At 65.1% G+C, this 57,671-nt stretch carries 50 protein-coding genes and 1 pseudogene (2 of these 51 running past the window's edge); 22 read left to right on the forward strand and 29 right to left on the reverse strand.

Features of this window, described 5'->3' with window-relative positions; all coding sequences use genetic code 11:
- Positions 1–259, reverse strand: partial view of a LysR family transcriptional regulator gene (locus GGD65_RS17575; protein ID WP_183236045.1) — the beginning only. It extends 656 nt beyond the left edge of the window; the window shows 259 of its 915 coding nt (coding positions 1–259); the start codon lies at positions 257–259; its stop codon lies off the left edge, out of view.
- 148 nt (positions 260–407) lie between these two features.
- Here GGD65_RS17575 and GGD65_RS17580 point away from each other — a divergent pair, with 148 nt between their 5' ends.
- The 3 genes from GGD65_RS17580 to GGD65_RS17590 all read left to right on the forward strand — a co-directional run bounded on the left by GGD65_RS17580 (position 408) and on the right by GGD65_RS17590 (position 2,407).
- Positions 408–1,499, forward strand: coding sequence for an LLM class flavin-dependent oxidoreductase (locus GGD65_RS17580; protein ID WP_183236046.1), 1,092 nt, complete (start codon positions 408–410; stop codon positions 1,497–1,499).
- Positions 1,500–1,551: 52 nt separating this feature from the next.
- Positions 1,552–2,046 (forward strand): flavin reductase family protein, encoded by a 495-nt coding sequence (locus GGD65_RS17585; RefSeq protein ID WP_177237087.1) that lies wholly within the window; start codon positions 1,552–1,554, stop codon positions 2,044–2,046.
- 61 nt (positions 2,047–2,107) lie between these two features.
- Positions 2,108–2,407: a hypothetical protein gene (locus GGD65_RS17590; RefSeq protein ID WP_183236047.1), complete on the forward strand. Its 300-nt coding sequence runs from the start codon at positions 2,108–2,110 to the stop codon at positions 2,405–2,407.
- 132 nt (positions 2,408–2,539) lie between these two features.
- Here GGD65_RS17590 and GGD65_RS17595 read toward each other — a convergent pair whose 3' ends face one another.
- Positions 2,540–3,535 carry a tripartite tricarboxylate transporter substrate binding protein gene (locus GGD65_RS17595; RefSeq protein WP_183236048.1) on the reverse strand — a complete coding sequence of 332 codons (996 nt, stop codon included), beginning with the start codon at positions 3,533–3,535 and terminating at the stop codon, positions 2,540–2,542.
- A gap of 374 nt (positions 3,536–3,909) precedes the next feature.
- Between GGD65_RS17595 and GGD65_RS17600 the strand changes: the two genes are divergently transcribed.
- Entirely contained in the window at positions 3,910–5,046 is a 1,137-nt protein-coding gene (locus GGD65_RS17600) for a GNAT family N-acetyltransferase (protein WP_183236049.1), read from the forward strand.
- Between the two features lie 27 nt (positions 5,047–5,073).
- On the opposite strand, the gene GGD65_RS17605 is transcribed toward GGD65_RS17600, so the two are convergent.
- A complete protein-coding gene (locus GGD65_RS17605) occupies positions 5,074–6,297 on the reverse strand; it encodes an NAD(P)/FAD-dependent oxidoreductase (protein WP_183236050.1) in 1,224 nt (407 codons plus the stop codon).
- Positions 6,298–6,762: 465 nt separating this feature from the next.
- On the opposite strand from GGD65_RS17605, the gene GGD65_RS17610 reads away from it, so the two are divergent.
- The 3 genes from GGD65_RS17610 (at position 6,763) to GGD65_RS17620 (ending at position 11,088) form a co-directional block, all read left to right on the forward strand.
- A complete protein-coding gene (locus GGD65_RS17610; protein WP_183236051.1) occupies positions 6,763–8,109 on the forward strand; it encodes a lipopolysaccharide biosynthesis protein in 1,347 nt (448 codons plus the stop codon).
- Positions 8,110–8,347: 238 nt separating this feature from the next.
- Entirely contained in the window at positions 8,348–9,523 is a 1,176-nt protein-coding gene (locus GGD65_RS17615) for a glycosyltransferase family 4 protein (protein WP_183236052.1), read from the forward strand.
- A gap of 29 nt (positions 9,524–9,552) precedes the next feature.
- On the forward strand, positions 9,553–11,088 hold the full coding sequence (locus GGD65_RS17620; RefSeq protein ID WP_183236053.1) for a hypothetical protein: 1,536 nt from the start codon (positions 9,553–9,555) through the stop codon (positions 11,086–11,088).
- Here GGD65_RS17620 and GGD65_RS17625 read toward each other — a convergent pair.
- The 7 genes and pseudogenes from GGD65_RS17625 to GGD65_RS17655 form a co-directional block, all read right to left on the reverse strand.
- Positions 11,071–12,792, reverse strand: coding sequence for an FAD-dependent oxidoreductase (locus GGD65_RS17625; protein ID WP_183236054.1), 1,722 nt, complete (start codon positions 12,790–12,792; stop codon positions 11,071–11,073). The genes GGD65_RS17620 and GGD65_RS17625 overlap by 18 nt on opposite strands.
- Before the next feature lie 46 nt (positions 12,793–12,838).
- Positions 12,839–13,306 carry a MarR family transcriptional regulator gene (locus tag GGD65_RS17630; protein ID WP_183236055.1) on the reverse strand — a complete coding sequence of 156 codons (468 nt, stop codon included), beginning with the start codon at positions 13,304–13,306 and terminating at the stop codon, positions 12,839–12,841.
- A 168-nt stretch (positions 13,307–13,474) separates the two neighbouring features.
- The gene (locus GGD65_RS17635) at positions 13,475–14,422 is read right to left on the reverse strand and encodes an ABC transporter substrate-binding protein (protein WP_018316013.1); all 948 of its coding nucleotides are present in this window, start codon (positions 14,420–14,422) and stop codon (positions 13,475–13,477) included.
- A 63-nt stretch (positions 14,423–14,485) separates the two neighbouring features.
- Positions 14,486–15,526, reverse strand: a complete 1,041-nt coding sequence (locus GGD65_RS17640) for an ABC transporter permease subunit (RefSeq protein ID WP_183236056.1) — start codon at positions 15,524–15,526, stop codon at positions 14,486–14,488.
- Positions 15,519–17,043: pseudogene (locus GGD65_RS17645) on the reverse strand (sugar ABC transporter ATP-binding protein). The gene GGD65_RS17640 and the pseudogene GGD65_RS17645 overlap by 8 nt, the downstream one beginning before the upstream one ends.
- Positions 17,044–17,173: 130 nt before the next feature.
- Positions 17,174–18,619 carry a xylulokinase gene (gene xylB / locus GGD65_RS17650; RefSeq protein WP_183236057.1) on the reverse strand — a complete coding sequence of 482 codons (1,446 nt, stop codon included), beginning with the start codon at positions 18,617–18,619 and terminating at the stop codon, positions 17,174–17,176.
- Between the two features lie 12 nt (positions 18,620–18,631).
- Positions 18,632–19,555, reverse strand: coding sequence for a LysR family transcriptional regulator (locus GGD65_RS17655; RefSeq protein WP_018316009.1), 924 nt, complete (start codon positions 19,553–19,555; stop codon positions 18,632–18,634).
- 107 nt (positions 19,556–19,662) lie between these two features.
- Here GGD65_RS17655 and GGD65_RS17660 point away from each other — a divergent pair, with 107 nt between their 5' ends.
- The 11 genes from GGD65_RS17660 to GGD65_RS17710 all read left to right on the forward strand — a co-directional run bounded on the left by GGD65_RS17660 (position 19,663) and on the right by GGD65_RS17710 (position 30,525).
- Complete coding sequence (locus tag GGD65_RS17660; protein ID WP_038947956.1) at positions 19,663–19,986, forward strand: Dabb family protein; 324 nt, start codon at positions 19,663–19,665, stop codon at positions 19,984–19,986.
- On the forward strand, positions 19,983–21,062 hold the full coding sequence (locus GGD65_RS17665; RefSeq protein WP_183230938.1) for a maleylacetate reductase: 1,080 nt from the start codon (positions 19,983–19,985) through the stop codon (positions 21,060–21,062). Before GGD65_RS17660 ends, GGD65_RS17665 begins: the two co-directional genes overlap by 4 nt.
- Positions 21,063–21,066: 4 nt before the next feature.
- Entirely contained in the window at positions 21,067–22,431 is a 1,365-nt protein-coding gene (locus tag GGD65_RS17670; RefSeq protein WP_183236058.1) for an amidohydrolase family protein, read from the forward strand.
- A 20-nt stretch (positions 22,432–22,451) separates the two neighbouring features.
- Entirely contained in the window at positions 22,452–23,354 is a 903-nt protein-coding gene (locus GGD65_RS17675) for an NAD(P)-dependent oxidoreductase (RefSeq protein ID WP_179731275.1), read from the forward strand.
- Between the two features lie 16 nt (positions 23,355–23,370).
- Positions 23,371–24,255, forward strand: a complete 885-nt coding sequence (locus GGD65_RS17680; RefSeq protein ID WP_183236059.1) for an intradiol ring-cleavage dioxygenase — start codon at positions 23,371–23,373, stop codon at positions 24,253–24,255.
- Positions 24,256–24,313: 58 nt separating this feature from the next.
- Positions 24,314–25,708, forward strand: a complete 1,395-nt coding sequence (locus GGD65_RS17685; RefSeq protein ID WP_183236060.1) for an FAD-linked oxidase C-terminal domain-containing protein — start codon at positions 24,314–24,316, stop codon at positions 25,706–25,708.
- Positions 25,705–27,228: a sugar ABC transporter ATP-binding protein gene (locus GGD65_RS17690; protein ID WP_183236061.1), complete on the forward strand. Its 1,524-nt coding sequence runs from the start codon at positions 25,705–25,707 to the stop codon at positions 27,226–27,228. The genes GGD65_RS17685 and GGD65_RS17690 overlap by 4 nt, the downstream gene beginning before the upstream one ends.
- Positions 27,221–28,171, forward strand: coding sequence for an ABC transporter permease (locus tag GGD65_RS17695; RefSeq protein WP_092256105.1), 951 nt, complete (start codon positions 27,221–27,223; stop codon positions 28,169–28,171). Before GGD65_RS17690 ends, GGD65_RS17695 begins: the two co-directional genes overlap by 8 nt.
- Positions 28,168–29,145 (forward strand): ABC transporter permease, encoded by a 978-nt coding sequence (locus tag GGD65_RS17700; RefSeq protein ID WP_179731282.1) that lies wholly within the window; start codon positions 28,168–28,170, stop codon positions 29,143–29,145. The genes GGD65_RS17695 and GGD65_RS17700 overlap by 4 nt, the downstream gene beginning before the upstream one ends.
- Positions 29,146–29,189: 44 nt before the next feature.
- Positions 29,190–30,164 (forward strand): sugar ABC transporter substrate-binding protein, encoded by a 975-nt coding sequence (locus GGD65_RS17705; protein ID WP_183236062.1) that lies wholly within the window; start codon positions 29,190–29,192, stop codon positions 30,162–30,164.
- 73 nt (positions 30,165–30,237) lie between these two features.
- Positions 30,238–30,525, forward strand: coding sequence for a YciI family protein (locus GGD65_RS17710; RefSeq protein ID WP_091952730.1), 288 nt, complete (start codon positions 30,238–30,240; stop codon positions 30,523–30,525).
- 90 nt (positions 30,526–30,615) lie between these two features.
- On the opposite strand, the gene GGD65_RS17715 is transcribed toward GGD65_RS17710, so the two are convergent.
- The 13 genes from GGD65_RS17715 to hydA form a co-directional block, all read right to left on the reverse strand.
- Positions 30,616–31,608 (reverse strand): ABC transporter ATP-binding protein, encoded by a 993-nt coding sequence (locus GGD65_RS17715; protein ID WP_028142478.1) that lies wholly within the window; start codon positions 31,606–31,608, stop codon positions 30,616–30,618.
- The gene (locus GGD65_RS17720; RefSeq protein WP_183236063.1) at positions 31,605–32,594 is read right to left on the reverse strand and encodes an ABC transporter ATP-binding protein; all 990 of its coding nucleotides are present in this window, start codon (positions 32,592–32,594) and stop codon (positions 31,605–31,607) included. Before GGD65_RS17720 ends, GGD65_RS17715 begins: the two co-directional genes overlap by 4 nt.
- A gap of 15 nt (positions 32,595–32,609) precedes the next feature.
- Entirely contained in the window at positions 32,610–33,533 is a 924-nt protein-coding gene (locus GGD65_RS17725; protein ID WP_018315995.1) for an ABC transporter permease, read from the reverse strand.
- Positions 33,530–34,471 (reverse strand): ABC transporter permease, encoded by a 942-nt coding sequence (locus GGD65_RS17730; RefSeq protein ID WP_183236064.1) that lies wholly within the window; start codon positions 34,469–34,471, stop codon positions 33,530–33,532. The genes GGD65_RS17725 and GGD65_RS17730 overlap by 4 nt, the downstream gene beginning before the upstream one ends.
- 17 nt (positions 34,472–34,488) lie before the next feature.
- The gene (locus GGD65_RS17735; RefSeq protein WP_183236065.1) at positions 34,489–36,090 is read right to left on the reverse strand and encodes an ABC transporter substrate-binding protein; all 1,602 of its coding nucleotides are present in this window, start codon (positions 36,088–36,090) and stop codon (positions 34,489–34,491) included.
- A gap of 141 nt (positions 36,091–36,231) precedes the next feature.
- On the reverse strand, positions 36,232–37,902 hold the full coding sequence (locus tag GGD65_RS17740; RefSeq protein ID WP_183236066.1) for an ABC transporter ATP-binding protein: 1,671 nt from the start codon (positions 37,900–37,902) through the stop codon (positions 36,232–36,234).
- Complete coding sequence (locus GGD65_RS17745) at positions 37,899–38,747, reverse strand: ABC transporter permease (RefSeq protein WP_018315991.1); 849 nt, start codon at positions 38,745–38,747, stop codon at positions 37,899–37,901. Before GGD65_RS17745 ends, GGD65_RS17740 begins: the two co-directional genes overlap by 4 nt.
- Entirely contained in the window at positions 38,744–39,778 is a 1,035-nt protein-coding gene (locus GGD65_RS17750) for an ABC transporter permease (RefSeq protein WP_183236067.1), read from the reverse strand. The genes GGD65_RS17745 and GGD65_RS17750 overlap by 4 nt, the downstream gene beginning before the upstream one ends.
- Before the next feature lie 28 nt (positions 39,779–39,806).
- Positions 39,807–41,426 (reverse strand): ABC transporter substrate-binding protein, encoded by a 1,620-nt coding sequence (locus tag GGD65_RS17755; protein ID WP_183236068.1) that lies wholly within the window; start codon positions 41,424–41,426, stop codon positions 39,807–39,809.
- A gap of 108 nt (positions 41,427–41,534) precedes the next feature.
- Positions 41,535–42,971 (reverse strand): NAD(P)-binding domain-containing protein, encoded by a 1,437-nt coding sequence (locus tag GGD65_RS17760; protein WP_183236069.1) that lies wholly within the window; start codon positions 42,969–42,971, stop codon positions 41,535–41,537.
- A complete protein-coding gene (locus GGD65_RS17765; RefSeq protein ID WP_183236141.1) occupies positions 42,968–43,717 on the reverse strand; it encodes an SDR family oxidoreductase in 750 nt (249 codons plus the stop codon). The genes GGD65_RS17760 and GGD65_RS17765 overlap by 4 nt, the downstream gene beginning before the upstream one ends.
- A 1-nt stretch (position 43,718) precedes the next feature.
- The gene (locus GGD65_RS17770) at positions 43,719–44,693 is read right to left on the reverse strand and encodes an NAD(P)-dependent oxidoreductase (RefSeq protein WP_183236070.1); all 975 of its coding nucleotides are present in this window, start codon (positions 44,691–44,693) and stop codon (positions 43,719–43,721) included.
- Between the two features lie 16 nt (positions 44,694–44,709).
- Positions 44,710–46,179, reverse strand: a complete 1,470-nt coding sequence (hydA, locus tag GGD65_RS17775) for a dihydropyrimidinase (RefSeq protein WP_183236071.1) — start codon at positions 46,177–46,179, stop codon at positions 44,710–44,712.
- A 56-nt stretch (positions 46,180–46,235) separates the two neighbouring features.
- Here hydA and GGD65_RS17780 point away from each other — a divergent pair, with 56 nt between their 5' ends.
- Positions 46,236–46,898: an aspartate/glutamate racemase family protein gene (locus GGD65_RS17780; RefSeq protein WP_018315984.1), complete on the forward strand. Its 663-nt coding sequence runs from the start codon at positions 46,236–46,238 to the stop codon at positions 46,896–46,898.
- Here the strand turns inward: GGD65_RS17780 and GGD65_RS17785 are convergent.
- From GGD65_RS17785 to GGD65_RS17805, 5 genes are all read right to left on the reverse strand, one after another.
- A complete protein-coding gene (locus GGD65_RS17785; RefSeq protein ID WP_183236072.1) occupies positions 46,895–47,563 on the reverse strand; it encodes a flavin reductase family protein in 669 nt (222 codons plus the stop codon). The two genes, GGD65_RS17780 and GGD65_RS17785, sit on opposite strands and share 4 nt — an antisense overlap.
- Positions 47,560–48,492 carry an N-carbamoyl-D-amino-acid hydrolase gene (locus tag GGD65_RS17790; RefSeq protein ID WP_018315982.1) on the reverse strand — a complete coding sequence of 311 codons (933 nt, stop codon included), beginning with the start codon at positions 48,490–48,492 and terminating at the stop codon, positions 47,560–47,562. Before GGD65_RS17790 ends, GGD65_RS17785 begins: the two co-directional genes overlap by 4 nt.
- Before the next feature lie 130 nt (positions 48,493–48,622).
- On the reverse strand, positions 48,623–49,918 hold the full coding sequence (locus GGD65_RS17795; RefSeq protein WP_183236073.1) for an aspartate aminotransferase family protein: 1,296 nt from the start codon (positions 49,916–49,918) through the stop codon (positions 48,623–48,625).
- A gap of 10 nt (positions 49,919–49,928) precedes the next feature.
- A complete protein-coding gene (locus GGD65_RS17800; protein WP_183236074.1) occupies positions 49,929–51,509 on the reverse strand; it encodes a hydantoinase B/oxoprolinase family protein in 1,581 nt (526 codons plus the stop codon).
- On the reverse strand, positions 51,506–53,515 hold the full coding sequence (locus GGD65_RS17805) for a hydantoinase/oxoprolinase family protein (RefSeq protein ID WP_183236075.1): 2,010 nt from the start codon (positions 53,513–53,515) through the stop codon (positions 51,506–51,508). Before GGD65_RS17805 ends, GGD65_RS17800 begins: the two co-directional genes overlap by 4 nt.
- 617 nt (positions 53,516–54,132) lie before the next feature.
- On the opposite strand from GGD65_RS17805, the gene GGD65_RS17810 reads away from it, so the two are divergent.
- From GGD65_RS17810 to GGD65_RS17820, 3 genes are all read left to right on the forward strand, one after another.
- The gene (locus GGD65_RS17810; protein ID WP_246783323.1) at positions 54,133–54,927 is read left to right on the forward strand and encodes a helix-turn-helix domain-containing protein; all 795 of its coding nucleotides are present in this window, start codon (positions 54,133–54,135) and stop codon (positions 54,925–54,927) included.
- 104 nt (positions 54,928–55,031) lie between these two features.
- Positions 55,032–55,724, forward strand: a complete 693-nt coding sequence (locus tag GGD65_RS17815) for an O-methyltransferase (protein WP_183236077.1) — start codon at positions 55,032–55,034, stop codon at positions 55,722–55,724.
- Positions 55,725–55,845: 121 nt separating this feature from the next.
- The gene (locus GGD65_RS17820; RefSeq protein ID WP_246783324.1) at positions 55,846–56,514 is read left to right on the forward strand and encodes a siderophore-interacting protein; all 669 of its coding nucleotides are present in this window, start codon (positions 55,846–55,848) and stop codon (positions 56,512–56,514) included.
- Positions 56,515–56,544: 30 nt separating this feature from the next.
- On the opposite strand, the gene GGD65_RS17825 is transcribed toward GGD65_RS17820, so the two are convergent.
- Positions 56,545–57,671, reverse strand: the 3' portion of a protein-coding gene (locus tag GGD65_RS17825) for a PepSY domain-containing protein (protein WP_183236079.1). 313 nt of this gene lie beyond the right edge of the window; only the last 1,127 of its 1,440 coding nucleotides appear in the window; its start codon lies beyond the right edge, outside the window; its stop codon occupies positions 56,545–56,547.

Here is a 57,671-nt window from a genome sequence, read left to right on the forward strand (position 1 = left end):
GAAGCGCAAGCGCCGCGGCTTCGGCATCTTCGATGCCGTGCAGCACCTGCTCGGTGCGCTGGAAGAAGATCTTGCCGGCATCGGTCAATCCGAGATGGCGCGTGCTGCGGTTCAGCAGCTGCACGCCGAGCTGCGCCTCGAGCTCGCCCACGTAGCGCGACACCGACGCCGGCGAGAGCCCGACGCGGCGCCCGGCCGCGGAAAAGCTGCCCTCACGGACGGCGCTGACGAACAATTCCATGGCCTGAAGGCGATTCATTCGATCTTTTCAGATTTTGCAAAGGACATGCTCAGATTACGTCAATTGTTCGAAAAAGCTCAAGCCCCTAGCTTGCTGAGAACGCGTCGCAAAAGCGACGAGCGGCCGCAAGCGCGGCCGAGAAGAAATCCGGTGGAGGACGCAACCGATGGAATTCGGCGTATTCATTCTGGCGCAGCAGCGCGGCTATCATCAAAGCTCGCAGCAGGTCATCAACAACGCTGTCGAGCAGACGGTTACCGCCGAGCACGCCGGTTTCGACACGGCGTGGTACGCCGAGCATCATTTCAACAATTACAGCCTCTGCCCCTCGCCGCTGATGATGGTCGCGCATTGCGCCGGCCTGACCAGGCGCATCCGCCTCGGCACTGCGGTCTGCGTGCTGCCACTGTACAATCCGGCGCGACTGCTCGGCGAGATCGGCTTTGCCGACACCGTCTCGAACGGCCGCTTCGATCTCGGCATCGGCTCGGGCTACCAGAAATTCGAGTTCGATCGCTTCGGAGTCGATCTCGACCATTCGCACGCCCTGTTCGCCGAATTCTACGACGTGCTCGAGGCCGGCATGCGCGAACGCATCTTCTCCTATGACGGCGAGCATCTGAAGATGCCGCCGACCGCGATCGCCGTGCGCACGGTGCAGAAACCGATGCCGCCGATCTGGGTCACGTCCGGCCATGGCGAGACCCTCGGCCGCGCCATCCGTGACAACCACAATCTGTTCGTCACTGCGCTGCTCAACGGCCTCGACGCCATCAAGGCGCTGCGCGAACGTCTCGAGGGGATCGCGGCTAACGAAGGCCGTTCGATCGACGACACGCATTTCGGCTTCCTGCGCTGCGCCTATGCCAGCGACAATGACAGTGAGATCCAGTCCTATCTGGACAATGCGCGCTTCCAGCGCCGGCTCTCCGAAAGTCTGAAATTCCGACGCGCCCAGAGCGACGACGGCTATCTGATCAAGGAAGAGGCCGGCCCGAACGATATGAGCCTGGAAACGATGCGCAGCAACCTGCCCGTCGGCAGCGTCAACCAGGTGATCGACCGTATGCTGGAAGAGATCAGCATTCTCAAGCCGTCCCATATCGCGCTTCAGACCCAGCTCGGCGATTTCGATCAGCGCACGATGCTGCGCCAGATCGAATTGTGGGGCAGCAGGATCATCCCCGCGATCCGGAAAGAGCTGAAATCCGCCCCTGCCGGTCGCGGCACGATCGCGGGCGACGCGGTTTCGGCATAGCGCGGCGCCAGGGCGAGCCCGGAGGTACGTCATGGGATGCCAGATCTCGCAAATGACCGATGTCCGCTCAGTCGAAGCTGCCGAATTCCGCCTGGCCATGCGCAACCTCGCGAGCGGCGTGGCGATCGTGGCGACGGGAACAGGGACCGCACGGCGCGGGCTGACGGTCAGCTCCGTCACCTCGCTGTGCATGGAGCCGCCCTGTCTGCTCGTCGGCGTCAATGCGAGCTCCGAAACGCATGCCGCCATCCTCGCCAATGGCTGCTTTGGCATCAGCCTCCTCGGCAGCGGACAGGAAGATCTGGCGCTGCGTTTCGCCGGCGGCGCCAAGGGCATTGACCGCTTCGCGACGGCGCCATGGGCACAAGGCGTCCTTGACGTGCCGCTGCTCGAACCGGCGATCGGCGTCCTGGAATGCGTGCTGCATCATCACCAGATGGTCGGCACGCATGGTCTCTTCATCGGCAGGATCGTGGCGACGCGCGGCGGGGACGGCGACCCTCTCGTCAATTTTCAGGGCGCGCTGCGGGCCTTGCCTCAGGCATAGGCGGCTCCGGCGGTGCCAAATCGGCATCGTCGCCCAAGGGCCAGAACATTGGAGCGGCATCGTGATCATCGAATGCTTCGACGGCGGAATTGTCCGGCTCACCGAGCCGTTCGACTTCCACAACTTCAAGCTGGCGCTGCATGCCGACGCGAATTCCGAAACGCAGGGCTGGAAAGGGATCACGCTTCTCGACGATCGTGATGCGCTCGTCTCGATCGATCTGGTTCCTACGCTGGCGGGCCGCCCTGATGACGCAAGCTGGGATCGGCGCTATGCGGAGATGGTAGCCAAGGCGCGCCAGCATGGCTGGATCGATGCCGAGCGACAGGCGATCCGGGCTCATATCGAACGAGCGCGGTAAGGCTGGCAGTTTGATGCAGCGGGCAGACCCGATGGCACTGACCGCCGCCGGCAGAACATCCCGAAGAGCTCTCGCTCAGCGACGGCTTCCGTCGGCATTGGTTCCGGCTTCACACGCAGGCCCGGCGCGATCTCAATCGCGCTTGAGCCCTGTCGACCTGACGATGGGAGCCAGGCGGACCAGTTCATCCTCGACCAGGCGCTGAAACTTGTCGGGACCCGAATCGATGTCCGGCTCCAGACCTTGTGAGCGATAGCTTTCCTGCAAGTGAGGATCGGCCATCGCCGTGCGGGTCCCCGCTGCGATCCGCTCCACGATCGTATCCGGGGTCGCTCTTGGAGCGAACAAGCCAAACCAGCCGGCGTATTTGAGGCCCGGCATGCCGGATTCAGCCACCGTCGGAATCTCCGGCGCGCCGCTCAACCGCTGTTCGCTCGTCACGGCGATCAGCCGCAGCTTGCCCGCAAGGTGCAACTGCAGGATCTGACTCGATACCACGGCAATGACGGCAGAGATCTGGCCGCTGACCAGGTCGTTGGTGGCGGGGCTCATGCCCCGATAGGGGATGTGGACGACGTCCGCTGCGAGGCCGGATTGCAGCCTGAACATTTCCCCGACGAGATGATTGCCGGTGCCGACGCCTGGGGTGCCGTAGGAAAGCTTGCCCGGATGAGCCTTCGCAAAGGCTATCAATTCCTGCAGATCTTTCACCGGCAAGGATGGCTGCACGGCGAAGGCAAGCGTGCTTGTAATCAGGCGATAGATAGCGCGGAAATCGCGAACCGTGTCGTAGGCGGGTTGCGGCGACGACAACGGAATCATCACCTGCGTGCTGCCATTACCGAGCAAAATCGAATAGCCATCGGGGGCGCTCTGCGCCACCGCGGCGGATCCAATCGCACCACCGGCGCCGCCGATATTCTCGACATAGATCGGCCCCAGCAGCGAGCCCATCCTGTCCGCCCAGGGACGTCCGATCTGATCACCAGCGGCGCCAGCCGTATAGGGAATGACCAGCTTGATGGGACGGGAGGGATAATCGTCGGCGGCAGCGCGGCCGGGCCATGCGGCCAGCGCCGTGATCCGCGCCGCCATATCGAACAGCTCTCGCCGTGAAAGGGGGGACATCTTCCGCATATTCCGAACTGAGCTGGTCATCATACACGAATGAGGGACCTTGGAAATCCGTGCAGGACGATCGCTGCCGCGCTTGGCGCAAGCGCACATTCACGACCACCACCGGCGTCAACGACGAGGTTTCGTTGGGGCGGGTGAACTTCAGCTGCCCGGAGCCTTGTCTGGCATCAGGCCGCCTCTGCACAATCTCATCCTGAGACCAAGCCCAAACGGCTCTGGAATTTAAGAATTTGGTAACGATACGAACGTGGTTGAGCGCGTTAATGCAAATCGCACGCCGCCGGTGTCTTGCCCGTAACGGCCTGCTATAAGGCGTAGCCACGGCTCGATCGACTTCGCGAATTATCCGGTTTCCCTGATTGCGCATGAACAAGCTTAGCAACACGTTCGACATCGTCATCGAGCAGGCGTTCGACTTTCTGTCTCCGGAATATGCCGAGCTGTTTGATCGCTCGGCTGCCACTGCGTTCCAGCATCCGATCTGGCTGCACAGCCTCTACACCAGGCTCGCGTCGGATGCGGGTGCGACACCTCTGGTCGTCGTGGTCCGCCACCGCGCGACGAGCGCCCTTGCGATGGTGCTGCCCTTGCTCCGGATCCGGCGCGGTCCGATCCGAACCGTCGAGTTCGCCGACCTCCGTGTCTCCGATTATCTGGCGCCGGTTTGCAGCCCGAAGTTGTTTTCACAACTGCTCGACGACGCCGAAGCATGCGCGGAGATCCGGCGCCTCGTTCGTCCTTTCGATCTGCTCCGGATGACCAAGCTGCCCGACGGGCGGCTTCCGATCGAGAATCTCCTGGCTACATCCCGCCGCGTATCGATGGACACCAACGCCTACGCGACGGTGCTCGTCGCGCCGTTCGAGCAATGGCGGGCCAGTGCGATCGATCGCTCCTATCAGAAGGAGCTTGCAAAGAAATATCGTCAGCTCCAGAAAAAAGGCGCGCTGAGCTTCTCATGCTGCAACGACAGCGTCTCCGTGCTCGAAGCGCTGGATGTGATGAGGAAGTTTCGCGGACCGCGCTTTCAGGCGCAAGGCGACGGAGATCTGCTCCAGCGTCCCGAATATTTCGGCTTCTATTCCGACGTGGCCCTTCGTGGTCTCGGCTCCTTTGTGCGTCTCTATGCCATGAAGATGGATGGCGAAGTGATCGCCGCCGTGCTCGGCCTCTGCCATCAGGGCAGTTTCCTCATCATCATGAGCGCCTTCGACATTGCCGGGTACAAGAGCCAGTCGCTCGGCGCGCTGATGTTCGAGCAGGTCGCGCGGGATTGTATCGAGCGCGGCGATCAGATGCTCGATTTCACCATTGGTGACGAGCCATACAAGAAACTGTTCGGCGGACAGCCCTCGCCGATGTGGGCGATCACGAAAGCCGGCAGCACCGCAGGTGCCGTCGCCCTGTTCGCGCTGAAGCAGGCTCCCTGGCTCAAACTGGCGGCCAAGCGGCTGTCGGATTTGCGGCTCCTGCCCGCCCGCACCCCGACGCCCACGAGCTGAAAAACGGCAGGCGAAGGGCTACGGAGCTCAGGCGCGCAACGCCCCGCGAACTCGCCCGAGCCAGCCGGGATGCATTTGATCGACGCGGTGCGCCAGGCTACGCCGCAGGAAGTGCAGCCGGCGCCGGACATCCCAGCCGATATCGTTGCGGGATGTCAGGGCCTGGCGGAAGCGCGCCATCTTCAGGGACTGCTGGTCCGCCGCGATCTTGTCGCGATCGGAATAGAACTGCGGGATCTTGTCCAGGCCCATGCCTGGGGTCGCGAGCCACTTCGGAGCATATTCGGTGCACAGACGATCGACGTCCACCAGCAGGCGCGCGACGCCCGTGCCGGCGGCGGGACAATTGGTCTGGAACGCATCGCCGATGAGCACGATGCCGGGCTGGAGATGTCCCTCGACCACGGTCAGATCCATCACCCAGTTCTGGACACGGTCAGTGACGCGGAAATCGCCGAGATAGGGCCGCAATCCCGGCAGCAGACGCAGAACTGTCGCTTCCGGCTCACGGCGCAGCTCGCGCATGATCGGATCGGTCGGGTCGCGGAACATGAAAAGATTGGCCCGCATCCCGGCGCGCACCGGAAACAGGCTGAGATAGTCGATGCCGTCGGCGGTGCGCTCGCCATAGCAGGTCAGCGCCTCGAAATCGAACGGCGCGCCATCGCGGCGGGCGATCGTGAAGCCGAACGAGACCGAATGGCGTTCGGCCAGAATCTGCCGCTTAATACCGAGTTTGTAACCGAGAGCCGCCGCCATGCCCGTGGCCAGAACGACGAGGCGCGCAGTCACGCGCCGTCCGGAGGCCAGCTCAAGATGCTGGACGTCGTCGCTGCAGCTGATCGCGGTGACCTCGTCGACGATCAGATCGGATGGATCGGGGATCCGGCTGCGCGCCATGGCGACGAGATCGGCATAGGGAAATCCGTAGGCCTGGCCGACGCTGACATCGACCACCTTGCCTTCCCGGATATTGAGCACCTGATCATATCGACAAGCGACATTTTCGAGCGCATCGAGGAAGCCCAGCTTGCGGAGCATCGCCAATTGATGGCCACCGATCTTTTCGACCCGGAACTCATCCGGATGGACTGCCCGCTTGTCGATCAGGGCGATGCGATGCCCTGCCCGCGCCAGCACGGCCGCCGCAAGCGATCCTGCGAGGCCGCCGCCGACGATCGCGATGTCCGCAACGATCGTCGAAGTGCCAGCAGTGTCGATCGGCTCGGTCACAGTTCTATCCGCCGTCATGATCCAGGCTCCCACGGTCAACCAAAGCCGCACGTGCAATTCTCCGGCCTGATGTCGCATCGCAGGACCAAAGGCGATCATTTCTCGGTATCGAGGTTAATGAAGCAGAGAGCCGGGCTACCCAGACGATAACCGGCACGCCTCTTGCTCGGGATTCTCGGTAAATTCCGGCTTCCGGCAGTTCTGCGGCCGATCCCGGCGAGCCATTCCGCATTCAAGCGCCTGATCTCGCCTTTATCGGCCGTCGATGCGGCACTATGCCGTCAGTCGGCCTGAGTTCGGCGCTGCTCTATTTGGGACAACGGGGACGGCGATGTTCCACAGTGGAGCAACCGGCATCATCGCGGTATCGAGTCGCGGGCGAGATCCTGGACGCCCGCATTAACACTCGCTGTTTTTCGGCATGCTAGGTTGTCACCGATATCGGAACATGTTTTTCAGGGGAGAGCAGCTCCTTAAACTCTCATGATTAAATCCATCCTCCAGCTCATGCGGCGCGATGTCACGCGCGGTGTCGTCGGTACCATCCTGCTCAAGGTTGGTAGCGGCGCGCTCGCGTTTGCGTTGTTTTCGCTGGCGGCGCGAACGATGTCGCCCGACGGCTTCGGTATCTTTGCGACCTGGCTTTCGGTTGCCCAGATCGCCGCCGTCGTGGGACTGGTCGGCCAGGAATCGTTGCTGGTGCGGTTCCTGAACGAGTATCAGGTCGGCGACAGGCCGGACCTCACCAAAGGCGTTCTCCTGTCGAGCTTCAAGATTACCTCGGTCGCAATGCTGATTGTGATCATCGGGATCGCCATCGCGGCGGACATGAGAGGCGACGGGTGGCTGCTCATACTTGCGGTGTCGGCCTATACGGCCGCGACTGCCGGAGTGATGCTTGGCAGCCAGATCGCACGCTCCCTGGTCAGCATTCTCACGGGCGAAGGAAATCGCGAGTTCTTCTGGCGAGTCATCGTCGTCCTGTTTCTGCTCGCCATGCTGCTCGGTCATCGGCAACTCGATCCCGCCGAGTTGCTGGCGGTGATGACACTTGCCATATCGGTGGGCCTGGTTGCGCAAATCGTTTCGATCGCGCGCGTGCTGCCGGATTTGCGCGGTACGCCGGCGCGCTCCGAAACGTCCCGCTGGCGCTCGAGCGCCCTGCACTTCTGGCTTGCATCCATCCTTGAAGCTGCAAACCAGTATTTCGACGTCATTCTGGTGTACTGGATGCTGGATCCGGTGACTGCCGGTATCTACTTTGCCGCATCGCGCCTTGCCAACATCTTCGCCATGCTGTCGGCAGCGCTATACACGTTCGGAGCCCGCCGGCTTCCCTCGCTGTATTTCAGCAAGAACCACCGGGAGTTCGAGCGAACCTTACAGCTGATGGCGGAGGTGACCGCGCTATGCGTGATCGCCGGGCTGGCAACGATCTGGATCGGCGGCCCCTATCTCCTCAACCTGTTCGGACCTCATTTCACCGCGCAGCACTCGGTCTTGATCGTGCTCGCAATCGGAACGGCCATCCAGGCCGCAGGCGGCCCGTCTGCTGCGATCCTGCAACTGACCGGCCATGAACGAATCTACGTCCCCGTCGTTGCCGCCAATGTCGCGCTGCGGCTCGTGGGATTTCTCATCCTCATTCCCTGGCTCGGTGTGCTTGGCGCCGCGATTTCGGCGACCGTATCGCTGGCGCTCGCGACCATTGCCCTGAACGTCCTCTGCCGCCGCCGAACAGGGCTGGATCCTTCGATCCTCGTGCTGCTGCGCTTCTCCGCCTTGAAGCGCGGCAATTATGCAGTGCGCGGCGCCGACTCCAGCGACTAGGCCTCAATCACGCCCTCCCCCGGCAGTCCGCGATCACGCGCTGGTGGCGCTCGGGATCGATTGGTTAACGCGCTCGCTGCGCAGCATCCCGGAACCCGTGAAATGCCTGCGGGAGCGATGTCGGCGGCCAGGCCTGGCATTAACTCCGTTTGTTGCTAGTCGGTGTCCGCGCGATGCCCGCATGATAGGTACGGAGTTAAGAAGGTGAAGATTTCGTTTCTTTAGCGGGTCGGGATCGGTGCTCCACTATCAGCCGAACAAGGAATTGGGCGAGACGACCGCGACGGCACCCGCGCGGTCGAACGGCGGCGGACGAAAGCTGCACGTGCTTCTCGCGCAGACCCAGGCCGAGAACGCCGGTGCGCAGGAGATCTCCAGGCTTCTCGGCGCCGGGCTGACCGCGCGTGGCTACCGCGTCACCAATCTATTTTTCTTCCGCAAATCGGATTCCTTCGACGAGCCGCCCGATACGCTCTATTGCGCACCGAGCCGACCCGGCAATCCGGTGGCACTGCTGCGGATGCTGTGGACGCTCGGCCGCCATATCAGCACCATCAGGCCCGACGCCGTCCTGACCTTCCAGCATTTCGGCAACGTCATCGGCGGCGGCGTGACGCGCCTCGTCAGCCGCGCGCCTGTCATCGCCAATCAGGTGTCATCCGCATTGTCGATGAGCTGGCCGGTCCGCACCGCCGACATCGCCATGGGCAGCCTCGGCTTCTTCGATCGCATCACGCTCAATTCGCAAGACATGGAGCGCGAATATTCGCGCTACCCCGCGGCCTACCGGTCGCGCATGGTGCATGTCCCGCACGGCTTCGATGACAAGGCCCTGATCCTGTCGAAGGAAGCCGCACGACAAAAACTCAGCCTGCCGCCGGATCGTATATTGCTCGGCTGCGCAGCGAGGCTGCATCCGCACAAGCGTCTCGACCTGGCGATACGTCTGCTGCCGGATCAACCGTCCTGGCACCTCGCGCTTGCCGGCCAGGGAGCCGACGAGGCCCGGCTGAAGCTGCTCGCGAGTGAATTGAAGGTGTCAGACAGGCTGCATTTGCTGGGGGAAATCCCGCCCAGCCGGATGGCGGAGTTTCTCGCCTGCCTCGACGTGTTCGTATTCCCGACCCAGGCCGAGACCTTCGGTCTGGCCGCGGTCGAAGCTGCGAACGCCGGTGTTCCCTCCGTCGTCACCGATCTTCCCGTCTTGCGCGAAGTGTTGTCCTACGAAGGAAAGCCGACTGCACTCTTCGTCGATGCCTCCGATCACGCGAAGCTCTCTGCAGCCGTCTCCGGGCTGTTGACGGATCAACATTTGAGCGACGAACTGCGACAAAACGCCAAAGGCCTGCGGCTGCGCTATTCGGTAGATGCCATGGTGGAGGAATACGTTCGAATTCTCGGCCAGGTCACTTGACCTGATACGTTGGAATAATTGGGCTCGACATGATCATCGAGTTTCGCTGTGAACGCGACTACGCGCGGCGGTGGATGGATCGCCAGACGCTGTCGATCGACGGCCGGGACGTTCCGGTTCAAATCGCGTGGACGGCGACTGCAGAGCCGCGCCCCACAGGTCTCGACGCCCTGTTCGAGCTCGAACGCCTGGTGTTGTACAAGGGCAAACACAGCGGCGCCAACAGGCTGAACATTGTTGCGGAACGGACGCAGGCGCCCACCGGGACGGCCGACGTGATCGTCGATTTCACCGGCGGCGCGCGCGATCCGAACGGCTCGGCCCGGCTGTATCTCCGTCCGCTGTTCAATGGAGTTGCAGGCGAAAACGCCGCGCTCGCCGCCATCCTGGCCGGCGACCTGCCGGTGATCGACATCGTCAACGAAGTCGACGGCTCGGTCGTCGATCGCGGCCATCCTTCCGGCGAAATTGCCGCAGGCCTCAGCGGCGCACTCGAAACCGTCATGGCGCGAACGCTGACCATGGTGTCGGCGATCCTGTCGGGACGGCCGCGGATTGTGCCGCAACTGGCGCGTCCCGCCGGAGAGGGCCCGCGCCGGGGTCCCGCCGGCTATGTCGCGCGCGGCCTTGCCGTGTCGATCGCCAAGGAGATCTATCGCCTCTGCTGTTACGCCCCGCATTGGCATATCGGGTGGCGTTTCAACGACGGCGCTGGCGTCTGGCAGAATGGCGACCTGTCTGGACCAGGCTGGAACATTCTTCCCGATCCCGGCAATCACTTCTACGCCGATCCCATTCCCGTCACGTGGCATGGCCGAACATTCGTCTTCTTCGAAGACCTCGATCACCGGGTCGGAAAGGGCATCATTTCGGCGATCGAGTTCGGTGACAATGGGCCGACCGGCGAGGTCGTGCCCGTGCTCGAGGAGCCCTGGCACCTCTCCTATCCCTTCCTGATCGAAGACGGCGGCGATTTGTGGATGATCCCGGAGAGCTCGATCCACGGCGACGTTGCCCTCTACAAATGCGTTCGCTTCCCGGACAAATGGGAGCGACACGCGACTCTCCTGTCAGGCTTCGAGCTCGCCGACGTCACGATCACGCGGCACAATGGCCTGCATTATCTGTTCGGCGCCTGGCGCGATGGCACCGGCGGTTATTCAGACTCGCTGGCGATCTATTACGCCGAGCACCTCCTGGGACCCTGGTTGCCGCACGCCAGCAATCCGGTCCTGATCGACCGTGCAAGCACGCGGCCGGCGGGGAATTTCGTGACCATCAATGACCAACTGTGGCGCCCGGTCCAGAACTGTGCCGACGGATACGGTGCGGCGCTCGCGCTGGCGGAAGTAATCGAGCTGTCGCCGACGGCCTTCAAGCAGATCGTCCGCCATTCCCTAAAGCCCGGACCGGCGTGGCCGGGCAGAAAGCTGCACACCCTGAACCGCTGCGGCCGACTCGAGGTGATCGACGGATCGCGTGTCCAGCCCAAGACCCGCGCCTTCGCGAGCAAACTTCCGTCCGCCGTTCAGTCTCCGCGCACCAGTTCATACACCGCCGGCTGAAGCCGCCGGCGCGCCGTCGCTTGCGCCGTGCCCAAGCGCGCGGGCGAGGACACGCCCGATCGTTCCGACCTGTGACGCGCTGCCACGCCAGGCCACGATCTGATCGGGACGTATCAAAGCAAGGTCGGCGTCATAGAGTTCGCGCAAGGATCCCGGCAGCGTGACGAGCTTCACATCCGCCCCGAGCACGCGGACGGCGTCGGCGACCGCAGCGGGCGCCGGCGCGACCTCGCCGAACTGGAGCAACGTCCATTCGAATCCGAACAAATCGTACAAGGACACGCCGTCCTCCAGCCACGCATGCGGTGCGCGGCCACCGGGACAGGCGCTGGGAATGTAGACGTTCGCAGCATCAGGCGGCGGCCGGCTGCCGTCGGAGACGATGATTGGAGAACCGTCGTAACGCCCACCGAAGGTAACACCGGGGATGTTGAATTCGGCACGAGCGTGCTGCTCGAGATAGACGCCTGCCGTACGCCGCGCTTCGCTGCCTTCGTCCGTGGCGTCCTCGATGTCAGGCGCAGGCGCAAAGAGACCAAGGGAGTCCGCGAAGCGCCGGGCATAGTCGGTGTTGCGGAGCGCCACCGGACGCCGCTCGACCTCGTAGCTGTCGAGCAGCGATACCGGGCTTACGCCCTTGACGACGCTTGCCAGCTTCCAGCCGAGATTGACCGCGTCCTCGATCGCAGTGTTGTAGCCGAGCCCGCCGGTCGGCGTGAACAGATGCGCCGCGTCGCCGCCGAGGAACACCCTGCCCCGCTGCATGCCGTTCGCGACCAGCGCGTGACCTGCGGTCCAGGTCACGAAGGACAGCACCTCGCATTCGATCGGAGCGCCGCAGGCGCGCTGGAACGCGGCCTTGGCATCATTGATCGTGATCGCACTCGCGTCTTCACCCGGCCGCAGCTGGGTGTGAAACGCGAATTCGTCGCGTCCGTTCACCGAGGCCATGAAGGCCCGGCGGTCACCATTGAAGCAGTTGTACATCCACGCCTTGGCGTGCGGGATGCTCGCGTAGAACTCCGGCGAGCGGAGATACACAGCCAGCATGCGGCCGCCCATGAAATCGCGATGCGTCCCGGTCTCGCCGCCATAGACGATGCCGAGCGATTGGCGAACCGCCGAGCGGGGTCCGTCGGCGCCGACCAAGAAGTCGGCCCGGACCTGAAAGCGCCTGCCATCATCGAGACATTCGATCTCGCCGACGATGCCGTCATCGTTTTCGGTGTAACCGACGAGCCGGTGGCCATAGTTGAGCTGGATACCGGGAAGCCGCTCGGCATGGCGGCGCAGCACCGCCTCGACATATTTTTGCGAGACGCGATGCGGCAGCTCCGCTGCGCTCCAGGAACCCGACATGCCCTTGATCAGCTCGCCCGCGCGGGACGATGACGGCAATGCAAAGCGCGCCAGCTCGTAACCGGTATAGCGGGTGAAATACGCAACGTCGGTCGGGTAGTCCGCGGGCAGGCCCTCGCGCCTGATCTCGTCGGCAAAACCCAGCCGCCGATAATGCTCCATCGAGCGCGCCTGCGTTGCGTTGGCTTGCGGATTGAATGCGGTGCCCGGCTTGTCGTCGACCAGGATCGCGGACACGCCGCGCCGGCCGAGCTCGTTGGCCAGCATCAGCCCGCAGGGCCCCCCGCCGACGATGAGCACCGAGGCCGTCAGACGTGTTTCCAATAGGCTTCTCCCCACCAGCATTATCTCGCATGGTAAGGCTGCCTGACGATATCGTCAAGTTACCTGACTAAACGGCATCGTCGAGCGTGTCGAACTTCGCCCCGTAGACCGTCAGCCCTTTCAGGATCGCGTCCATGGCGGATTTGCCGAGCTCGACGCGCATCTCCTGCTCGGCGATGTCGACCGCATCGCGGAACGCGTCGAGCCATTCGCGCCCGGCCGGCGTGAACATGACGATGCGGGCGCGCCGGTCGGTCGGATCGGCGATGCGATCGACGAGGCCGAGCTCGGCGCATTGATCGACCAGCTCGCCCATCGCCTGCTTGCTCATGGACGCACGGCGGGCGAGCTCGGTGAGCCGTGTGCCCTCCACGTCGAGATTGCGGGTGAGGCTGACATGGGCAATGCGCGTCTCGTCGTGTCCCCGCTCGCCCATCAATTCGAGGACGCGGCCTTCAAAGCGGCGAACCGCGTTGTTGAGCAGGCGGCCGATATTGGCATGCCGCCAGGCGGTACCGGATGTCCTGGATTTCACGAGATCGCTTCCGATTCGACCGGTCGAGGTTGCGCGAGGCTAACACAAGAGGCAGCCCGCCCGCTCGTACAGCAGATCGGCACGTGCATCGGCTTTGGCATGACAGGCAGCGTGGTTTCAAACGCCGCCCGTCATCCCCGTTTCAATCTCCCGGCACGGGACCGCATCTTACTGGGAACGATCCGAGGTCCAGCCCTTATACTCGGCGACGTTGTCCCGGGTCACGAGCTTGGACGGCAGCAGCTCGACGGTCGAGGCCGGTTTCTGGCCGTTGAGGATGCCGACACCCACCTGCACGGCCCGCCGTGCCATGAAGAACGGGTCCTGCGAAGCCGAGGCCTGGATCTGCGGCGACTGCGGATCTTTCAACGCGGCCTCGATATCGGGCGCGCCGTCGACCGCGGTGATGACGATGCCGCTGCGGTTTTGCTGGCGCGCCGCAAGGTCGGTGCCGATCGCCTGCGGATCGTTGATGGCGAAGATGGCGTCGATCTTGGGGAAGCGGGTCAGATAGCCCTGCGCGACGGTGAGGCCGCCTTCGCGCGAGCCTTTGCCATCCTGGTCGTTGGACAACACCTTGATGCCGGCGTTCTTCGAGAAGACGTTCTTGCAGCCGACGACGCGGTCGATCACCGCCGAGACCTGCGGCCCGTTCTCGATGATGACATCGCCCTTGCCTCCCAATTTGTCGACGATGTACTGGCAGGAGATCTCGCCGGCCTGCACGTTGTTCGTGGTCACGGTGGCATCGGCGCCTTCGGCCGCGGTGTCGACCGCGACGACGACGATGCCCGCCGCCTGTGCCTTCTTGATCGCCGGCCCGATCGCCTTGGGATCGCCCGGATTGAGCAGGATCAGGTCGACGCCGGCGGCAATGAAATTGTCGATCTGGGTGACCTGCTTGCCGAGGTCGTATTCGAAGCCGACCGTCGTGATCTTCACATTGGGATTGGTCTTCTTCGCCTCGAACTCGGCGCCCTTCGACAGCGCGACGAAGAACGGATTGCCCATCGACCCCAGCGAGACGCCGATTGACTTGAGCTCCTTGGCGAAGGATGGCGCGGCGCTTAGGGCAAGCGCCGTCGCGGCACCGGCGAGCGTGATCGTCTTCAACATTGGCTTCCTCCCTGGTCTGTCTTCATGTCAGGCACGGCAGACCAGTAGCCGCACCGGAACCTTTCACGTTCTGGCGGAGCCCTGCAGCCGGTAGCGGTCGAGCGCGACGGCGCCGATGATCACGAGGCCCTTGATCACGTATTGCCAGATGTCGGAGACGCCGACGAGGATCAGGCCGTTCGAGAGCACGGCGATGATCAGCGCGCCGACCAGCGTACCCCAGATCGAGCCGATGCCACCGACGAATGAGGTGCCGCCGAGGATCACGGCGGTGATGGCGTCGAGCTCGTAGGACTGGCCGAGCTGCAGGCCGTTGGCGGCATAGAGCCGCGCCGCCTGCATGGCGCCGCCGAGCCCGGCGAAGAGCCCGGAGACGCCGTAGACGAAGATCAGCACCGCCCAGACCTTGATGCCGGCCAGCCGCGCCGCGCTTTCATTGCCGCCAACCGCATAGATGTGCACGCCGAGCACGGTCCGGCGCAGCACCAGCCACGAGACGAGAATGACGAGCAGGGCGATCACCGAGAGCCATGGGATCGAGACGACGCCGGGAATGAGTGTCAGCGAGCCGTTGCCGATGAAGGCGTAGGGAATCGAGGGATTGAACACCGTGGTGTCGGCGCCGAGCAGTCGCGCCAGGCCGCGCACGGCGGTGAGCGAACCGAGCGTGACGATGAAGGGCGGCAATCGGAGCAGCGCGATCAACGCGCCGTTGACGACGCCGAAGCCAAGGCCGGTGAGCAGCGCGGCCGGCAGCCACAGCATCCCGAGCTCCGGCATCTTGGAGAGCGTCAACCCGGCCATCGCGGAAGCCGCCAGGATCGAGCCGACCGAAAGGTCGATGCCGCCGGTGAGGATCACGAAGGTCATGCCCGCGGCGAGCACGGTGTTCACCGCCGCCTGCTGCAGCACGATGCCGAGATTTTGTCCGGTGAAGAAGCGGCCCTCGGACAGGAAATGGAAGCCGATGCAGAGGATCAGCAGCACCGGCAGCATGCCGAGCGCGCTGATCAGCACCCTCACCCGCTGGCGCTTGGACTCTGCGGCAGCACCGTTGGTCGTCGTCGATGCCGGCTTGGCCTGCGAAGCACCATTGTCAGGCATCGAGATGCTCCATCCCCGTCGCAAGCGCCATGATGTCTTCCTGGTTCAGCGCAACCGCCGCTTCACGCCTGACCTCGCCGGCGATGTGCCCGGCTCGCATGACGACGACGCGGTCGCAGATGCCGATAATCTCCGGCAGATCGGACGAGATGACGAGGATGGCGGTGCCGGCCTTGGCGAGATTGTCGATGATCGAATAGATCTCGGACTTGGCGCCGACGTCGACGCCGCGCGTCGGCTCGTCGAGGATCAGCACCTTTGGCGCAATGGCAAGAAGCCGCGACAGCAGCAGCTTCTGCTGGTTGCCGCCGGACAGGCCACCGGCGGGGACGCCGACATTGGCGGCGCGAATGCTGAGCCCTGCGAAGGCTCGATCGGCGCGCTCGCGTGCCTTGTCACGATCCAGGAACCAGCCGAGCTTCGCATCGCGCGCCAAGCACCGCGAGGTTGATGTTGTCCAGACACGACATGTCCAGGAACAAGCCGAGCGCCTTCCTGTCCTCGGTCAGATAGGCGATGCCGGCCTCGAGCGCCTCACCCGGTGTACGGATCTCGACCGGACGCCCCTCCAGCTCGAGACGTCCCGACGTCTTGTGCGCCGCGCCGATGATGAGATGCGCAAGCTCGGTGCGGCCGGCGCCGATCAGGCCGGCGAGGCCCACCACCTCGCCAGCGTGCACGGTCAGCGAGCAGCCCTTGACGCGCAGGCCATCGGCCATGTCGATCGCGGCGAGCACGGGATGGCCGCGTCCTGCCTCCGGATCATGGTCCTTCTTGTAGAACGATGAGACGTCGCGTCCGACCATCAGCCGCACGATGGTGTCGGCACGGATCTCGGCCTTGTCGAGCGAGCCGACCAGCCGGCCGTCGCGCAGCACGGTGACGCGGTCGCCGAGCGCGTAGACCTCGTCCATGCGATGCGAGATGTAGATGATGGCGAGGCCCTCGGCGCGAAGCTGCCGGATCAGCGCGAACAGCCGCTCGCTTTCGGCGGCCGACAAGGAGGTGGTCGGCTCGTCCATGATCAGGATCTTTGATCTCGCATGCAGCGCCCGCGCGATCTCGACCAGCTGCCGTTGTCCCATGGAGAGATGCGCCACCAGCGTCGACGGCTGGAAGTCAGCGCCGAGCCGTTTCAGGATCGGACCGACGGCCTCGCGCATGGCGCCGCGCGCCAGCAAGCCTGTCCGCGATATCTCCCGTCCCAGATAGATATTCTCGGCAACACTGAGATTGGGCGCGAGCGACAGCTCCTGATAGATGATGGAGATGCCCGCCGCGCGGCCGCCGAGCGGGCCTTCGATCCGGACCGGATGTCCTTCGATGCGGATCTCGCCGCCGGGATCGGGTCTGTAGGCGCCGGACAGGATCTTCATCAGCGTCGACTTGCCGGCGCCGTTCTCACCCATCAACGCATGAATTTCGCCGGCATAGACGGTGAGATCGACGGCACGCAGCGCCTTGATGCCGAAGAAGGATTTTGAGACCCCACGCATCTCGAGGATCGGATCGTTCATCGTGCCTCCCGGCGCACAATGCGTTTCCCACCCGCGTCTCAATCATTCTGTCAGCGCGGCTTGCGCATTAAACAAAAGGCCGCGGCACAGGGCAATACCGAACAGGCCGGAATGTAGCATCGAGGCGATGCTAGTGGCGCGGCCGATACAGTTCGCGCCACGCGGGAAGCCGCTCGGCATAAGCATCCGTCAGCCCAGCGTCAGGTTCGAACGTGTCGATGCGTTGCGGCCGCGTGCACACGGTTTCGATTGCCTCACCCGTGACAGCAAGTCGCCCCAATCTCGCCGCACCGAACGCGGCGCCGGTCTCACCTCCGGCGAAGCGGTGGATCGGAACATTCAGCACGTTCGCCAACACCGAGAGCCAGAAGCCGGACCGTGAACCACCGCCAATGGCATCGGCTTCCGCAATCACAATGCCAGCATCGGCGAGTGCGTCGCGGCAATCGGCGAGCGCAAACGCAACGCCCTCGAGCACCGCCTGCACGATCATCCCGCGATCGGTGCCATGGCTCAAGCCATCGAGCATGCCGCGCACGACGGAATCGTCGTGCGGCGTCCGCTCACCCGCGAGATACGGCAGGAAGCTCACGGGCGATGGTGCCCGCGGGCGCGATCCGAGCGGTGCCAGCAATTCAGCCTCGCTGACGCCGAACACGCGCGCGGCCCAGGCAAGGCAGGAGGCAGCCGACAGGATCGCGCCGGCTTGAATCCACATGCCGGGAATGGCGTGACAGAACGTGTGCACGACGCGGTTGGGGTTGGCGGCTACCCTGTTGGTCGGGGCCAGCAAGGCACCCGAGGTTCCCAGCGAGATGAATGCGGTTCCCGGCTCGATCGCGCCGATGCCGACAGCGCCGGCCGGATTGTCGCCGGCGCCGCCCGCGATCACCGGCGGCCGGGTCATACCCCAGCGTCGCGCGAGCTCGCTGCGCAGCGTCGTTGCAGGCGCGCATCCCTCGACCAAACGCGGCATGTGCTCGCGCGACAGTCCGGTCGCCGCCAGCGCTGCGTCCGACCAGTCGCGGCGCGCGGCGTCGAGCCACAGGGATCCCGACGCATCCGAGACGTCCTCGATGGCTTCGCCTGATAGCACCAGGCGCAGGTAGGCCTTTGGCAGCAGCACCAACTTCGTCGCTGCAAAGCCTTCGGGTTCGTGCCTCGCGATCCAGAGCAGTTTTGGCGCGGTGAATCCCGGCATCGCCTTGTTGCCCGTCACTGCACGCAAGGCGGGCCAGCGCTGCTCCAGGACGCGACACTCGGCGGCGGCGCGTCCGTCGTTCCAGAGGATACAAGGCCGCAGCGGTCTCAAGCTCGCATCGAGCAGCGTGGCGCCATGCATCTGGCCGGACAGCCCGATGCCTTCGACCGCCGCGAGTTCTCTTCCATGCGACACCTTCAGGGCATCGAGCGTGGCGAAGGTCGCCTCGATCCATTGCGCGGGATCCTGCTCGGAATAGCCTGATTGCGGCGAGGTGATCGTCAGCGGCCGGCTCTCGCTTGCAATCACGCGCTGGGCACCGTCGACGAGAACGGTCTTGACTGCGGAGGTGCCGAGATCGATGCCGAGATACATGACTGCTTCCGCTCACTTCGCCGCGTCGATCCAGATCCCCGGTTCCGAATGCTCGCGGATGTGGCTGACCAGGAAGTCGGAAAACACCCTGATCTTGGCGGGCAGCCGGACGCGGTTTTGATAGGCGATGTTCATGGTGAGCAGCGGCAACTCCCAGCCCATCAGGACAGGCACGAGCCGGCCGGCCGCGATATCGCTCTGCACGATGTAAAGTGGCTGGATCAGGATGCCGAGCCCCGCGCGTGCCGCACCGCAGATGATCTGGCCATCATTGCTGTCGAGCGTCGGCGCGATCCGCACCGTCTGCGTCGTGCTGCCCTGGCTGAGCCGCAGCGAATAGGGATCGTTGGCGAGATTGTAGATCAGCATGTTGTGGCGGGCGAGATCGGCAGGGTGCTCCGGCCGGCCGTGCTTCTCCAGATATGACGGCGCCGCCGCGAGCACGCGGTGCATCTGGCCGATACGGCGGACGATGATGTTGGAGTCCGGCTCGTGCTCGCGCGTGCGGATCGCGACGTCAATGCCGGCCTCGATGAAGTCCAGGTAGCGGTTTGCGCTGATGATCTGCACGCTGAGATCAGGATAGAGCGCGCGGAAGGCGGGCAGCATCGGCGCGAGATAGATCATCGCAAAGGACAGCGAGCTCGTCACGCGCAGCATGCCCTTCGGCGACAGCGCGCGGTCGGAGACGGCATCCTCGGCTTCGGCGAGCTCGTTCAACAATGTGCCGCACCGCTGCAGGAGCTCCTGCCCTGCCTCCGTCAGCCATAGGCGGCGCGTGTTGCGCTCGATCAGCCTGACTGCGAGTCGTTCCTCCAGCGCGCTGAGGTGGCGGCTGGCGGCCGCGTTCGACATCCGCAGGATTTCGGCGGCCTTGGACAGGCTGCCGAGCTCGGCGGTTTTGGAGAAGACTTCGAGTTGGAGCAGCCGGTCCATTTTTGCGAAAATAGGAAAAGAGACTTACAAATTTTGGCCTTTATTTCCGATTTCTGCAAGGCAAAATAGCGCCAACAAAGCACAATGGCAGGCGAGGAAATCAGGAAATGTCGGGCCCGATCAGGCACATCGTGATGTGGCGGCTGCGCGGGGAAAGCCCCGAGGAGCGCTCCGCCGCCCGGGTCAAGGTCAAGACCCTGTTCGAGGGCCTCAAGGGCCGGATCGACGGCCTCACCCATATCGAAGTCGGCATGGACGTCAGCGCGGTGGATTACGCCTGCGACGTGGTGCTGTTCTCCGAATTCACCGACCAGGCCGCGCTCTCGGCCTATGCCAACCATCCGGAACATCTGCGCGTGCGCGAGGCGCTTGGCGACTTGCGGATCGGGCGCTTCCAGGTCGATTATCCCATCAAAGAGACCGGCGCATGATCGGTTCGTTCACCTTTGAAAACCTGCCCTGCCGCGTCGTGTTCGGCAGCGGAACGCTTGGCTCCGCGAAGGCCGAGGTCGAGCGGCTCGGCGGCAAGCGCGCCCTGGTGCTGACGACGCCGCAGCAGGAGGCGCAAGGCAAGAGCCTGGGGGCGGCGCTCGGCTCGCTCTATGCCGGACTGTTTTCCGGCGCCACCATGCACACGCCTGTTGAGGTTACGGAGCGTGCGCTCGCGGCGATGAAGGCGTGCGAGGCCGACTGCGTCGTCTCACTCGGCGGCGGCTCGACAACCGGCCTCGGCAAGGCGCTGGCCTTGCGCACCGGAATCAATCAGCTCTGCATTCCCACCACCTATGCAGGCTCCGAGATGACGCCGATCGTCGGCCAGACCGAGAACGGCCTGAAGACCACGGTGCGCGATGCGGCAATCCTGCCGGAGACCGTGATCTACGATGTCGATCTCACCTTGACGCTGCCGGCGAGCCTGGCCGCGACATCGGGCATCAACGCGATCGCCCATGCCGTTGAGGCCCTCTATGCGCGGGATGCCAATCCCGTGACCTCGCTGATGGCGGAAGAAGGCATCCGCGCACTGGCCCGCGCCCTGCCTGCCATCGCGGCCAAGGGCGATGACCGCGAGGCCCGCACCGAAGCACTTTATGGTGCATGGCTGTGCGGCGTCTGTCTTGGCACCGTCGGCATGGCGCTGCATCACAAGCTCTGCCACACGCTCGGTGGAACCTTCGACCTGCCGCATGCCGAGACACACACCATCGTGCTGCCGCATGCGCTCGCCTACAACGCGCCAGCCGTGCCCGACGCGATGGCACGCGTCTCCCGCGCGATCGGGGCCGCCGATGCATCGCAGGGACTTTTCGAGCTTGCGAAGCGGTTGGGTGCGAAGACGGCACTCCGCGATATCGGGATGCCCGAGGGCGGCATCGACAAGGCGGCTGATCTTGCCGTCACCAACGCCTACTGGAATCCGCGCCCGCTCGAGCGCGGCGCCATCCGCGACCTGATCGCGCGCGCCTGGGCTGGCGAGCCGCCGGCCCCAATCAAAGCGGCGGCTTGAGGCGATGCAGCGCACCCTGATCAGATCCGCGACCGTCATCAGCATGGATGACGCGATCGGCGACCTCGGCAACGGCGACGTGCTGATCGAGGGCAGCCGCATCGTCGAGGTGCGGCCATCGATCGACGTCGCGGCCGACACGGAGATCGTCGACGGCGCAGGGCGCATCGTCATCCCCGGCCTGATCAACGCGCATATGCACACTTGGCAGACCGGCCTGCGCGGCTATGCCGCGAACTGGACGTTGCTGGAATATTTCCGCCGCATGCATGCGGGCCTTGCGACCGCGTTCCGGCCCGACGACATTTACATCGCAACCCTCGTGGGCGCGTTGAACCAGATCAATTGCGGCACCACCACGCTGGTCGACTGGTGCCACAACAATCCGACGCCTGATCATACCGACGCCGCCGTGCGCGGCCTGATCGAGAGCGGCATTCGCGCCGCCTTCTTCCATGGCTCGCCGAAGCCGGAGCCAAAGCCGGGCGAGCCGCATTTCTCGGAAGTGCCGCATCCGCGCCGCGAGGTCGAGCGGCTGCTGGCGGGTCCCCTCGCCGACCGCGACGGCCTCGTCACGCTCGGCCTTGCGATCCTCGGCCCGCATTATTCGACGCTCGAGGTCGCCATGCATGACTTCCGCATGGCGCGCGAGCTCAAGCTGATCGCATCGATGCATCAGGGGGGTGGCCCGGCCAAGACACCCGGCGGCTGGGAGAAGCTGATCGAAGCCGGCCTCGTCGGCACCGGCATCAACATCGTCCATGGCAACGATCTGCCCGACGATCTGCTCGATCGTCTCGTCGATCTCGGCGTCTCCTTCTCGGTGACGCCCGAGAACGAGATGATCCAGGGCCATGGCTTTCCGATCACCGGGCGGTTGCTCAAGCGTGGCGTGCGACCGACCATCGGCATTGACCTCGAATCAATCCTCGCCGGCGACCTGTTCTCCGCCGCGCGCATTGCGCTCTCGATGCAGCGATCGCTCGACAATGCGGAGTCCCGCAAGACCAGCGGCACCATCCCCGCTACGACCACGATTCCGGTGCGCGAGGCGCTGCGCTGGATCACGACGGAAGGCGCTCGCATGCTCGGCCGCGAAAACCAGATCGGCTCGCTGACACCCGGGAAACTTGCCGACCTCGTCATCATCAACGCCTCCGATCTCAACCTCGTCCCGGTGCACGATCCCGTCGCCACCGTTCTGATGCAGACGAGCCTCGCCAATATCGAGGCGGTCATGATCGGCGGCGCCTGGAAGAAGCGGAACGGCCGACTGCTGGCTGAGGGGTTGGAGACGAAGAAAGAGCTACTGGCGCAATCCGGCCGGCGGCTGGTGCAGGACATCGAACGACAGGGACGCGCCGCCTGAGGCGCCAACGGACAACAACAATGACAGACACCTCGAAAAACATCGCTTTCATCGGGATCGGCAAGATGGGCCTGCCGATGTCGGCGCTTGTCGCCAAGGCCGGTTATGCCGTCACCGCGTTCGACCAGAGCGCCGCGCGGATCAACGAGGCACGCACACAAGGCATTGCGATTGCCGCATCGCCGGCCGAGGCCGTGAGCGGCAAGGCGGCTGTCGTCACCTCCCTGCCCGACGACGTCGCGTTGCGCGGCGCCATGCTCGGCCCCACCGGCGTCATCGCCGCCATGGCGCCCGGCGCCGTTTTGATCGAAACCAGCACAGTGAGCGTCGAGGCTTCTACGGAAGTTGCGGCCGCGGCGCAGGCCCGCGGCATTGCCTATCTGCGCGCACCGGTCTCCGGCAATGCCAGCATCGTTCATACGGGCGCGCTGACCTGCTTCGTCTCGGGGCCGAAAGACGCCTTCGAAAACGCAAAGCCGCTGTTCGCCGCCTTCACCCGCGCGCAGACCTATCTCGGGCCGGCCGAGGAAGCCCGTTACGCGAAACTCTCGGTCAATCTGATGATCGCAGTATCGGCGGCGATGATGGCGGAGAGCCTGGCGCTCGCGCGCAAGGGCGGCATCGCCTGGCAGGACATCTTGAAGGTGCTCGACGACAGCGCGGTGGCCTCGCCGATGGTGAAGTACAAGACCGCGCCGCTGCGAACCCGCGATTTCGAATCCACTTTCTCCTGCAAGCAGATGGCCAAGGATCTCGACCTGATCCTGGGAGCCGGCCACGCCGTCGGCGTGCCGTTGCAACTCGCGGCGCAAGTGCGCGAGACCTACGGCTCGCTGGTCGCGCAAGGCGACGGCGACACCGACTTCATCGCGACCGTCAAGCATCTCGAACGGCTGTCCGGGCTCGGCGAGCCCAAACTCTGATCGGCGGAAGGCACATATGCGCAATTTCAACGAGAACACGATCACCGACGCGGTGCTGGAGCGGATCAAGGACGCAACCGATCCGCGCATCAAGCAGGTCAGCGAAGCGCTGGTGCGCCACCTTCATGCCTTCGTCCGCGAGGTGCGGCCGACCCAGAAGGAATGGGAGTTCGGCATCGACTTCCTGACCCGCACCGGCCACATGTGCGACGACAAGCGCCAGGAGTTCATCCTGCTGTCGGACACGCTCGGCGTCTCCATGCTGGTCGATGCGATCAACCACCCGGTGCCGGAGGGCGCGACCGAGACAACGGTGCTCGGCCCGTTCTTCGTCCAGGCCGCACCGGAAAAAGACAGCGGCGCGGATATCTCCGGTCCGATGGAGGGCGATCCGATGCTTGTCACCGGCTCGGTGTCGACCGTCGACGGAAAGCCGCTCACAGGGGCCGTCGTCGACGTCTGGCACTCCGACGATGACGGCTATTACGACGTGCAGCAGCTCGACGCCATCGGCGATCTCGCGATGCGCGCGCGCTTCCACACCGACGCCAACGGCAGATTTCATTTCTGGTCGATCAAGCCGGCCGCCTACCCCATTCCGCATGACGGGCCGGTCGGCGAGATGCTGGAGGCGCAGGGCCGTCATCCCTGGCGGCCAGCGCATGTGCATTTCATGATTTCCGCGCCTGGCTTTGAGCAGCTCGTGACACACGTGTTCGTCGCCGGCGACCAGTATCTCGATTCGGACGTGGTGTTCGGCGTCAAGGACAGCCTGATCCGTGAATTCGCGAGGCATCCGGCCGGCCGTGCGCCTGATGGTCGCATGGTGGACAGCGAGTATTTCCATCTCAACTATGATTTCGGCCTGAAGCAGGCCGCGAGCAACGCAAGAGCCGCTTAAGCTAGAGCGGCGACGGACCAGCAAGAGTCCGGCAACAGGGAGCAGACGGGAGCTGAGGATGGGACCGCGGGTCAGCACGAGCATCTTGGCCGAGCGCCTCACGGGCATGATCGGCCCGCGCGCGAGCGTTGCGCGCGGCGTGCTCGATCAGCACGGGCAAAGCGAGTCGCACTATCGCAATTTGCCGCCCGACATCGTCGTCTTCCCTGAGACCACGCAGGAGGTCGCGGAGATCGTGAAGCTGTGCGCGAGCGCGGGCATGCCGATCGTTCCGTTCGGCGCCGGCACCTCGCTCGAAGGCAATGCGGCCTCGGTCGCCGGCGGCGTCTGCTTCGACTTCGCCCGCATGAACAAGGTGCTCAGCGTGCACGACAGCGACATGGATGTCGTGGTGCAGCCCGGCATCACCCGCAAGCAGCTGAATGCGGAGCTGCGCAATACCGGCCTGTTCTTCCCGATCGACCCCGGCGCCGACGCCTCGATCGGCGGCATGACCTCCACGCGCGCCTCCGGCACTATGGCGGTGCGCTATGGCACCATGAAGGACAATGTCATGGCGCTGGAAGTGGTCCTGGCCGATGGCCGCGTGATCCGGACCGCGAAGCGTGCGCGCAAGTCGGCCGCCGGTTATGACCTCACCCGCATGTTCGTCGGCGCGGAAGGCACGCTTGGCGTCATCACCGAGATCACGCTGAAGGTGCATCCGGTGCCACAGGCGATCTCGGCCGCGGTCTGCAGCTTCGACACACTCCATAATGCCGTCGACACCGCGATCTCCGTGATCCAGTCCGCGATCCCCGTCGCGCGCATCGAACTGCTCGACGACGTCATGATGCGCGGCATCAATGCCTACGCCAAGCTCGGCTATCGCGAAGCGCCCACCCTGTTCTTCGAATTCCACGGCTCCGAGAGTTCGGTCGCCGAGCAGGCCGAGGCCGCGCAGGCCATCGCCGCCGACCACGGCGGTCACGGCTTTGCCTGGGCGAAGGCCGCGGAAGACCGCAGCCGGCTCTGGCACGCCCGTGACAACACGCTCTATGCGGGCCTGGGCCTGCGGCCCGGCGCGCGGGCCGTGATCACCGATGTCTGCGTGCCGATCTCGCGGCTGGCGGAATGCCTGACCGAGACGCGGCGCGATGCCGACGAGCACGGCTTTACCGCGCCGATCGTTGGCCATGTCGGCGACGGCAATTTCCACATGCTGATCCTGATCGATCCGACAAAGCCGGAGGAGGCCGAAGGCGCCAAGGCGCTACAGGCCCGCATGGTCGCCCGCGCCATCGCCATGGACGGAACCTGCACCGGCGAGCATGGCATCGGGCTCGGCAAGATCGACTATCTCACCGATGAGCTCGGCGAAGCCGTCGACGTGATGCGATCCATCAAGACCGCGCTCGATCCGAATGGTCTGATGAATCCCGGAAAGATCTTTTCAGGCGGAGCCAAAGCATGAGCGACGCGCTCCCGATCGAGGTCACCTCGCCGACGCCGCTGCTGGAGCTGCGCGGCATCAGCAAGGAGTTCCCCGGCGTCAAGGCGCTGGATGACGTGTCCTTTGCCGTCTACCCCGGCGAAGTCCACATGCTGCTCGGCGAAAACGGCGCCGGCAAGTCGAGCCTGATGAAGGTGCTTTGCGGTGCCTACCGCGCTGACGCCGGTGAGTTCTACTACAAAGGCGAGAAGGTCGCGATCTCCTCGACGGCAGATGCGCAGAAGCTCGGCATTGCCGTGATCTTCCAGGAATTCTCGCTCGTCCCCTATCTCGATATCGCACAGAACATCTTCCTCGGCCGCGAGCCGAAAGGCCACATCCCCGGCACCATCGACCGCCGCAAGATCCTGGCTGACGCAAAGCGCGTGCTCGATACCATCGGCTTCGACATCGATCCCTCCACCATTGTCGACAAGCTCGGCGTCGCGCAGCAGCAGATGGTCGAGATCGCCAAGGCGATCAGCCAGGACGCCCGCATCCTCGTGATGGACGAGCCGACCGCGGCGCTGTCCGACCGCGAGACCGAGCTGCTGTTCGCCTTGATCGCGCGGCTGAAGGCCGACGGCGTGTCGATCGTCTACATCTCGCACCGGATGGCCGAGGTGTTCGCGCTTGGCGATCGCATTACCGTGCTGCGCGACGGCCGGCGCATCGACGGCGTCCGGCCCGCCGACGTTACGCCGGACCAACTGGTCCGCATGATGGTCGGCCGCAATGTCGACATGACCTATCCGCGCAACTTTGCCGACAAGCCCGGCGATCTGCTGCTAGAGGTCAAGGGTCTGACCGCCTCGACCGGCATCTCCGACATCAACATCGAGGTGCGCCGGGGCGAGATCGTCGGCCTATGCGGCCTGGTCGGCTCGGGCCGCAGCGAAGTCGCGCGCGCCATCTTCGGCGCCGATCCCGTCAGCGCCGGCGAGATCATCTTCGACGGCAAGACCATCTCCGGCGAGCCTGACCTCGCCGCCCGCCGGGGCATCGCGCTGATCCCGGAGAGCCGCAAGAGCGAGGGCCTCGCGCTGCTGCGCTCGGTGAGCGACAATCTGGTGGTCTCGGCGCTGCGAAGACTGTTCCCGAGCGGACTTTTCGATTCCCGTGGCGCGCAACGGACGTCCGACGGCCTGATCCGGCAATTGAGGATCGCAACGCCGAGCGCGCGGCAGACCGTCGGCCTGCTCTCGGGCGGCAACCAGCAGAAGGTCGTGATCGGCAAATGGCTGGCGGCCGGCTCAAAGCTCTTCATCTTCGACGAGCCGACGCGCGGCATCGACATCGGCGCCAAGTCCGAGATTTTTGCGCTGATCGACCGCCTGGTCGCGGAAGGCGCGGCGGCACTGATGATCTCGTCCGAGCAGGTCGAGATCTGCCATGTCTGCGACCGCGCCTATGTGATGCGCGAGGGGCGCATCGCCGGCCACTTGAACCGCAACGAACTGACCGAGGAAAACATCGTGCGATTGGGGATGCATCATGCGTGAGGCCGCGGTCGTTTCACAACCCAATCCGTTGCAACGCATTCCCGGCGTTGCCATCGTCCTGGTGCTCCTGATCACGCTGTTCAGCGTGATCGCGCCCGGCTTCCTGTCGGTCGCCAACCTCTCCAACGTGCTGGTGCAGTCGACCATCCTGACCATGCTCGCGCTGCCGATGACCCTAATCATCATGACCGAGGGGCTGGACCTCTCCATGGGCGCGGTGCTGACGCTGACCTCGCTCTGCGTCGCGATCGTGTCGCTGGCCACCAAATCGATGTTGCTGGGTTTCGGCGCCGGCCTGCTGGTCGGTGCGGCCTTCGGCGTCGCAAATGGCTGGCTAGTCGCCATCCTCGGCATTCCGCCCTTCGTCGCGACGCTGGGCACGCTTGGCATGGCCCAGGGCCTGTCGCTGATCGTCAGCGACGGCCAGAGCGTGGTCGGCATCCCCCACAGCGTCCGCGACATCTATTCGGCGACGCTGCTCGGCATTCCCGTGCCGATCGTGATGGCGCTCGTCACCTACGCTGCGTTCCACGGCCTGCTCTATCACACCCGCTTCGGTACCTACATCTTCGCGCTCGGCGGCAACCGCGAGGCGCTGCGCTATGCCGGCCTCTCGCCGAACAAGCTGCTGATCGCGGTCTACGCGCTCGGCGGCGCCATGGCCGGCATCGCGGGCCTGTTGATGACCGCGCGGATGAATTCCGGCCACCCGACCGCCGGCCTTGGCCTCGAATTCGATGCCATCGCCGCGGTCGCCGTCGGCGGCACCTCGTTCGAGCGCGGCAATGGCTGGCTGCTCGGTACCCTGCTCGGCGTCCTCTCCGTCGGCGTGTTGCGCAACGGGCTCAACCTGATCTCGCTGCCCTCCTCCGTGCAGGTCGCAAGCGTCGGCGTCCTCGTCATCGTCGCGCTGTTCCTCGATGGTCTCAGGAGCCGGGCATGACCGACATCACGAAAGACGCCATGATGCCGCCCCGCTCATTCCTGTCGCAGGACGCGATCCAGGTGTTCTATCGCCTGCTCGCAGCTCTCCTGATCTGCGCGGTGCTCGCCGTGCTCAGCGATTCCTTCCTCAGCCTCGGCAACATCCTCAATGTGCTGAGACAAGCAAGCCTGACCTTCTTCATCGCCTCCGGACTGACGCTGGTGGTGCTGACCGCCGGCCTCGATCTCTCCGTCGGCGCCAATGTTGCGCTGTCGGCCTGCATCGCCGGCACCGTGATCCACAAGACCGGTTCGCCCGCGCTCGGCATCCTCACCGGGCTTGCCTGCGGCGGCATCGTTGGCCTGCTCAATGGCATCATGGTCACCGCGCTGCGTATCCCCTCCTTCATCGCCACCTACGGCATGCTCTGGGTGCTGAACGGCCTCACCTACTGGTACATGGCGGGCGAGACCCTTCACGGCTTCCCCGCGGGCTTCCGCCAGATCGGCAGCGGCTATCTGTTCGGCCTGCCGATCCCGGTCTATCTGCTGCTGGTGTTCCTCGGGATCGGAACGCTGTTTGCGCAGCGGACGATCTGGGGCCAGGAGATCTATGCGATCGGCGCCAATCCGGTCGCGGCCCGCCTCTCCGGTATCCCGGTCGCGCGCCGCCTGCTGCTGGTCTATGCGGTCTCGGGCACCATGGCGGGCCTTGCATCGATCATCTTCCTGTCGCGGCTCAATTCGGCCGAGGCCGATATCGGCGAGAGCCTGACGCTGCCGGCGATCGCGGCCGTGCTGATCGGCGGCACCTCGCTGTTCGGCGGCGTCGGCACCGTGTTCGGCACCTTCATCGGGGCGCTGATCCTGACGCTGGTGCTGAACGGCATGAACCTGCTTTCGGTCAGCGCCAACTGGCAGCCGCTGGTCACCGGCATCATCGTCATTCTCGCGGTCTGGCTCGACATGAAGACCCGCCGCCGCGCGCAGTAAGTGTTTTTCGATATCCAACAAGCAAAACGAGGGATGGAGGCAATATGAGACAGAAACTGGGCTATCTGGCGCTGCCGTTGCTGATGGCGGCCGCGTTCACCACCGAGGCGCGCGCCGACGGCGAGACCATCGCCGTCTTCACCAAGAACCAGACCAACCCGTTCTTCCAGACGGTGCGCGTCGGCGCCGACAACATGGCGAAGACGCTGAACGCCAAGACGCTGCAATACATCCCGACCAAGCCGGATTCGATCCCGGAGCAGCTGAGCCAGATCGAGGATGTCGTGGTGAAGAAGCCGAGCGCGATCGTGTTCACGCCGGTCGACTACAAGGCGATGGTACCCGGGGTCGAGAAGATCAACGAAGCCAAGATCCCCGTCGTCAACATCACCGACCGTTCCGCGGGCGGCAAGTTCCTCTCCTTCGTCGGCGCCGACGATTACAGCCTCGGGCTGGAGACCGCGCGCTTCCTGCTCAAGACGCTCGGCGGCAAGGGCAACATCGTCATCATCGAGGGCGTCAAGGGTTCGCTGACCAATGTCGACCGGGTCCGCGGCTTCAACGACGCGCTGAAGGAGACCCCTGGTGCGAAGCTCCTGGCCTCGCAGCCGGGCAACTACCAGCGGCTCCAGGCGCTCCAGGTGATGGAGAATTTGATGCAGTCGAATTCGCAGATCGACGGCGTGCTGGCGGCCAACGACGCCATGGCGGTCGGCGCGATCGAGGCGCTCGACGGCGCCAACCGCAAGGCCCAGGTGATCGGCATCAACGGTACCAAGGAGGCCATCGACGCGATCAAGTCCGGCAAGCTGCTCGCGAGCGGCGACTACAACGGATTTGCCCAAGGCTGCCTCGGCACCATGATGGCGATCCGGTCCCTGCGCAATCAGCCGGTCATCAGCGAGATCGTGCTGAAGCCGACCGTCATCACCAAGGACAATTTTGGACCCTTCGACGTGCCGCTCGAGCAGCGGACCTGCCTGACCTTCGAGGATGCCGGCAAGCTCAGCGCGAAGTAAGCCCACCGATCACGTCCGGACGGCCGCCTCTCGCGGCCGTCCCAAGAACCAAAGTCAAGAAACGGAGACCACCATGCTGTTCGCCATTCACGCGGTCGACCGCGCCGGCGCGCTGCCGACCCGGCTCGCCAACTACGATGCCCACAAGGCGTTCCTGAGCGACACCTCGCGCTTCGGCGTCAAGATCGTGATGTCGGGGCCGCTCGTCTCCGACGATGGTCAAACCATGATCGGCAGCCTGTTCCTGATCGAGGCCCCCGGCCGTGACGACGTCGAGGCCTTCAACCGCGCCGACCCCTTTGCCGCGGCCGGCATCTGGGAAAAGGTCACGATCACGGGCTTCCTGCGCCGGCAGGGTTGAGGCCGGCCCCATCAAAAATGCGAAAACAACCCCATGCACAGTAGAATGGGGTTGTTTTTGCTGACGAATTTCCGGCGCGAATCTCACCCTTCAGCCGCTCGTCGCCACAGCTCCGTCTTCGAGATGACAGGCCACCCACTGCTCGGTCCCAACTGCGCGAAGCACCGGCTCTTCGACCCGGCAGCGATCGAAGACGAGCGGGCAGCGGGTGTGGAAGCGGCATCCCTTCGGCGGATTGATCGGGCTCGGCACGTCGCCCTTGAGGATGATGGGATTGCGCTGGGCGCCGGGCTCGGGGAGCGGCACCGCGGACAGCAGCGCTCTGGTGTAGGGATGCCTTGGCGCGGCAAAGATCTCTCGGCGCGGCGCTATCTCGACGATCTTGCCGAGATACATCACGGCCACGCGGTGGGTCATGTGCTCGACGATCGCGAGGTCGTGGCTGATGAACAGCAACGCGAGGCCGAACTCGCTCTGGAGATCCTGCAGCAAATTGACGATCTGCGCCTTGACCGAGACGTCGAGCGCCGAGACCGCCTCGTCGCACACGATCAGCTCGGGCTCGGCCGCGAGCGCGCGGGCGATGCCGATGCGCTGGCGCTGGCCGCCGGAGAACTCGTGCGGCCTGCGGTTCAGCGCCTCGCGCGGCAGGCGCACGGTGTCCATCAGAGAGGTGACGCGGACCTCGAGATCCTCGGCGGATTTGGCGAGGCCGAAATTCCGGATCGGTTCGGCCAGGATGTCGCGCACCCGCATGCGCGGATTGAGGCTGGAGAACGGGTCCTGGAACACCACCTGCACGCGCCGGCGCATCTGGCGCATCGTGCCCGGATGTGCGTCGTCGATACGCTGGCCGTCGAGGATGACCTGCCCTGCGGTGATGTCGAACAGCCGCAAAATGGCGCGCCCGACCGTCGACTTGCCGCAGCCGGACTCACCGACCAGCGACAGCGTCTCGCCGCGCGCGATCTCGAAGGAGACGCCATCGACCGCATAGACGAATTCGGACTTGCGGCCGAACAGGCCGGACTTGACCGGAAAGTGCTTCTTGAGGTCGTTGACCTGGAGCAGCGGAGGGCTCATGCCGCGACAGCTCCCTTGGCCGCGTAGTGGCAGGCGGCGACGTGACGAGGGCCTTTCTCTTCGAGCCCCGGCGCATATTGACGACAGAGATCGGTCGCAAGCGCGCAGCGGCCGGCAAAGACGCAGCCGGTGATCGGCTTTCTGAGATCGGGCACCTGCCCGGGAATTTCGGCGAGGCGTCTTGCCGTGCCCGTGAGCGACGAGCCGAGCCGCGGCACCGCGCCAAGCAGGCCCTGCGTGTAGGGATGCCGCGGCGCGCGGAACAGTTCGGCCACCGGCGCCTCCTCGACCTTGTGGCCCGCATACATCACCATGACGCGCTCGGCGATCTCGGCGACGACGCCGAGGTCGTGGGTGATCAAGATGATGGCGGCGCCGACCCGGCGCTTGAGGTCCAGCATCAGCTTCAGGATCTGCGCCTGAATCGTCACGTCGAGCGCGGTGGTCGGCTCGTCGGCAATGAGAAGCTTGGGATTGCAGGCCAGCGCAATGGCGATCATGACGCGCTGGCGCATGCCGCCGGAGAGCTGGTGCGGATATTCGCGCACGCGGCGTTTCGGCTCGGGGATGCCAACCAGCGTCAGCATCTCGATCGCGTGCGCCTCGGCGGCCTGCTTGTCCAGGCCCTGATGGATCATCAGTGTCTCGCGGATCTGCCGGCCGACGGTCAGCACCGGATTGAGGCTGGTCATCGGCTCCTGAAAGATCATCGAGATGTCGTTGCCGCGGATCGCGCGCATCTCGCGATCGGAGAGTTGCAGCAGGTCTCTCCCTGCAAAGCGGATCGCGCCTGCGATCCTGCCCGGCGGCTCCGGGATCAGCCGCATCAAGGACATCGATGTCACCGACTTGCCGCAGCCGGATTCACCGACGATGGCGAGCGTCTCGCCCTCGTTGACATGGAAGGACACCCCGTCCACCGCGCGGTTGATGCCGCCCGGGGTACGAAAGTGGGTCTGGAGGTTTTCGACTTCGAGCAGCGCCATCGCGATCAACCCCGGTCAGAGACGCTTGGCCATGCGCGGATCGAGCGCATCGCGGAGACCGTCCCCGAGTAGATTCACCGCAAGCACGGTGACCGAGAGGAAGGCCGCCGGAAAGAACACGATGTAGGGCTTGACCTGCCATAACGCGCGGCCCTCGGCCATGATGTTGCCCCAGGATGGAATGGTAGGCGGCGTGCCGGCGCCGATGAAGGACAGGATCGCTTCGGTGATCATGGCGCTGGCGCAGATGTAGGTCGCCTGCACCAGCATGGGCGCAAGCGTATTGGGCAGGATGTGGCGCAGGATGATCATCGGCGTGCGCGTGCCGCAGGCGATTGCGGCATCCACATAAGGCTGCTCGCGCAGCGACAGCACCACGCTGCGCACGAGCCTCGAAACGCGCGGGATCTCGGCAACGGTGATGGCGAGGATGACGTTGCCGACGCTCCCCCGCGTCAGCGCCATCAGCGCGATCGCCAGCAGGATCGGCGGGATCGACATCAAGCCGTCCATGAAGCGCATCAGAATGCCGTCGGCCCAGCGGATGAAGCCGGAGACCATGCCGATGGCCAGGCCGGCCACGGATGCGAAGATAGCGACCGACAGGCCGACCGTGAGCGAGACCCGCGCACCGAACAGTACGCGTGAATAGATGTCGCGGCCGAGTACGTCGGTGCCGAACCAGAAATCGGCCGACGGCGCCCGGGTGCGCTTGGCGGGGGCGAGCGCTGTCGGATCGACCGTCCAGAGATAGGGCGCAAAGATCGCGATCAGGACGAGCGCCAGCAGCAGCGCGCCGCCGATTGCGACCGTCGGATGGCCGCGCAAGAACCCGACGAAGCCGCGCCGGATCGTGACCGGCCGCAGGATTTCGGGCAGTTGTGGCGCAAGAACGAGCCCGGCCGGAAGCGATTGCGGATTGACGGTCGTGTCGGTCAATAGCGGATCCTCGGGTCAACGAGCGTATAAATGACGTCGATCATCAGATTGACGAGGACGTAGACGAAGCTGAACAGCAGGACGATGCCCTGGATGACGGGATAGTCGCGGCGCAGGATGGCATCGATCGTGAGCCGGCCTAGGCCGGGAATCGCGAACACGCTCTCGGTCACCACCGCGCCGCCGATCAGCAGCGCGATGCCGATCCCGATCACGGTCACGATCGGCACCGCCGCGTTCTTCAGCGCGTGAATGAACAGGATGCCGCCCTGCCCCAAGCCCTTGGCCTTGGCGGTGCGAATATAGTCCTGCTGCAAGACTTCGAGCATGGCGGCGCGCGTGATGCGCGCAACCAGGGCAATGTAGACGCAGCCGAGCGCGATCGCGGGCAGGATCAGGTTCTCGAGCCAGGGCCAGAAGCCTTGGTTGAGCGGCGTATAGCCCTGCACCGGCAGCCATTCGAGCTCGAGCGCGAAGATGTAGGCGAGCATGTAGCCGACCACGAAGACGGGCAGCGAGAAGCCGAACACGGCAAAGCCCATGATGACGCGGTCGATCAGGCTGCCGGCCTTCCAGGCCGCCACCACGCCGAGCGGCACCGCCACCACGATCGTGAGCAGCAGCGTGACGATCATCAGCGACAGCGTCGGTCCGAGGCGCTGTCCGATCATCGCCGAGACCGGCAAATTGGTGAAGATCGAGGTGCCGAGATCGCCGTGCAGGATACGCCAGACCCAGCTTCCGAACTGGACCAGGAAGGGGCGATCGAGACCGAGGCTCTGGCGGATGCGCTCCACATCCTCCGGGCTCGCCTGGTCGCCCGCGATCACCACGGCGGGATCGCCCGGCGCGATGTAGAGCAGGCTGAACACGAACAGCGCGACGATAGCCATGACCGGCAGGGTCGAGACGATGCGACGGAGGATGTAGGAGAGCATCTGGCCTCAACGCACGATCATGCAGACTTCGACACGCCCCAGAAGAACGGCAGCGGCCCCTTGGTGATGCCGGAGACGTTCTTGCGCCAGGCCGTGTAGGTCAGGAAGAAGCCGGTCGGCGCATAGACGACATCCTCGAGCGCGGCCTTGTTGACCCGCCCGATCGCCGCCTTCTCCTCCTCGAGATTCTTGGCGTCGAACCAGGTCGTGATCTCCTTCTCGGTATTCGGGCTATTGGGCCAGCCGAACCAGGCCTTCTCGCCATTGGCGCGGATGGCGGTGTAGGCGGCGGGCGTGATGCAGTCGGCGCCGGCATGCCAGCTGTGGAACATGTTCCAGCCACCCTGCCCGGGCGGCGTCTTCGCCGCGCGGCGCGAGCCGACCGTGCCCCAGTCCGTCGCGACGAAGTCGACATTCATGCCGAGCCGCTTCAGGAGATCCGCGGTGACGTCGCCTTGCGCCTTGGTGATCGGCTGATCCTGCGCCACGAGGCACGTCACCGGCTGGCCGGAATAGCCGCTCTCGGCCAGCAGCTTCTTGGCAGCATCGAGATCGCGCTTGCCCTTCAGGATCTCGCCACCCAACTCGCTGTAGAGCGGGGTGTCCGGCGTGAAGAAGCCGGGCAGCGCCTTCCACAATGCGTTGTCGTCGCCGACGATCGCGCGCATGTAGTCTTCCTGGCTCATGGCCATCAGCACCGCGCGCCGCGCCCGCACGTCATTGAACGGCGCGAACAGATGGTTCATGCGGAACGAGCCGATATTGCCGAGGGGATCGCCGATATCGACGCTGATGTTCTTGTTCTTCTTCAGCACGGGCACGAGATCGGCGATCGGGTTCTCCCACCAGTCGACCTCGCCGTTCTGCAGGGCGGCGGCCGCGGTGGCCGGATCAGGCATCACGATCCATTCGATGCGATCGAGCTGCATCTGCTTGCCGCCTGCGAGCCACGACGGCTTCTCCTGGCGCGGCACGTAGTCGGTGAACTTCTCGAACACCGCCTTGGCGCCTGGCACCCATTCGCCCTTGGCGAACTTCATCGGCCCGGAGCCGACATACTCGGTGATCTGCTTGAACGGATCCGTCTTGGCAATGCGCTCGGGCATGACGAAGGAGCACGGCGCGTTGTTCTTGGCGAGCGCGTAGAGCATTTTCGGGAAGGGCTGCTTCAAGACCCATTTGAAGGTGCGGTCGTCGACGACGGTCAATTCCTGCTGGTTGGCGAGGATCATCAGCCCCATCGGATCGCGCGCAGCCCAGCGCGACAGGCTCGCGACGACATCCTTGCTCAGCACCGGCTCGCCGTCGTGGAACTTGAGACCGGGGCGCAGCTTGAACGTCCAGATCTTGCCGTCGTCCGAAGTCTCCTCGGACTCGACCATCTGCCGCTGCGGCTGCAGCTGCGCGTCGATGCCGTAAAGCGTGTCCCAGACCAGCGCGGCGGCATTGCGCACGACATATTGCGTGCCCCAGATCGGATCGAAATTGGCGAGATTGGCTTGCGGCACGAAGCGGAGGGTGCGGGCTGATGCGCCCTGCGCGATCGCCGGGGCCGAGAGGCCCGTCAATGCCAGACCGCCCGCGCCAGCCAGTCCCTTCAATACGGTCCTGCGATCCATGAAGTCCTCCCGTTAATGCCGTGATGCCGGCCATCGTTGGCCAAGAGCAGGTGAAACCAGAACCCGTTGGCGTGCAAATGGTATGCCACTAACCGGACCTTCGCCAGCGGGATCTCAATGTCTTTTGGGCCGGCCCAAGCCTCACAGAGCTGCCGCCAGCATCTCGCCAGTCTCGATATGCGGGATGGCCTCGACCAGCTTGCGCGTGTAGTCCGTCTTCGGATTGTCGAACAGCGCCCGGCTCTCGCCCTGCTCGACGATTCCGCCATTGCGCAGCACGATGGTGCGGTCGCAGAGCATGCGCACCACGTTGAGATCGTGGCTGACGAACAGCAGCGCGATGTCGTTCTCGCGCCTGAGGCGGTCGAGCAGTTGCAGCACAACCGCCTGCACCGAGACGTCGAGCGCGGCCGTCGGCTCGTCCAGCACCAGCAGCCGCGGCCGGCAGGCGATGGCGCGGGCGATGCCGACGCGGGCCTTCTGGCCGCCGGAGAGCTGGTGCGGAAAGCGCGGCAACAGATCGAGCGGGAGCCCGACCCGCTCCGCACATTCTTCCACCCGTTCGCGCAGCGCCTCACCCGCCCGCATGCCGCCAAGCCGCATCAGGGGGTGGGCGATACAATCGAAGGCCGTAAAGCGCGGGTTGAGGCTCTCGTTCGGATCCTGGAACACCATCTGAATGTCTTTGCGCAAGGGCGAGCGGTGAAAGTCGCGCGAGGCCACGTGGCCGATCGAATGCCCGTCGAACACGATGTCGCCTTCGCTCTGGTCGATCAGCCGGCAGATCATCCGCGACGTCGTGCTCTTGCCGGACCCGGACTCGCCGACGAGCCCGACGCTCTCGCCGCCGGCCATCGTCATCGAGAAGTCGGCCACCGCAGCAGAGCCCTGGTCGAAACGCTTTGCCAGTTTTCGCACCTCCAGAAGTGGCGGCGTGCCGTGCGCGAGCTCCGCTCGGGGCTTGCCGACGACAGTCGCGTAGCGCTCCCGCTCCTCTTCCGTCACGAGATCTTCGATACGGGACGTCGCGGTCGGCGATGCCGCGACCAGGCGCCTGGTATAGGCATGCTGCGGCGCGCTGAAGAGTGTCCTGGGACTCGCTTCCTCGACGATGCGGCCACGTTCCATCACGGCAATACGGCGGCAATAGCGCGCAGCAAGCCCGAGATCGTGCGTGATCAGGATCGTGGCCATGCCGCGCGCGGCGGCGATATCTGCCAGGAGATCCATCACCACCTTCTGCGTGGTGACGTCGAGGCCGGTGGTCGGCTCGTCCGCGATCAGCAGCGCGGGATTGCAGGAGATCGCGATCGCGATCATGACGCGCTGGCACATGCCGCCGGAAAGCTCGTGCGGATAGGCGTTCATCCGCGCCTCGGGCTCACGGATCTGAACGGCGCGCAGCAGGTCCAGCGCCTCGCCCCGCGCGGCCTCTTTCGAGATGCGCTTATGGGTGAGGATCGCGTCCGCGATCTGCAAGCCGATCGCCCGGATCGGATTGAGCGCCGCCCGCGGGTTCTGGAAGATCATCGACATCGCGGCGCCCTGGAGCTGACGAAGGTCATCGCCCCTGAGCTTGGTCACGTCCTGCCCGCGAAACAGGATCTTGCCGCCGGTGACGCGGCCGGCCGTGTCGAGCAGCCGCATCGTGGCAAAGCCGGTCACCGACTTGCCCGAGCCGCTCTCGCCGACGAGGCCGAGCATCTCGCCCTTCTCGACCGTGAGCGTCACGCCGCGCACGGCCTCGACCATGCCGCGTCGCGTCGAGAACGCGACGTGGAGGTCGTCAATGCTGAGCAGCGCCTCGCTCATGTGCGCATGCGGGGGTCGAGAATGTCCCGCATCCCGTCCCCGAGGAGGTTGAAGCACAGCACGGCCATCATCAGCGCAAGCCCCGGAAATGCGACCAGCCACCAGCGCCCGGTCGAGATGAAGCGCGCACCTTCCGCGACCATGATGCCCCATTCCGGCGTCGGCGGCTTGACGCCCAGACCGATGAAGGACAGGCCCGCGGCGTTGAGAATGGCCCAGCCGAGGTTGAGGGAGATCTGCACCGCCATCGCCGGCAGGATGTTCGGCAGCAGGAAGCGCAGCACCACCGAGAAATGGCTCTCGCCGCAGGCCCGCGCTGCCTCGACCCAACCAACGTTGCGCCGGACATTGACCTCGGCCCGCGCGAAGCGGATGTAGAAGGGAAGATTGATGATCGCGGTTGCGATCACGATGTTCTCGATCCGGTTGCCGAGGGCTGCGACCATGGCCATCGCCAGCACGAACAGCGGAAAGGCCATCATCACGTCGACGAAGCGGCCGACGCCGCGATCGAGCCGGCCGCCGGCATAGCCACAGAACGAGCCGACCACAGCACCGATCGCGAAGGAGATGCCGACGGCCGAGACCGCAATGGCGAGATCAAGACGCGCGGCGATGATGAGACGGCTGAACACGTCTCGTCCGAGCTGGTCGGTCCCGGCAATGTGCGCCGCGCTCGGCGGCAGCAACGCCTCCGAGACGTTGGAGGCTACGGGATCGTAAGGCACGATCCACGGTCCGAAGATCGCAACCAGCACGAACAGGAGCACGCCGGTGGCGGCAACAGCGGTGAGCGGGTTGCCGCGCAGGATCCAGACCGAATGGCGGAGAGTTGCGCTGGTCATCCGATCGACACCCTGGGATCGGCGATGCCGTAGCAGATGTCCACGACCAGGTTGACCAGCACGAACAGGCTGGCCATCAGCAGCACAAAGCCCTGCACCGGCGCATAGTCGGAGGACAGCAGCGCATCGAGCGCATAGGAGGCGACGCCCGGCCAAGAGAACACCTTCTCTACCAGCACATTGGCGCCCAGCATGGTCGAGAACACGATGCCGGCAATGGTGATCACGGGCAGGATCGCATTGCGCAGCGCGTAGGTCACGACCACCTTGCGCCAGGACAACCCGACCGAGCGCGCGGTGCGCACGAAGTCGCTGCCGAGCGAGACCAGCATCGAGGCACGCGTGATCCGCGCCAGCGGCGCGATCACGAACAGCGCCATGCTCACCGCCGGCAGGATCAGCTGCTTGCAGGCCGCCCACCATCCCTCGAAATCACCGGCGAGCAGGAAGTCGATCGAGAGAAACCCGGTATGCTGCGGCGGCAGCGAAGTAAAAACGTCGATCCGCCCTGTCGGATCGGGTGCAAGGCCGAGCAGATAGTAGAAGACGTAGATCAGCAGCAGGCCCGACACGAAGGTCGGCACGCAGACGCCGAGCGCGCAGAACAGCCGGACGCCGTGATCGACGACCGAGCCCGGCTTCAAGGCCGCGACCACGCCGAGCGGCACCGCGGCGATCAGCGCGATCAGGAGCGCGGTGAAGGTAAGCTCGAGCGAGGCCGGCAGCCGCTCGCGCAGATCCTTCAGCACCGGCTGCCCGGTCATCATGGAGCGGCCGAGATTGCCGCGGCCGATGTCGGAGAGATAGAACACGAGCTGCTCCGGCACCGATTTGTCGAGCCCCATCTGCTTGCGGATCTGCTCGATCTCCTCCCTGCCGGCATTGGGCCCCGAGGCGAAGAACACCGCGGGGTCGCCGGGCAGGACGCGCATCAGGAGGAAAGTGAAGACCAGCACACCGAACAGCGCCGGCAGCGACGACAACAGCCGCCTGCCCGCCCGTACCATCGTTGCACCAAGTCCGGTCCTCACCTTCTAGAGCTCCTTTGGTCTGACGCTATCACTTGCGGCTGACATCGCGATAGTCGACCTGGCGGTGGAACTCGTAGGTGTAGCCCTCGATCGAGGACGCCATCACCGCATCCTGGTTCGGCTGCCACAGCATGATTTGCGGCATCAAATCGAAATGCATCGCGTTGAGCTTGCGGCCCGCTTCCTCGTACTTCGCCTTATCCGGCTCGAAGCGGGCTTCCTGCGCGATCGCGGCAAGGTCCGGGTTGTTGATCGAGCTGTAGTTCCAGCGCTGATTGCCGGTGTAGAAGTTGCGGTAGAAGTAGTCCGTGGACGGCAGCCATGCGACGATGCCTTCGGTGTAAAAGGGCAGCTTCTTCTCGTTGATCTGCGTCGACATCTGCGCATCGGGCAGCTTCTGGATGTCGACCTTGATCCCGATCTTGGCAAGCGACTCCTTGACCAGTGCCGCCATCGGCTCGGCGGTCGAGGCCTGGCCGACGTTGAAGCTGAAGGTGGTCGAGAAGCCTTCCGGCAGGCCGGCGGCCTTGAGATATTCCCTGGCCTTGTCGAGATCGATCTTGACGGGTTGCTGGAACGGATAGATGCCGTTCAGCGGCTTGCCGTCCGGCCAGCTCGCACCGAACAGCGGCGCGCCGCGGCCGAACAGAGCGGCCTTGAACATGTCGTCATAGGGCAGCGCAAAGGCGACGGCGCGGCGGACATTGACGTTATCGAAGGGCGGGATCTGGTTGTTCATCGAGACGAAGGTGATCGAATTGTATTGCGGGGTCGAGATCACCTTCAGCTTGCCCTTGGCCTCCAGCGACTGCACGTCGCTGGCCTGGAGATCGACCACGAGATCGGCATCGCCGCGCTCGACCAGATTGGCGCGCGTCGCCGGCTCCGGCACCGACTGGATGATCACGCGCTTGAAGAACGCCGGCTTGTCGGGCGAGCCACGATTCCAGGCCTCGTTGCGCTTGACGATCACCTGCTCGCCCGGCTTGAAGGTCTCGATCACATAAGCGCCGCTGCCGGCGGTGTGCTCCTTCAGCCAGGCGGTGGCCCAGGGATCATCCGCGGTCGCGTGCTCCTTCGCCACCTTCGAATTGATGATCATGGGATAGACGGTGGCGAGGTTCGGCAGCGCGAGCTTGTCGGGCTTGGGCAACGTCACCTCGATGGTGAGGGGATCAATCACCTTGAACTGATCGGCCGACGTCAACGAGCCCGTAAGCAGCTGCGCCTTGCCGAGGATCGGCGCGGTGACGCAGCGATCGAGCGACCATTTGACGTCCTCGGCAGTGACTGGCGAGCCATCCTGGAATTTTGCGTCCTTGCGCAGGCGGAAGGTCAGCTTCAGACCATCGGGACTGACGTCGTAGGATTCGGCGAGCTCGCCGGTGACCTTGTCGAGATCGAACACCCATTTGCCGTTGAGCTGCTTGCGGCCGAACGCCACCAGCCGGTCATAGGTGCTCATGCTCAGCGCGAACGATTCGCGCGTCGAGCCGGGGATGTTGGGATCGAGCGTGTTGACGGATGCGCCGGTGACATAGCGCAGCGTCTCCGCCCGGGTTTGCGCCTGCGAAGGCGCGGTGGCGATGAGCAACAGCGCGGTGGTGGCGAGCACGGACGACGCCAGCCTGAAAGACACAAAACGCATTGGTTTTTCCCTGAATTTCGAACGAGAACGCCAGCAAGGCAGGTTAAGAAAGAAGCAAGTTGCGCGCCAGTCTCGCAGAGGCGCATCGTCGCGGCGGCGCATGGATGATCATCGCACTTCTCCTATTTTTCCCGCCCTCCGCGTGACCACGGCCTGCGGCACGTCGTAGGCGCTGAGCGAGGCCCAGTGCCGCGCAACATCGGCGCGGAACAGGCCACGCGTCAGGCCGTGGACCAGCTTCGGCACGGCCGTCGTCATCGCCTTGATAGATGACCCCGACGGGCCGAAACTCATGGTCGAGGCGATGGCGAACAGATGGATGTCGGAGATCCACGGCGTCTCGCCCGGCACGCGCTCGGTGAAGGCGTAATCGTCGGCGAGATAGGGGAAGCGGCCGAGCCGCGCGTTGCGCTCGTTGTCCGGCGGCTGATAACGGTCGGCCCAGGTCGCGATATTGCCGGCAAAATTGGAGAGCTCACCGCGGCCGGTAAAGTTCATGTCGATGCCGGTGCCGCAGATGACGAAGTCCGCCGCGATGGCGCCAAGCGGCGTGTGCAATTCAATACCTTTTCCGGTCGCGCACGCGGCTTCGATCGGCGCGCCCTCGTGCAATGTGAAATTGGCGTGGCGCGCGCAGCGGTCGTAGGTCGCTTGCGGGAATCCTTCCCGCATTTCGAGAATCTTGCGCATGAAACGCCAGCGCCAGGCATCATCGAGATCGCTGAGGTGGCGCAGGAAGCCGCGGAAGGTCAGCCAGCGATAGGGCTGGATCACCTGGATCTGCGCGCGGCGACACAGCAGGTGCACCTCGCCCGCCCCCGCCTCTAGCGCAGTGGCCGCATTGTCGAACGCGGATGCGCCGGCCCCGATCACGGCGACGCGCTTGCCGCGAAGCTTTTCGAAATCGATCTCGTCGGCGACGGTTGCGACCGAGCGTGCCGGCAAATCGCGCAGCGGCTCTGGGATCATCCAGCCGCCCATGCCCTCCTGTCCCGTCGCCAGCACGATCTTGCGCGCATGGAGCGTCTCGACTTCTCCGGATCGTTTCACGATGGCGGCCAGCAGGCCATCGGCCGCCGGCGCAATCTCCAGAAGCTCGCAGCCGTTGCGCACAGGCAGGTCTATCGTGCGTCGCAGCCAAAGCAGATAGTCCGCCCAATGGCCGCGCTCGATCAGGCCAAGCCCCTGCCAGCTCTCCTTGCCGAAGCGGGCTTCATGCCAGGACTGATAGGTCAGGCTCGGGATATCGAGGTCGGGCCCCGTATAGTCCTTCGGGCTGCGCAAGGTCGGCATGCGGGCATAGGTCAGCCACGGGCCCTCCATCCCCTCCGCGGCCTTGTCGAGCAGCAGGATGTTGCTGACGCGGGAGCGCATTAGACCGAAGCCGATGGCCACGCCGGATTGGCCAGCGCCGACGATGAGCACATCCAGCGCGGGCTTGCCGTCCGGCCCCATCTTCGGTTCGAGCCAGGCGGCGCCGGGATGCGCGATCCTGGCGAGATCGGCGCGAATGCCCGCTTGGAGCTGTGTCAGCGCATCACTCATGCCGCGAGCCACCCCCCATCGACCACCATCACCGTGCCGGTCGTGAACGAGGATGCGTCGCTCGCCAGATGCAGCGCGGTCTGCGCGATCTCCTCGGCCACGCCGAACCGCTTCATGGCATGGCGGTTGCGGGAGGCTTCGCGCACCTCGTCGGCATTGGCATGCCGGGCAAAGCTGCGGCGAAGCATCGGCGTGTCGATCGCACCCGGCGCGATGGCGTTGACGCGGATGCCGTCGGTGGCGAAATCCACCGCCATCGTCCGCGTCAGGCTGACGATGGCGCCCTTGGCGGCAATGTACGCGCTGTTGCCCTTGCCGCCGGCGATGGCGAGTTGCGAGGCCAGCGTGATGATTGAGCCGCTGTTCTGCCTCTGCATCTGCGGCACCGCAGCCCGCGCCCACAGCCAGGTGCCACCGACATTGGTGCGGAACACGGCATCCCAATCGTCCGGATCCGTGGTCAGCACCGTGCCGCCGACGGAAAATCCGGCCGCCGTCATCAGGATGTCGAGCCGGCCGTGCCGAGAGACGACGTCGCTTACGACAGTCTCGGCGAATGCGGCATCGCCGACGTCGCCGATATGCGTCGTGGCCTCGCCCACCAAGCGCAACGTCTCTTCAAGCCCCGCGGCGTCGCGATCGACCAGAGCGAGATGCGCGCCCTCCTCCGCGAACAGATTTGCGCTGGCCCGGCCGATGCCCGAGCCCGCTCCGGTGATGATGGCCGTGCGCCCCTGCAGCCGCATGTCAGATCCCATCCTTGTGCTGCATCCACCAGGCGCTCATCGCAGCGGCCGACTCCTCGCAGCCGAACCGGGCGCGCCAGCCGAACTCATCGGCCATCCGCTCGACCGACAGCGGCGCCCGATCCCCGCCGTGGAGCTTGATGACGGTTCTTTCTCCCGGCGCGGCCAGCCGGCATTGCAGCCCGGGATGCAACGCCGCAAAGGCCTCGCCCCATTGCAGCGCCGACCAGGCCGCACCGCTGGAGATGTTGTAGAGCCGGTGGCGCGGCCGCTCGGCCTCGATCAGCACCGCCACCGCTTCGGCGGCGTCGGGCGCGTAGGTCCAATCCTTGGTGCCCGGCGCGGGAAGGAGCGCCGGCTCACCGCGGGCGAACTCGGCGAGAATCTGGAACTGGAGGCTTGGCGTATCGCGCACTGAGCCGGGTCGCTCCCACGGACCGAACACGGCACTCAAGCGGACACTGAGGAAGTCGCCGCCAAAGAGCTCGGCATGGCGTGCCACGGAGCGCTCCGAGGTGAACTTGCTGATGGCGTAGAACAAGACGGGATCGCAGGGCGTTTCCTCGTCGAGCACCTGACAGCGCTGGCCCGCAGCGCCGTAAGCCGATGCCGACGAGAGATTGACGACGCGGCGAACACCATGGCGGATCGCGGCTTGCAGGATCGGAATCTGCGCCATCACGTTGATCTCGAGAACGCGCGCCGGCGATGCGCGTTCGAGGTCATCGCCCGCGGTGACCGCAGCGCCGAGCACGATCGCATCGCAGCCCCCGGCGATGAGGGCCTCGATGGCCTCGGCGTCGGTGATGTCGCCCTGAACGACCTTGAGCCGCTCGCGACGATCGGCCAGCGATCGCTGCGCAGTCTTCGGCAGCGGCGCGCGATCATACAGCATCACCTCGTGCCCGCGCGCGAGCAGCACCTCGGCGAGGTTGAGGCCGACAAAGCCGGTGCCGCCGAAGATGACGATCTTCATCGCGCGCGATCCACGATCACAGCAGTTTGGCCCCGAAATTCCGTTCCGGATCCATGTCGGCGACCAGCCGGCCCGTCGGCTTCGCCGCCTCGCCGCCGCTGCGCGCCAGGAATTTTCCGCTGCCGGCGCTCGCGAGGCACTTGTCGCCGTCGACGATCACGCGGCCGCGCGACAGCACCGACACCGGCCAGCCCTTCAGCTTGCGGCCCGCGAACGGCGTGTAGCCGGCGAGGTCGTGCATCATCTCGTCGGCGATCACGGTCTCTCGGTTGGGATCCCAGATCGCGATATCGGCATCGGCGCCGACCGCGATCGAGCCCTTGCGCGGGTGCAGATTGTAGATCTTGGCGGGCGCGGTCGAGGTCAGCTCGACGAACTTTTCCAGGCCCAGCCGCCCCTTCGAGACCATCGCGTCGAACAGCAGCGGCAGCCGCAGCTCCAGTCCCGGCAGGCCGTTCGCGACCTGCTTGAAATTTGGATTAGGGCCGGCGCGCAGCTTGCCGGTCTCGTCAAAGCGATAGGGCGCGTGATCCGACGAGATGGTCTGGAGATCGCCGAGCGACAGCGACTGCCACAGCGCCTCCTGGTCCGCATGCGTGCGCGGTGGCGGGCTGCACATCCATTTGGCGCCTTCGGCGCCGGGCTTGTCGAGATCGGCGGCGGTGAGGAACAGATATTGCGGACAAGTCTCGGCAAAGACCTTGAGCCCCTGCCCGCGGGAGTCGCGGATCACCCGGGCGCCTTCGGCGGTCGAGACATGGAAGATCATGATCGGCTGGTCGATCAGCGCCGCCATGCCGATCAGCCGGGTGAAAGCTTCCGCTTCCGACACACGGGCATGACTGACGGCATGGTATTTCGGCATGGTGTAGCCGCGCGCGAGCAGCCGCTTGACCATCCAGGCGATGATGCCGTGGTTCTCGGCATGGGCGCACAGCATCGCGCCGGACTCGCGCGCCGCGAGCAGGATGTCGAGCAACGGCTCGTCGTCGACCTTGAGCCGGTCATAGGTCATGAAGATCTTGATCGAGGCGTGGCCCTGCTTCACCAGCGCGGGAATGTGCTCTTCGACCGTCTCCTTGGTCGCGTCCGCAATGATCATGTGAAAGGCGTAGTCGATCACGGCGCCCTTCTTCGCCAGCGCGTGATAATCCTGCACCACCTGCGGCAATTTCATGCCGACATGCTGGGCGGCGAACGGGATCACCGTGGTGGTGCCGCCGAAGGCGGCAGAGACCGTCGCGCTCTCGAACGTGTCGGCATTCATGATGCCGGCGGCCGACAGCTGCTCGATATGGGCGTGGCTGTCGACGCCGCCAGGCAGCACCAACTTGCCGCGCGCATCGATCTCGCGCCTGGCCGCCGGAAGTCCGCGGCCGATCGCCGCGATGGTCTCGCCGGAGATGGCAACGTCAGCCTCGAAGACATCGGTGGTGGTGGCGACGCGTCCGCCGCGGATGATCAGGTCGTAGGTGGGTTCAGTCATGAGGCACTCCGTGATAGGCTTTGGGCAAATGATCTCCGTTTCGTAGGAAGACCATCATGTCCCGGCCACGCATTCTCGTCATCAATCCGAACTCCAACCCTGCAGTCACGCAAGGGCTGGAGGAGGCCTTGAGGCCGCTCGGTTTCGAGGGTGGGCCGGAACTGGTCTGCCAGTCGCTGGCAGAGGGTCCGTTCGGCATTGAGAGCCAGGCCGACGTCGACGGCGTCGCGATGCCGCTGCGACGGCTGGTGGAAAGCGACAACAGCTCTTCGGCCTTCGTCATCGCCTGCTATAGCGATCCCGGCCTTCAGGTCTGCCGCGAAGGCACGGAACGGCCGGTATTCGGCATTGCCGAGTGCGGCGTGCTGACCGCGCTGGCCCGCGCCGAAACGTTCGGCGTCATCGCCATCGCGCAGCGCTCGATCCCGCGCCACATGCGCTATCTCAGGCAGATGGGATTGACCGATCGCCTCGCCGGCGAGCGGCCGCTCAACATGAGCGTCGCGGAGACCGCCTCGGGCGACGGAACACTGGCGAAGATGATCGAAATCGGCCGTGCGCTGCGCGACCAGGACGGCGCCCGCGCCATCGTGATGGGCTGCGCCGGCATGGCGCGCCATCGCCGCCCGCTCGAAGACGCGCTGGGCATTCCCGTGATCGACCCGACACAGGCGGCGGTCACGATGGCGCTGGGCACGGTGCAGTTCTCGGCTCACTAGGCGTCCTTCAGCTCATTGGCGTCCTGCCGCGCCCGCCATTGCGCGTGGCTCTCGCGCGTCAGCGAAAAAACATCCCGTTGGGTCGTGTAGAGATTGCCGAACATGCGGCCGATCGGCCGGTAAGCGTCGAGATCGACATACATGTTGGCCTCGTCGACCAGGCCCTCACGGGCGTGAACCCTGAGCACCTCGCCAACCAGCAGTTCCCGGTCGGGCGAAAAGGTCAGCACGACGTGGCGCCGGCATTCGAGCGCGAAGGGTGCAGCGGCGAGGCGCGGCACTTTCACATCGACGGAGGGAAGCGTCGCAAGCCCGGTCGCCGCGACCTCGCTGTCGCCCGAAGGGAAATCGACCGCGCAATCGTTCATCGCGACCGACAGCGCCTCGTCCACCATGTGCACGACGAACTCGCCGCCGCGATGGATGTTGCGGGTGGTATCCTTCGGCGAGTGATCCGGCTTGTGCTGAAGACCGAGCACGACCAGCGCGGGGCTCTCGGAAAACACATTGAAGAAGCTGAACGGGGCCGCATTGACCGCCCCGTTCTCGTCCAATGTCGTCACCAGCGCGATCGGCCGCGGCACGATTACGCCGCAGAGCAGCTTGTAGCGATCGCGCGGATCAAGCTCGCGCACGGAAATGCCATTATCCGACATCGGCGTCATTTCTCCGGCGGCGGCACCGCGCCGGTTTGGCTGGTGATCAGGCCGTAATGCTCGATCCGGCGATGCTGCGCGAAATTGAAGATCGTGGTCTTGCCGAAATTCGTGGCATCGAGATCGCAGGGATGGAGCAGGAGCTCATCGTCCTCCGTCCTGGCTTCAGTAACGATCTCGCCGTTGGGATCGACGATCAGGCTGCCGCCGAACAGCGGGTGGCCATCCTCATTGCCGGCCTTGGCCACCGCGACCACCCAGGTCGAATTCTGATAGGCGCCGGCCTGCACGGAAAGGCGGTTGTGAAACAGGCGCTTCTCGACGCCCTCCTCGCTTCGCTCCGCGTTGACGGAGGGCGTGTTGTAGCCGATCAGCACCATCTCGACTCCCTGCAGGCCCATCACGCGATAAGTCTCCGGCCAGCGCCGATCGTTGCATATGGCCATGCCGATGATGCCACCCAGCTCACGCCAGACGTTGAAGCCGAGATCGCCCGGCTCGAAATAGCGTTTCTCCAGATGCTGGTGCGAGCGCTTGGTGTCGTACTCCACATGGCCCGGCAGATGGACCTTGCGATATTTGCCGACGATCTTGCCGGACTTGTCGGTCAGGATCGCCGTGTTGAAATGATGGCCGTCCGGTGTCAGCTCCGCATAGCCGAAGTTCATCGCCATCTGGTGCTGCGCTGCGCGCTCGAATAGCGTCTTCGTCGCCGCGTTCGGCATCTCACGCTCGAACCAGATGTCGAACTCGGCGCGGTCCTCCGCGTACCAGCGCGGAAAGAATGTGGTCAGCGCCAGTTCCGGATAGACGATCAAATCGGCGCCCTTGCTCTTGGCTTCGTCCATCAGCGCGATCATGCGCTTGACCACGACCTCGCGACTGTCGGCCTTCTGGATCGGACCCATCTGGGCGGCGGCAACATTGACGATACGCATCAGCGATTTCCTGGTGATCTCTTGGACGACGTGAAAGCTTCAACGAATTGCCGGCGCATGCAGCATAACGCGGCATCGCCGAAGGTTTCCAGCCGGATGGGCCGGACAGTTTTTGTGGCGTGATCGGCGCTCATCGGTGCTCCTCGTCGGCAACATCGAGGCCATGATCGAGCGCGTCCAGAAGCTGGTCGGCCTCGTGCTCCGAAATGACGAGCGGCGGTGCCAGGAACAGCGAAACCTGCTCGCCGCTGGTTCCGATCACCGCGCCGGCTTCCAGCGCCCGCGTCGCGACGCGCGAGGCGATCGGCACTTCCGTGGTGTCGGCGTGCCAGGAGCGCCAGTCCGGTCCGTGCAGCTCCACCGTCCAGTGCAACCCCTGCCCCGCCACGCGCTGGACGCTGGGATGTTTCTGCGCGATCGCGAGCAGGCGGCGGCTGAACAGCTCTTCGAGGCTCTTCACATGCTCGAGAATCTTCTCTTCGCTGATGACCTTCAGGTAAGCGCTGACGGCGGCCATGCTGATCGGGTGGCCCCGCAAGGTGCCGTAATTCTGCCAGCTCGTGCCATTCAACCGCTCGACGATCTCTTTCGACACCACGACCGCCGCCACTGCGGCCGCGCCGCCGCCGAGTGACTTTCCGAGCGTCACGATATCGGGGCGACTTTCGGCGCCCTGAAACGCGAACCAGCGCCCGGCGCGGCCCGCGCCGGTGACGACCTCGTCGGCGATCCAGTATGAGCCCGCTTGTCGCGCGCAGCGCGCCACCTCGTCCTGATAGGCGCCGTCGTAATAGATGCCGCCCTGGGTGTAGTCGATGATCGTCGCGGCGGCATCCGACAGCAGACGCGTGGCGTCGGCCAGATACTCGCGCGGCGGCTTGTTGCTGGCCGGCCCGCCGTAGATCGCGCCATCCGGCGCCGGCAGGATTCGCACCGGCGCCATCGGCGCCGGCAGCCTGGAGCCGCCGGAGTGCACCGCAAGGCCGCCATGCCATTGCGGCTGCACGGTCATGCTGCGCGACAGGCCCGTGATGCCGTGATAGGCACGCTCACGCGTCGCTAGCGCCGAGCGCTGCGTCAAGGCCTGGCAGAGCGACAGCGCCATGTCGTTGGCCTCGCTGCCGCTGATGCAGAATCGCACTGCGCCGACCCAATCCTCCTCGCCGGCAAAGGCGATGGCCATCAGATCGTCGGCGGCCTGCTCGCGGCCGACCCAGGTCCAGCCCTCGTTGACCACGGGCGTATCCGCCGCGCGGCGGATCGCCTCCACCATCGCGGGATGACGGTGACCGAGACCGCCGCCGGTGTTGCTGCCGTCGATGAGCTTGCGGCCGTCCGCAAGATGAAAATAGACGCCCTCGCCGCCGACCACGGCCATAGGCGCGCTCTCGCCCGCGTTCAGTCCGGTTCGCAATAATTTGCTCATCGCAATCCTCTCACTCCGCAGCTTCAGCGCCGTAGCCACCGCCGCCACAAGTCTCGACGGTGACGAGATCGCCGTGCTGCAGCACGAGGTTGGATTTGCCGTCGATCGCGACGTTTGCGCCCTGCCTGACAAGCGAGATGCGACAGGCCTTGCCGGGTTCACCGCCCTGCATGCCGAACGGCGGAATCACCATCCGCTCGATGCAGGTGGTCAGATGCATCGACGGAGCCAGAATGCGGTAAGCACGCACGACGCCATCGCCGCCGCGGTGGGCGCCGGCGCCGCCGGATTGCCGGCGGATGGCCTGCTGCTCGAGGCGGATCGCGTAGTTCGCCTCGATCACCTCGACCGGCGTGTTCGAGGTGTTGGACAGATGCACCCGGGTTGCCGAGATGCCGGCCCGGTCGTGACGCGCGCCTTCGCCGCCGCCGTGGACCTCGTAGAGCATCTTCCAGGAACCGTCCTGCCGCGGCTGCGCAAAGAACAGGACGCCCGCAGTGGTGGCGCCGCCCGCCGACAATCGCTCCGGAATGGTGTCCTGCATGGCGCGGAAGATCGCATCGACGATGCGCATCGACGTCTCGTGGTTGCCGGCGGCGACGGAGGCCGACCAACCCGGCTCCAGGATCGAGCCCGGGCGGGTGATAATGGTCAGGGGGCGCAGCGCGCCGGCATTCTGCTGCATGTCGCGCCCGCTCATGATGCGGGCGGCATAGGCGACCGCCGAACGCGCCATGAACGGCGTCGTGTTGCAGAAATTCGAGACGCGGTCACAGCTCCCCGAAAGGTCGAAGGTCGCCTCGTCGCCGGCAATGGTAATCTTGACGTGGATACGCGCGGGCGCGTCGTTCGCGCTGCCGTCGTCCAGATGGTCCTCGCCTTCGTAGATCCCGTCAGGCAAGGCGCGCAACGCCTCGCGCATCTCGATTTCGGAGAGATCGTGCAGGCGCGACTGCGTCGCGGTGAACACCGCCTTGCCGTGCTCGCGGCAGAGATCGACGATGCGCCGTTCGCCGGCTTTGGTTGCCGCGATCTGCGCGAGAAGATCACCCTCGCAGGATTCGGCGTCGCGGACGTTAGCCTTGAGCAGCTGCACGATCGGCGCGTTGACGCCGGCTGCGGTCGCGATCAGCACCGGCGGGATACGCATCGCCTCCTGGAACGTGTCGATGGCTTTTGCAAAATAGCTGCCGGGCCAGGTGCCGCCGATATCCGGCCAGTGCGCGAGGCTGACCGCGAACGCCACGATCTCGCCATCGACGAAGACGGGGCGGACGACCTTGACGTCGTTGAGATGATTGCCGCCGAGCGCGCCGACATTGTAGATCACGACGTCGCCGTCGTTCAGGCTGTCGCGCGGCACCACCTTCAGCAATTCGGGGACCGTGTAAGCCATCGCGCCAAGGTGGATGGGGATGTCGCGGCCCTGCCCGACCAGGCCGCCATGGCCGTCCGTGATCGCCGACGACAAATCGCCGGCCTCGCGCAGCAGCGGCGAGCGCGCCGACCGCGTCATCACCAGGCTCATTTCCTCGGCCGCAGCGGAGAGCCCGTGCCGGATGACCTCGACGACGAACGGATCGAGCTTCATGTTGCCCTCCGCGTCAGGAACAGATTGCCTGCGGCATCAGGCTTCGCCTGCCAGCCCGGCGGCACCACCACGGTGGACCAGGCGTCTTCAATGATGGCCGGGCCGCGGACGGGGTCGGCCAGCGAGGCACGGTCGATGATCCCTGTCGCGATGTCGGGGTAGCCGTCGAACGAGCAAATGCGCGTGCCTGACGACATCGCCCTCGCCGCTGTCGCCGGCCGGCTCACCATCGTTGTCGACGGCCGGCGCGCCTGCACCCGCACGGATTCGATGACGCAGGGCTCGCTCGTCGCATAGCCGAACAGCTCGTGATGCCGCGCCAGAAAATCGCTCTTGAGCCTGATCACGTCGAGCGGCAGTGCGAGCGGGACTGGAATGGCGTCGTTCTGCGCCGCGTAACGCATCAGCGCCACCAGCTCGATTTCGATCTCCGCCTGCGCGACACCGTTGGCGATCAGGGGCGCCGACGCATCGCCAATGAGCGCCCCAATGCGCTCCGATACACGTACGAGATCGATGCCGTCGAGACCGGCGCGCAAGGTTTGCTGCTGCAGGAAGCTGAAATCGGCGGTGAGACAGCCCAGCGCCGAGAACGCGCTCGATGCGCTGGGCACGACGACCTGCGCAATCCCGTAGAGATCGGCAAGCCCCGCGGCATGCATGGGGCCACCACCGCCGAAGGCGAGCAGCGTACAGTCGCGCCCGTCGATGCCGCGCTCGACCGTAACGCGGCGCAGCGCGCGGGCCATCGTCGCGTTGGCGACCTTGATGATGCCGAGCGCCGTTTCGGTCAGGCTCAGCCCCAACGCCCCCGCGATCGGCTCGATGACGCGCCTGGCCGCCTGGACGTCGATGCCGATCCGGTCGCCGAGTTTGGTTTCGGGATTGAGATAGCCGAGCACGGCGTTGGCGTCGGTGATGGTTGGCTCGGTGCCGCCGCGGCCGTAGCAGGCCGGACCCGGCTCGGAGCCGGCACTCTCCGGCCCGACGGTCAGGCCACCCGGGCCGCTGCGCACGATCGATCCGCCGCCCGCCCCGATGGAGTGAACCGCGAGCATAGGCTGGCGCAGCGGCTTGTCGCCGAGCATGCGGCCGTCGGTCATCTCGGCCTGGCCGTCGACGATCAGGCACACGTCCGTCGTGGTGCCGCCCATGTCGAAGGTCAGCATGCGCGGCGTGCCGAGCTGGCGCGCGATGCTGACCGACGCCGAGACGCCGGCGGCCGGGCCCGACATTGCCATCACAAGCGGGCGACGTTTCACCGCGGAGATGGGGATCATCGCGCCGGCGGAATGAAACACCTGCAATCCTGGCCCGATCGGCAGCCGCTGCTCCAGCTCGCTCAGATATTCCACCGCAATCGGCATCGCGGCGGCGTTGAACACGGTCGCCGAGGTCCGCTCATATTCGCGTGCCTCGGGATTGACCTCGTGCGACAGCGAGACATGGGCGACGACGTCCTTGAGGCGCTCGCCGAGCATTTTTTCGTGCACCGGATTGGCATAGGCGTGAAGCAGAGCCACCGCGACGCTCTGAACGCCGGCCTCCTTAAGCCAGGCCACCAGGCGCTCGATCTCCGCTTGCTCCAGCGGCTTCAGCACGCGTCCCTCGTGATCGAGGCGCTCGGCGAGCCCGAAGCAGCGCTCAGGCGGCACGAGCGGCGGCGATTTCGGCGGAATGTCGAGACGGTAGAGATCGCGGCGGCGATAACGCGCGATCTCGAGCACGTCGGCAAAGCCCTCGGTCGCGACCAGCGCCACCTTCGGCAGCCGGCCCTCGACGATAGCGTTGGTCACGCGCGTGGTGCCGTGGACGAAGCGCTTGACCTCGCTCTTGCGCAGGCCCACCGCCTCGATCGCTTCCAGCATCGCCTGAACCGGAGCGTCGGGGCGCGACGGCACCTTTGCGATCCGCGCCTCCGAGGAATCGCGCCGGATCGCGATGATATCGGTGAAGGTGCCGCCGATATCGGTGCCGACCTCCCAGTGATTTTCGGAGGAGCTCATGTGCGGGAGCAGCGACGGATGAGGTCCGAACCGGACGCCGGGCTGTTACCGTCCATCGCGACATCCAATGCCCAACCGAGAGCGCTCATCATGCATCCCTTGTCTTGCCATTGTCCGCGAGTGTGCGACAGAGCGGTCAGGTCGGGATAGAGCCAGAGTTGTCGCAAACCACCGGGCCGGCGCCGCGAGCCGCAAATTCGGTTGCACGTTTTGGTGCAGCTCTGCCCGCGCGGAGAGCATGCAGATGTCGACTGCTGGACACCAGCAGAGTGCATCGCACCACGGATTTTTCGGCGCAAACCGTCACGTCCGTTGCAGTGCAATCGCAACGTCAAAGATCATCTGTCTAAATTGCAGGCGATCGGACGCGAGGTTTGTATCCTATGAGCTATGCACGGCAGGCGGCACAGCCTTTCTTTATTGTACGGTCAGTAAGCGAGGATATCGTCTCGCAAGCAGCGCCGCGATCCGGTGGGACGAGCTCGTTAGAAACCATCGAGATTCGAACGTCCTGCGTTGAAAGTCGCGATCGCGGGCCAGATATTGCCTGAACCCGCCAGTCATGTTCGGATCGACCATCGCCTGCCATGCCCTTCTTCCGGCTCAACGACGACCATATGAACCCCGATGATCTCGGGGATTTCGATCCTGAAACCGTGCCGCGCGCCGTTGCCGCTTTCGGGGGCCAGATGGTCACCAAGGGCATGGAGCTGGCCATGCACGAGCATCGCAAGGACGAGCTCGTCCTGACCATGCGCGGCCTCGTCAGGCTGGAGGCCGGACACGGCGTCTGGATCGTCCCGCCGCGCTGTGCGGTGTGGATTCCCGGGCATGTCCCGCACAGCGTCAGCGTCGCCGGCGACGTCGAGATGCATTGCCTGTTCGTCGAACCGGAGGCGGTACCGGCGCTGCCGCGGCAATGCTGCGCGCTGACGATCTCGCCCTTGCTCGAGCGTTTGCTGGTGCACGCCACCCACATGCCGGTGATGTACGATCTCGACGGCGCCGACGGCAGGATCGCCGCGGTGCTGCTCGACCAGCTGTCGCTGGCTTCCGCCGAAGAGCTGCGCTTCCCGATGCCGGCCGATGCCAGGCTGCGCCGGATCGCCACCGCGATGATGACTGATCCTTCCGATCGCGCGACGATCGAGGATTGGAGCCGGCGCATGGCCGTCGCTCCGCGCACCCTCACCCGCATCCTGCAACGCGAGACCGGCATGAGCTTCGGCCGCTGGCGCCAGCAGCTCCACATCCTGATCGCGCTTCAGCGCCTCGACCAGGGCGCATCGGTCCAGGCGGTGGCGCTCGATCTCGGCTATGAGGGAGCCAGCGCCTTCGTCACCATGTTCCGCAAGGCGCTGGGCAAGCCGCCGGCGCGATATCTGGCCGAACGCCGCATCGGCGCACACTGACCGGAATTCGCAATCGATTGTCCCGTTCGCGGAATGCGGTTTGAGGGACCATTTCGTATCCAGGCTCCGAAGCGCCCGGCGGGCGCATTAAGGAGCCGACCGACATGGATTCACTCAGCAAGGGCGTCGTCGCCGACGTCCTCCATCGCCTTCACCAGGAAGCGGAGGTCGCCGACGGACAACTGATGCAAACCTTCGCGAACGAAGCGAACAGCCGCGATGAGATCATCAGCAAGACCATCGCCGCCGAGAGCCGTGATCTGAACGAAGTCTATCGCGGACTTGCAGATAATTTCCTGAGCGTCTCTCCGCGGTTCGGACGCTTCCTCTACATGTGCGTCCGTGCCTGCAAGGCACAGCGCATCGTCGAGTTCGGCTCCTCGATGGGGATTTCCGCGATCTACATGGCGGCGGGCCTGCGCGACATCGGTGGCGGCCGCCTGATCGGGACCGATCTCGAACCCGGCAAGATCGAGCGGGCGCAAGCGAACCTTGCCGCCGCGGGGCTCGCCGACCTCGTCGAGTTCAGACACGGCGATGCGCGCCAAACGCTCAGCTTCGGCCTCGGCGGCGAGGTCGACATGGTGATGCTCGATGGCGCTTTCACTCTCTATCTTCCCATTCTCAGGCTGCTGGAGCCGCACCTGAAGCGCGGCGCGCTCATCGTCGGCGAGAACGCGCTCGAGGAAGCTTCGGGCTATATCGACTACGTGCGCGATCCCGAGAACGGCTACCTCTCACTGTCGCTGCCGTTCGAGCCGGGACGCGGCAACGAATTCACGATCAAGACCCGATGATCGGCACGGCGGTGAAACTGTGATGGAGCCAAATTTGAACGAGCCCGCTCACGAGCCACAGACGTCCGAGCCATCGCGGGCACCGCAGGGACGGCTCACGCGGATGTTGCTGCGATGGCTGATGCGTCCTACACACGTTGCCGGCGTTGAGACGCTCTCGCAGCGTTTCCGGCTCGTCGAGCTCGAAGGCGAAGCGCTGGAGAACGTCGCCTGGACGGCCGGCGAGAAGATCCAGGTCGCGATGGGCTCGGGCCTGAGCGCGCGCACCTATACGCCGATGTCGTGGGACGCCGGCAACGGCAGAACGCGGCTCCTCGCCTTTGCACATGGCGATGGCCCCGGCAGCCGCTGGGTCAGCGGCTTGCGCGCGGGCGATGCCTGCCAGTTCTTTGGTCCACGCCGCTCGTTCGACGTCGCGGACCTCGGAGCGCCCATCGTTCTGTTCGGCGATGAAACCTCGTTCGGCCTTGCGGCCGCGTTGCGCGACAGCCTGCGGGCTGGCGGCGCGCTCCATCTGTTCGAGGCCACCGATATCGCGGAGTCGAGACTGGTGCTGGATTCCATCGGCCTCGGCCAGCCCAGATTAATCGCACGCAGCGCCGATGACACCCATCTTGCAACCGCCGAATCCGAGCTGCTGCGCCTTGCCGCAAACGGCGCACAGTTCGTCCTGACCGGCAAGGCACCCTCGATCCAGCGCGTCGGCCGCACCCTGAAGGCCGCCGGCGTCGCATCATCGCGGATCAGGGCGAAAGCCTATTGGGCACCGGGCAAGACCGGTTTGGATTAGAGAGGAACCGATGGAACGGCCGGCTGTCGGTCAGGACCTACGGGTCGGTCGGGGCCGCAGACGCCGCCAGCCAATCGCGATCCCGGTGACGGAGAACACCAGTCCCAACGCACAGAGTCCGACGATGATGGTATCGCGCAGACGCGGGTGCGCCACCAGAAGGGGAAAATCGAGCGTGTGGAGCGCGCTGTAGAGCCAGCGATAGGCCCGCCGCGATGAATCCAGCCTTTGCAGCACACTGCCGTCGGCACCGTCGATATCGAACCAGAGGTCGCCGCAGCGCGAACGGTAGACGGGCGCACCGGCAATAGCCGATTGCGCGGGGTAGTCGTCGTTGCCAGCAAGAACGGACGCCGCGCCGCAGCCGGCAGCAAGGTGCGCCACGAGACTCTGGATCTCATGCCTATCCAGAAATTCCCTTGGTCCGTCGCGGGACGCGTCCCCTGCCTTGATCAAGACCTGATGGTCAAGGCTCACCCGATCGCGGCGATAGACGTTGCCGTTGAAGGCAGACCATTCGATCTCACGGGCCGAGGGCGATATCGGCTGCCGATCGAGCCATGAGGCAGCCGCCCAATCAGGCGGCGCGTTCATCACGCCGGATTCGGCCAAGGTCAATTGTCCGCGCGAGAACAGCCGGCCGTGATCCATCGAGAGCCAGCCGCTGAGACTCCATGTCAGCACGAACATTGCTGCCGCGAGGCCAATGACGTGGTGCAACGCGTGCCAGCCACGATAGGGCGAGGACATCCGGCGCCCTCGTAGCTTCACCCGCGCGATCCCGAGCACCGCACCAAGCATTGCCGCGATCAGGGCCAGCAATGTCAGCGTCCAGACGGAGCGATCCCACAGGAGCCAGTTGCTTCTCAGGACCGTCGGATAAATCCAGTGCAGCACACTGCCGGCCCAATTCCAGCCCCGCTCGCGCCGCCTCGTATCCAGGACGATCTCGCCGGTGGGCGAGGAGACATAGACTTCCGTCCCGGCAGCATCGCCGAGCGCCACACGAAACAGCGGCCGGTGGCGATCGAAGCCGTTCGGAATGCTCCACTGATCATAGTCCGAACGGGCAACGACCGCGGCCTGCACGGCATCGAGCCCGCGATTGCGCGCGTGCTCCCGCGCGATGGCAAGCGCGGTATCGGCCATTGCGACCG

Origin of the sequence: Bradyrhizobium sp. CIR18, from assembly GCF_014198295.1 — a bacterium.
Classification (GTDB): domain Bacteria; phylum Pseudomonadota; class Alphaproteobacteria; order Rhizobiales; family Xanthobacteraceae; genus Bradyrhizobium.

Bases quoted from the DNA above. Each gene is read 5' to 3' on its own strand.
- GGD65_RS17580 (WP_183236046.1), top strand. From the start codon at position 408: ATGGAATTCGGCGTATTCATTCTGGCGCAGCAGCGCGGCTATCATCAA.
- GGD65_RS17585 (WP_177237087.1), top strand. From the start codon at position 1,552: ATGACCGATGTCCGCTCAGTCGAAGCTGCCGAATTCCGCCTGGCCATG.
- GGD65_RS17595 (WP_183236048.1), bottom strand. From the start codon at position 3,535: ATGTCCCCCCTTTCACGGCGAGAGCTGTTCGATATGGCGGCGCGGATC.
- GGD65_RS17600 (WP_183236049.1), top strand. From the start codon at position 3,910: ATGAACAAGCTTAGCAACACGTTCGACATCGTCATCGAGCAGGCGTTC.
- GGD65_RS17605 (WP_183236050.1), bottom strand. From the start codon at position 6,297: ATGACGGCGGATAGAACTGTGACCGAGCCGATCGACACTGCTGGCACT.
- GGD65_RS17610 (WP_183236051.1), top strand. From the start codon at position 6,763: ATGATTAAATCCATCCTCCAGCTCATGCGGCGCGATGTCACGCGCGGT.
- GGD65_RS17620 (WP_183236053.1), top strand. From the start codon at position 9,553: ATGATCATCGAGTTTCGCTGTGAACGCGACTACGCGCGGCGGTGGATG.
- GGD65_RS17625 (WP_183236054.1), bottom strand. From the start codon at position 12,792: ATGCTGGTGGGGAGAAGCCTATTGGAAACACGTCTGACGGCCTCGGTG.
- GGD65_RS17635 (WP_018316013.1), bottom strand. From the start codon at position 14,422: ATGTTGAAGACGATCACGCTCGCCGGTGCCGCGACGGCGCTTGCCCTA.
- GGD65_RS17640 (WP_183236056.1), bottom strand. From the start codon at position 15,526: ATGCCTGACAATGGTGCTTCGCAGGCCAAGCCGGCATCGACGACGACC.
- xylB (WP_183236057.1), bottom strand. From the start codon at position 18,619: ATGTATCTCGGCATCGATCTCGGCACCTCCGCAGTCAAGACCGTTCTC.
- GGD65_RS17655 (WP_018316009.1), bottom strand. From the start codon at position 19,555: ATGGACCGGCTGCTCCAACTCGAAGTCTTCTCCAAAACCGCCGAGCTC.
- GGD65_RS17660 (WP_038947956.1), top strand. From the start codon at position 19,663: ATGTCGGGCCCGATCAGGCACATCGTGATGTGGCGGCTGCGCGGGGAA.
- GGD65_RS17665 (WP_183230938.1), top strand. From the start codon at position 19,983: ATGATCGGTTCGTTCACCTTTGAAAACCTGCCCTGCCGCGTCGTGTTC.
- GGD65_RS17670 (WP_183236058.1), top strand. From the start codon at position 21,067: ATGCAGCGCACCCTGATCAGATCCGCGACCGTCATCAGCATGGATGAC.
- GGD65_RS17675 (WP_179731275.1), top strand. From the start codon at position 22,452: ATGACAGACACCTCGAAAAACATCGCTTTCATCGGGATCGGCAAGATG.
- GGD65_RS17680 (WP_183236059.1), top strand. From the start codon at position 23,371: ATGCGCAATTTCAACGAGAACACGATCACCGACGCGGTGCTGGAGCGG.
- GGD65_RS17685 (WP_183236060.1), top strand. From the start codon at position 24,314: ATGGGACCGCGGGTCAGCACGAGCATCTTGGCCGAGCGCCTCACGGGC.
- GGD65_RS17690 (WP_183236061.1), top strand. From the start codon at position 25,705: ATGAGCGACGCGCTCCCGATCGAGGTCACCTCGCCGACGCCGCTGCTG.
- GGD65_RS17695 (WP_092256105.1), top strand. From the start codon at position 27,221: ATGCGTGAGGCCGCGGTCGTTTCACAACCCAATCCGTTGCAACGCATT.
- GGD65_RS17700 (WP_179731282.1), top strand. From the start codon at position 28,168: ATGACCGACATCACGAAAGACGCCATGATGCCGCCCCGCTCATTCCTG.
- GGD65_RS17705 (WP_183236062.1), top strand. From the start codon at position 29,190: ATGAGACAGAAACTGGGCTATCTGGCGCTGCCGTTGCTGATGGCGGCC.
- GGD65_RS17710 (WP_091952730.1), top strand. From the start codon at position 30,238: ATGCTGTTCGCCATTCACGCGGTCGACCGCGCCGGCGCGCTGCCGACC.
- GGD65_RS17715 (WP_028142478.1), bottom strand. From the start codon at position 31,608: ATGAGCCCTCCGCTGCTCCAGGTCAACGACCTCAAGAAGCACTTTCCG.
- GGD65_RS17720 (WP_183236063.1), bottom strand. From the start codon at position 32,594: ATGGCGCTGCTCGAAGTCGAAAACCTCCAGACCCACTTTCGTACCCCG.
- GGD65_RS17730 (WP_183236064.1), bottom strand. From the start codon at position 34,471: ATGCTCTCCTACATCCTCCGTCGCATCGTCTCGACCCTGCCGGTCATG.
- GGD65_RS17735 (WP_183236065.1), bottom strand. From the start codon at position 36,090: ATGGATCGCAGGACCGTATTGAAGGGACTGGCTGGCGCGGGCGGTCTG.
- GGD65_RS17740 (WP_183236066.1), bottom strand. From the start codon at position 37,902: ATGAGCGAGGCGCTGCTCAGCATTGACGACCTCCACGTCGCGTTCTCG.
- GGD65_RS17745 (WP_018315991.1), bottom strand. From the start codon at position 38,747: ATGACCAGCGCAACTCTCCGCCATTCGGTCTGGATCCTGCGCGGCAAC.
- GGD65_RS17755 (WP_183236068.1), bottom strand. From the start codon at position 41,426: ATGCGTTTTGTGTCTTTCAGGCTGGCGTCGTCCGTGCTCGCCACCACC.
- GGD65_RS17760 (WP_183236069.1), bottom strand. From the start codon at position 42,971: ATGAGTGATGCGCTGACACAGCTCCAAGCGGGCATTCGCGCCGATCTC.
- GGD65_RS17765 (WP_183236141.1), bottom strand. From the start codon at position 43,717: ATGCGGCTGCAGGGGCGCACGGCCATCATCACCGGAGCGGGCTCGGGC.
- GGD65_RS17770 (WP_183236070.1), bottom strand. From the start codon at position 44,693: ATGAAGATCGTCATCTTCGGCGGCACCGGCTTTGTCGGCCTCAACCTC.
- hydA (WP_183236071.1), bottom strand. From the start codon at position 46,179: ATGACTGAACCCACCTACGACCTGATCATCCGCGGCGGACGCGTCGCC.
- GGD65_RS17780 (WP_018315984.1), top strand. From the start codon at position 46,236: ATGTCCCGGCCACGCATTCTCGTCATCAATCCGAACTCCAACCCTGCA.
- GGD65_RS17785 (WP_183236072.1), bottom strand. From the start codon at position 47,563: ATGACGCCGATGTCGGATAATGGCATTTCCGTGCGCGAGCTTGATCCG.
- GGD65_RS17790 (WP_018315982.1), bottom strand. From the start codon at position 48,492: ATGCGTATCGTCAATGTTGCCGCCGCCCAGATGGGTCCGATCCAGAAG.
- GGD65_RS17795 (WP_183236073.1), bottom strand. From the start codon at position 49,918: ATGAGCAAATTATTGCGAACCGGACTGAACGCGGGCGAGAGCGCGCCT.
- GGD65_RS17800 (WP_183236074.1), bottom strand. From the start codon at position 51,509: ATGAAGCTCGATCCGTTCGTCGTCGAGGTCATCCGGCACGGGCTCTCC.
- GGD65_RS17805 (WP_183236075.1), bottom strand. From the start codon at position 53,515: ATGAGCTCCTCCGAAAATCACTGGGAGGTCGGCACCGATATCGGCGGC.
- GGD65_RS17810 (WP_246783323.1), top strand. From the start codon at position 54,133: ATGAACCCCGATGATCTCGGGGATTTCGATCCTGAAACCGTGCCGCGC.
- GGD65_RS17815 (WP_183236077.1), top strand. From the start codon at position 55,032: ATGGATTCACTCAGCAAGGGCGTCGTCGCCGACGTCCTCCATCGCCTT.
- GGD65_RS17820 (WP_246783324.1), top strand. From the start codon at position 55,846: ATGCGTCCTACACACGTTGCCGGCGTTGAGACGCTCTCGCAGCGTTTC.